Source organism: Aeromonas sp. FDAARGOS 1409 (genome assembly GCF_019048705.1).
In the GTDB taxonomy this organism is placed as follows: Bacteria; Pseudomonadota; Gammaproteobacteria; order Enterobacterales; family Aeromonadaceae; genus Aeromonas; species Aeromonas sanarellii.
On the sequence record NZ_CP077395.1, the window covers coordinates 3,697,653 to 3,755,323 of the forward strand.

A 57,671-nucleotide genomic window follows, 5' to 3' on the forward strand; every position below is an offset into this window, starting at 1 on the left:
GGTCTTGTTGTTGAGGCGGGAGAAGGCCCCCTGCGCCGCCTTGAACTCCTTGTAGATCTGGGTGCCGAAGCGGTTCATGAAGAAGGCCATCACCGGCAGGGGCAGCAGGGAGAGCAGGGTCAGCTGCCAGGAGTACTGGCTGCACATGATGGAGAGCACCAGGATGCCGACGATGAAGGAGTCCACCAGGGTCAGCACCCCTTCGCCAGCCGTCATCTCCACCGCCTGGATGTCGTTGGTGGCATGGGCCATCAGATCGCCGGTGCGGTGGCGCTGGTAGAAATCCGGGCTCATGCGGGTGAAGTGGGTGAACAGCCGGTTGCGCAGCACATAGGCGAGGCGATAGGAGGCGCCAAACAACATGACCCGCCACACGTAGCGCAGCAGGTAGATGAGCAGGCCCAGGCCGAAGAGCCCAGCCAGATAGCCGGTCAGGGTGCTGCCGTCGAGCCCGCCCTTGGCGATGCCATCCACCACCCAGCCCACCACCTTGGGGGGGATCACGGTCAACAGGGCCACCAGCATCAGCAATGAGATGGCCACCAGATAACGCCGCCACTGATCCTTGAAAAACCAGCCTAGCCGCAGAAATACGCTCACAGAGAAGTCCTTGGTCGCGGCGCGCTGCCGCGTGATCGTGAAAAAAGCCCAATACAATCGCCCCCGTGGCGGGGGCGATTGGGTCGATCATCATAGCCTGAAGCGGGCGACTTGAGAACGATTGCTATCTTTGCCTCTCAGATCCGCTTGTCGGAGGAGGAGAACGGGAAGGCGACCGACTCCTGCTGCTCCCCGGTGAGCAGGAAGTGGGACACCTCCTCCCGGGTCTGGGTGAAGACCTGCTGCAGCTGGTTCAGATCCCCCTCGCTCAGCTCCTCCTGCAGCCGCAGCCGCCACTCCAGCTCCCCGGCCAGCAGTTGCAGGCGGGAGGCGGAGATGTTGGCCGACACCCCCTTCAGGGTGTGCAACAGCCGGCACGCCACCTCGGGCTGCTGGCGGCGCAGGGCGGAGCGGATGTCCCACAGATCGTCCTTGTGTTCGGAGAGGAACAACTTGAACAGGATCTGCAGCGCCTCCCTGTCCTGCTCCAGCCGGCGCAGGGCATCGTCCAGATCCAGCACCCCCATCAGAGCCGGTGGCTTGACCTCGAGGGGCACCTTGGACTCCCCGCCGCTGCTCTTCACCCACTGCAATAGGTTGTTGTAGAGATCCAGCTTGCTGACCGGCTTGGTGACATAGCCGTTCATGCCCACCCCGAGGCAGCGCTCCCGATCCCCGGGCATGGCGCTGGCGGTCAGGGCGATGATGGGCACGTCGTGCTTGTCCACCATCTTGCGGATCTGGCGGGTCGCGTCCAGCCCGTCCAGCACCGGCATCTGCAAGTCCATCAGGATGACGTCGAACGGCTGCTCCGCCACCTGCTCCACCGCCTCGCGTCCGTTGTCCACCACGGTGACCTTGGCCTCCACCCGGCGCAGATATTCCAGGATGAGCTGCTGGTTGACCCTGTTGTCTTCGGCCAGCAGCACCCGGGTGCCGCGCAGCAGATCGCGAAAATGCTGCTGATCCCCCTGCACCTCGGCCTGGCGGACCTTGCTGTCGTGGGAGCTGCCATTGAGCAGCTCGTCCACCTTGGCCAGCAGGGCGTTCTCTGTCATCGGCTTGGCCAGGAAGTGGGTCAGCCCCATGCTCTCCATGCGCCCGTGCAGCCCCTCCCTGGACCAGGCGCTGGTCATCAGGATGGGCAGGCGCCGCCACTGGCTGTGCTGGTACATCTCGAGCGCAAGATCCAGGCCGTCCTCCTGACCCATGCGCCAGTCGAGGATGGCGAGCCGGATATGGTGCCCCTCCTCGCGCAGCACCTGGCGGGCGCGGGAGAGGCTGTTGACCGCGATCACCGAGGCGCCGGCACGGCCCAGGATGTCCTTGGCCAGCTCCAGCACCAGCTCGTTGTCATCCATCATCAGGATGAGGGGCTGGTGATCGAAGAAGACCCGGCGCCCGGAGACCCCGTAGACCGCCTGGGACATGGGGATCTCGAACCGGAAGGTGGACCCCACACCGGGCTTGCTCTGCACCCGGATCTCGCCCCCCATCAGTCCCACCAGCCGCTGGGAGATGTTGAGGCCCAGCCCGGAGCCGCCGTATTTGCGGGTGTTGCCCGCCTCCAGCTGGGTAAAGGGCTGGAATAGCTGCGCCACCTTCTCCGGTGCGATGCCGATGCCGGTGTCCCGCACGCTGAAACAGACCCGCATGGGGTGCTGGTTGACCAGGGTGATGGCCACCTCCACCTCCCCCCGCTCGGTGAACTTGATGGCGTTGTTGACCAGGTTGACCAGCACCTGGCCGAGGCGCAGCGGATCCCCGCGCAGGAAGTCGGGCACGGCGGGGGACTTGTTGATGATGACCTCGATCTGCTTGCGCTCCGCCAGATCCGCGAACATGGCGGCCAGGGAGTCGAGCTGTTCGCTGAGATCGAAGTCGATCTCCTCCAGGGTCAGTTTGCCGGACTCCACCTTGGTGAGATCCAGGATGTCGTTGATGAGCAGCAGCAAGGTGTCAGACGAGGATTTTATCTTGTTGAGATAGTCCCGCTGCTGCGGATCCAGGTTGGTCTGCAGCGCCAGGGCGCTGAACCCGATGATGGCGTTCATGGGGGTGCGGATCTCGTGGCTCATGTTGGCCAGGAAGTCGCTCTTGGCCTGGGCCAGCAAGCCGGCATGGCGGGAAAGATCGCTCAGCTTCTGGTTGCGGCGCCACAGGGTCGCGGCCACCAGCGAGAAGCAGAGCAGCGCCCCCCCCAGCACCATCAGATAGAAGCGGCTCTTGAGGGAGGAGGCCAGCTCCAGCTTGCTCTGCTTCCAGGCCGGCAGCGAGCTCAGCCCCTTCATCTCGACGATCTGGTTGCGCAGGCGATGATACTCCATCACCTGCTGGTTGAGCTCCTGGCTCAGCCGGACCACCGCCACCATCCTGGGCTGCCCGCCATAGGTGTCCAGCAGTTGCTGCTGCAGTTGCAACAGGTGTTTCTGCTCGTTTGTGTCCCAGCTGCGCCTGAGATAGTGGCTCAGCCGGACCAGCTCGGTGAGGTCGCGGTATTGCCCCTCCCCGGCCGGCAGGGTCGTCTGCAGCGCCTTGAGCTGGCCCTGAAAGCGAGGCGCCAGATATTCTATAGTCATCTCCATGGTGTAGAGCCTGGCGAGATCCAGCAGATAGCCGTCGATGTCCCGTTGCAGGGTCTGGGCGCCGGGATCCTCGGCCGACGCCGGATCGTCGCGCACCTGGCTCACGAACCGGTCCAGACTGCTCGACAGCAGGCTGAGACGCTGCTGCACGCTGCCATCGCTGGCCTTCTCGCGCCCCAGCAGATAAACGGTGTCGGTATTGACCCGATTGAGCACCAACTCTGCGGCCACACTCAGATCGAAGGCGCGTTGCTGCTGGCTGAGCAATTGCCAGCAATAGGCAGAAAACGCCAGCAGCGATACGATGATAAGGCCAAAGACCACACGATTGACCCGTGCCACACTCTTCATCCCGTCTCGATTCTCATGTCATGGTCGGCCATCCGGTGACACGAGGTCACGGCCGGAGGGCCCACTGTGAAAAACAACTGGGTGCTATGTTACCGTTAGTCGGCGCTCTGAATGCAATAAAGATGTTGCCGGGCCATGAAATAAGGAAGCAAATATGTCACTTGTCACTACCTATTGTAGCCAATGCTTTACCCGCAATCGCCTGCCCGCCGAAAAAACAGACTCAAATGCGAAGTGTGGCCGCTGCCAGCATCCCCTGTTCGCGTACACCCCCGTCACCGGCCGGCTGGCGCACTTCGATGCCCTGATCCAGTCCGACATTCCGGTGGTGGTCGACTTCTGGGCCAGCTGGTGCGGCCCCTGCCTGCAATTTGCCCCTGTCTTTCAGGAGACGGCCCGGGAGCTCGAACCCCGCATCCGTTTCGTCAAGCTCGACACAGAGCAGGAGGCGGCCATCGCCAGCCGCTACGCCATTCGCAGCATTCCGACTCTGATGATCTTCCGGCGGGGGGAGATCCTGGCCCAGCGCAGCGGGGCCCTGCCCAAGGGGATGTTCAAGGAGTGGCTCCTCTCCTTCGCGATCACGCCAAAATGAAAATGAAATGTTTGATTTGTGTTTAATTTCAGATCCATTTTCACTTGACTCTGTGAGTCGCCACATGGTTTGACCACAAGCCCCTGTTTCAAACAGGGGCTTGAATGTAATCTCGGCAACACAACAACAACCATAAATTAACCGAGAGAACAACATGCCAACCTCTGCACTGCCTTCCACCCCCTCACGCTGGCTGGACATCAAGTCCGGGATCGTCATCCTGGATCTCCTGCTGCTCTGTGCCATGCTCGCCTGGCTCCCGTTTGATCCCATGGTCAACAAGGGGCTCGGCATCCTGATCTTCATCGCCATCCTCTGGCTGACCGAGGCGGTGAACATCACCATCACCGCCATCTCCATCCCGGTGCTCGCCACCCTGCTCGGGGTGTTTGACATGAGCAAGTCGCTGACCGACTTCGCCAACCCCGTCCTGTTCCTCTTCTTCGGCGGCTTCGCCCTCGCGGCGGCGCTCTCCAAGCAGGGACTCGATACCCAGATCGCCGGCAAGGTGATGCAGCTCGCCAAGGGGCACCTCGGCTGGGCCGCCATCGTGCTCTTCACCATCACGGCAGCCCTCTCCATGTGGATCAGCAACACCGCCACCGCCGCCATGATGATGCCGCTCGCCCTCGGCATGCTGAAGGGGCTCGACGCCCACAAGGAGCGTCGTACCCTGGTCTTCGTCCTGCTTGGCGTCGCCTACAGCGCCAGCATCGGCGGCATCGGCACCCTTGTGGGCAGCCCGCCCAATGCCATCGCCGCCGCCCAGATGGGCCTTGGCTTCACCGACTGGCTGAAATTCGGCATCCCTGTGGTGCTCATCTTCATGCCGGTGGGCATAAGCCTGCTCTACTGGGTGACCCGTCCCAATCTCTCCCACCAGGTCAGCACCGAGCGGGTCACCATAGAGTGGACAGGCCAGCGCAAGACGACTCTGCTCATCTTCCTCACTACTGTGCTGCTGTGGATCGGCTCCCAGCCCCTCGCCGCGGCACTGGGCGGCATTCCCCAATTCGATACCCTGATCGCCATGGGTGCCATCCTGGCCATCGCCGTCAGCCGGGTCGCCAGCTGGGATGACATCAACCAGAACACCGACTGGGGCGTGCTGCTGCTGTTCGGAGGCGGCCTCACCCTGAGCGCCATCCTGAAGCAGACCGGGGCCAACGCCTTCCTAGCGGAGCACCTCTCCAGCGGCCTCTCCGCCATGCCCATCTTCGTCATCCTGCTCTGCCTGGCCGCCTTCGTGGTGTTCCTGACCGAGCTGGTCTCCAACACCGCCACCGCCGCCCTGCTGGTGCCGCTGTTCGCCGGGGTGGCCGAGGCGCTGGGGGTCTCCCCCGTGGTGGTGTCCGTGCTCATCGCGGTCGGCGCCTCCTGCGCCTTCATGCTGCCGGTGGCCACCCCGCCCAACGCCATCGTCTTTGCGAGCGGTCACATCCAGCAGCGGGAGATGATGCGGGCCGGTCTGGTGCTGAACCTAGTGTTCACCGTCATTCTGACCCTGCTCGCCTATTTCATGGGGGACATCCTCCACTGATGTTCGCCCGCAGGCGGCCCTGATGACCCTCAAAGCCCCGCTTCGCCGGGGCTTTGTTTTGCCCGCGGTCGCCTCCCTCATCGCGCCGACATGGCAACCAGCCCCCTCGGCTTCCCGGCCGTGCTCGCATTAACACTGCCTTAAGAAATCCCTCCCATGATGCAGGACAACGACAGGCGAGCCACCCGTGACGCGGAGGGCTCGACACATCACGACGAGAGGATCATGTCATGGGGAACACGATGCAGAGCGGCAATGAAATCAAGGTGTGGGACTGGGTGGTCAGGGGCTTTCACTGGGCCACCGTGCTTTTATGCGTGCTGAACCTCTTCATCCTCGAGGAGGGGGAGCGCAACCACCGTTATGCGGGATATGCGCTGGCAGGACTGCTGGTGCTGCGCATCCTGTGGGGGTTCATCGGCTCTTACCATGCCAGGTTTGCCCAGTGGTTGCCGACGCCGGCCGGCGTCATCGCCTATCTCAAGAGCACCCTGCAGGGACGGCATCCCTACTACGCCGGCCACAATCCGCTGGGCTCCCTGATGGTATTGCTGCTCCTGACCTGCCTGGTAGGCACCGCCGCGAGCGGGATCATGACCGAATACGGGCCGCTGGCGGGCAGCCATCTCATGGAGGAGGTGCACGAGTTCTTTGCCAAGGCGCTGCAGATCGCCATCTTCGTCCATGTGCTGGCGGTCATCGCCCTCGATCGCCTGGTGCGGGGGGATCTCGTCAGGGGGATGATCACCGGCAAAAAGCGCGTGCCGGCAGGCACCCGGGTGGTCGACAGACCCTGATGACAGAGCCCTGGAGCTGATGGCATAAAAAAACCCCGCATCGCGGGGTTTTTCATAGGGGTGGCGATCAGCCGACGCTGCAGCTCTTGAGCTTCCAGATCCGGTCCACGTAGTCCTGGATGGAGCGGTCGGAGTTGAACTTGCCCATGGTGGCGGAGTTGATGATGGCCTTCTTCGCCCACAGGGCCGGATCCCGATACCAGGCATCGATCAGCTTGTGCGCCTCGGAGTAGGACTCGAAGTCCGCCAGGGTCAGGTAGGGATCCCCCCCTTCCAGCAAGGAGCGCTTGATGGAGGCGAGCTCCCCCGGGCGACCCGGCGTGAAGTAGTCGGTATCGAACCAGTCCAGTACGGCCTTGAGCTCGGAGTTGGCGTAGTAGAAGTCGTACGGGTTGTAACCGCGCGCCTTCAGGGACTTCACCTCGTCCACGTTCAGGCCGAAGATGGCGCAGTTCTCGGCGCCCGCTTCCTCGGCGATCTCGATGTTGGCGCCGTCCAGGGTACCTATGGTGATGGCGCCGTTCAGTGCCATCTTCATGTTGCCGGTGCCGGACGCTTCATAACCGGCGGTGGAGATCTGCTCGGAGACGTCGGCCGCCGGGATCAGCTTCTCGGCCAGGCTCACGCGGTAGTTCGGCATGAACACCACTTTCAGCTTGCCCTGGATGCGGGCGTCGTTGTTGACCCGCTCCGCCAGCTTGTTGATGGCGTAGATGATGTCCTTGGCCAGCTTGTAACCGGGCGCCGCCTTGGAGCCGAAGATGAACACGCGCGGGTGCATGTCATAGTCGGGGTTCGCCAGCAGACGGCGGTAGAGCGCCATGATGTGGATGAGGTTCAGCTGCTGGCGCTTGTACTCGTGCAGACGCTTGATCTGGACGTCGAAGATCGCCTCCGCGCTCACCTCGATGCCGGTTTCGGCCTTGATGACCTTGACCAGCTTCTCCTTGTTGTGACGCTTGATGGTCATGAACTGCTGCTGGAAGGCCTGGTCGTCGGCAAACTTCACCACGCTGCGCAGCTTGTCGAGCTGCAGCGGCCATTCCTTGCCCACCACCTCGTTGTAGAGCTCGGCGAGCTCGGGGTTGCAGGCCAGCAGCCAACGACGCGGGGTCACGCCGTTGGTGACGTTGCACATCTTCTCCGGCCACAGCTCGGCGTACTCGGGGAAGAGATCCTCCTTCACCAGCTTGGAGTGGATCTCGGCCACGCCGTTCACCTTGGAGGAGCCGATGACGCACAGGTTGCCCATGCGCACCTTGCGCACGTTACCCTCTTCGATGATGGAGAGCTTGGCCTTGATGGCGTCGTTGCCCGGCCATTTCGGCTCGACCAGCTCGTTCAGGAAGCGGGCGTTGATCTCATAAATGATCTCGAGATGACGGGGCAACACCTTCTCGAACAGGCTGACGGACCACTTCTCCAGCGCTTCGGGCAGCAGGGTGTGGTTGGTGTAGGAGAAGACCTGATAGCAGATGCCCCAGGCGGTATCCCAGGTCAGCCCTTCCTCGTCCACCAGCACCCGCATCAGCTCGGGGATGGCCACTGTGGGGTGGGTGTCGTTGAGCTGGATGGCGATCTGGGCGGCAAAGTTGCCGAAATCGGCGCCATGGACCCGCTTGTAGCGACGCATGATGTCCTTGATGGAGCAGGCACAGAAGAAGTACTGCTGGATCAGGCGCAGCTCCTTGCCCGCGTCGGTCTCGTCGTTCGGGTAGAGCACCTTGGAGATGGTCTCAGCCTGGGCCTTCTCGGCCTGGGAGTCGACGTAGCCACCGGCATTGAACACGTCCCAGTCGAAGAACTCGGAGGCGCGGGATTCCCACAGGCGCAGGATGTTGACGGTGTGGCCGCCAAAACCGACGACCGGGATATCCCAGGGCACCCCTTTGATCTTGCGACCGGCGTGCCACACCTTCTTCAGGCCGCCCTTGTCACCGAACACCGTCTCCACGTAGCCGTAGAGCGGGATCTCCTGCACAGACTCGGGGCGGCAGATCTCCCAGGGGTTGCCATATTCGCGCCAGGAGTCCGGACGCTCGATCTGGCGGCCATCCTGAATTTCCTGACGGAACAGGCCGTGTTCGTAATGGATGCCATAGCCCACCGCCGGGTAGTTCAGGGTGGCCAGGGAATCGATGAAGCAGGCGGCCAGACGGCCCAGGCCGCCATTGCCGAGGGCCATGTCGGGCTCTTGCTCGCAGAGATCGGTCAGTTCCAGACCGAGTTCACCCAGCGCCTCTTCGCAGATCTTGTACAGGGAGAGGTTGTGCAGGTTGTTGGAGGTCAAACGCCCCATCAGGAATTCAGCAGATAGATAGTGAATCGCACGAGTATCTTTCTTGAAGTGAGTCTGCTGAGTGCGGGTCAGGCGCTCGTACACCTGTTCATTGACGGCGGCAGCGGTCGCTTTCCACCAGGCATCCGGAGAGGCTTTCTGTTCGCTTGTACCCAAGGTAGAACGCAGGTGACGCACGATACTCGCCTTGAGCTGATCTTTATCCAGTTGGAGATCCTGGTCTGTCTTCTTCTTGGTAGCCATAAACCATTTTCCTTCGTTACAAATAAAAATGTCATCCCATTGGGGACCGGCGCTGTTGTTATCTCAGAATATGCTCCGGCGTGGGCATACTAGCTAAAGCCAGGGGTTGAAAAGTTAACGTGAGTCACACTTTAACGCATAAAAATGACAGTTTCACCATGAAAACCCTTTCCTTAAATTTTGGGATGGGAAATAAAAATAACCTTTTAAATCAACACAATGCATGAATTCACAAAAGATAAATTCATGAATAGGTTTTCAATGTTTGCCTGCGGCTGAAAATACGTGAAAATAACTGCCAATATGATTGAAGGTGAAACCGCTTTCAATGCTTGCAATGTTCAGGCGGCAATAAAAGGAAGGTGCTCCAAGCGGAGCACCCTGCCCTGCCAATTAGCCATGGGCCTTGAACTGGTTGCTCATGGGATCATAGTGATACCCAATCTGCTGCAGACGGGTGGCCAGTTGATCCTCCGTCATGTCGTAATAAGCCAGCAGCTCTTCCAGACCATCGCACTCCAGCCGCAGCTTCTCGTTGATGATCCCGAGCAGAATGTTGGCATCCAGCCGCTGCAAGGTACTGACGTCCATCTTGCTCCCTCCTCTCGTCACACAGACTGTATAACCATGGGCGCCGACCCGCCATTTGTCTACAGCTCACAAAACACCCACCTCATGCCAAATAAAAATATTCTTTTTATTCATAACCTTAAGTATTGATATTGCCAATCTGCTCACATTTTTAGCCACAAGCGACTTGTCACTCCCGCAAGATGGAACTACTGTATGCGCATACAGCATGGTTATTCATACAGGAACAACATATGAGCCAGCCCCTGAGTCACCGCCCTCTCTCCTCCTCTGCCGGTCTGATCACCACCTGGCCCACCCGCCATCAGAGCAAGATGGGGCATGAGCAGCGGCTCGGTGCCAACCTTCACGAGACACCGCTGCTCGATGCGCTGGGCCACCTGAGCCAGAGCGACCGCGGCTGGATCCTGCTCATCGCGCCGCCCGGCCTGCCCGTCGCCGAGCAGTTGCAGGCACAGGGGATCAACCCTGCCAGGGTGCTGGTCGTGCACGGTCGCAAGATCAAGAATTGGCAGCGTCTGCTGGAGCAGAGCCTGATCAATGGCCACTGTGCCGCCGTGCTGACCTGGCTGCCCGAACAGGTTGCCCTGGATCGCGGCAGACTGAACACCCTGGGCCAGCGCGCCGGCGTCTTGACCCGCTTCTTCGAACCCGTGCCCTCCCGGGGAGGCGCCCTTGGCTACGGCGGCCAGGATGTCTACCTGAACCATTGAGTAGACCTACGGCTCCGGGCTGGTCTCTGAAAAGCCCCTTGCGTCATAGGGTTATAAGAACAGAGCACCATTATCAAGGCGTGGCGATCGGCAAACGAGGCGCACAAGAAAGGCGACCCTGAGGTCGCCTTCTGTCATCTCCATGCCGGTGGCAGTTTCCCTGCCCGACCCCCGACGGGGGCTGCGGATCACGCGAGCTTGGTATCCAGCTCGGCAATCTTGGCGGACCAGTAGGCCGGCCCGGTTTCATGGATGTTGTTGCCCTGAGAGTCGACCGCCACGGTGACCGGCATGTCTTCCACCTCGAACTCGTAGATGGCTTCCATGCCGAGATCGGCAAAGGCCACTACCCGCGCCTTCTTGATGGCTTTCGCCACCAGATAGGCGGCGCCACCGACCGCCATCAGATAAACGGCCTGGTGCTGCTTGATGCTCTCGACCGTCTTGGGGCCGCGCTCGGACTTGCCGATCATGCCGATGAGGCCGGTTTCTCCCAGCATCATGTCGGTGAACTTGTCCATCCGGGTGGAGGTCGTCGGGCCGGCCGGGCCGACCACTTCGTCACGCACCGCATCGACAGGGCCCACGTAATAGATGAAGCGGTTGGTGAAATCGACCCCTTCCGGCAGCCCTTCACCGTTCTTGAGCATGTCGGCGATGCGCTTGTGGGCGGCGTCGCGACCGGTCAGGATCTTGCCGGAGAGCAGCACGGTATCGCCACTCTTCCAGCTGGCGAGCTCGGCCTTGGTGATACCGTCGACGTTGACCCGGCGCACGTTGCCCCCCGCCTCGCGGGTGATCTCGGGCCAATCGGCCAGCTTGGGCGGGGTCAGCTCGGCCGGGCCCGAGCCATCGAGCTCGAAATGCACGTGACGGGTGGCGGCACAATTGGGGATCATCACCACGGGTTTGGAGGCGGCGTGAGTCGGCGCGGATTTCACCTTCACGTCCAGTACTGTGGTGAGGCCGCCGAGGCCCTGGGCACCAATCCCCAGCCTGTTGACCTTGTCGTAGAGCTCGACCCTCAGCTTCTCTTCGGTGGTTTGCGGACCACGGGCGATCAGCTCCTGGATGTCGATGTGCTCCATCAGGGCTTCCTTGGCGAGCACGGCCGCCTTCTCGGCGGTGCCGCCGATGCCGATGCCCAGCATGCCGGGCGGGCACCAGCCGGCCCCCATGGTCGGCACCGTCTTGAGCACCCACTCGACGATGTCGTCGGAAGGGTTGAGCATCACCATCTTGGACTTGTTCTCGGAGCCGCCACCCTTGGCCGCGATGCTCACCTCCACCTTGTCGCCGGGGATCATGTCGATGTGCACGACGGCAGGGGCATTGTCTTTGGTGTTCTTGCGGCTGCCCGCCGGATCGGCCAGCACGGAGGCGCGCAGCGGGTTGTCCGGGTTGGTATAGGCACGGCGGGTGCCTTCATCCACCATCTCCTGGACCGTCATGTCGCTGTCCCACTGCACCTGCATGCCGATCTTCACGAAGCAGGTGACGATGCCGGTATCCTGGCAGAGCGGACGATGGCCTTCGGCGGACATGCGGGAGTTGATCAGGATCTGGGCCAGGGCGTCCTTGGCAGCCGGGTTGATCTCCCTGTCATAGGCGGCCTTGGCGGCCTGAACGAAATCGAGGGGGTGGTAGAAGGAGATGTACTGCAGGGCGTCAGCAATGGAATCGATAAAGTCCTGTTTTCTAATGATGCTCATATCATCCTCACTGGTCCTTGTCCTCGCTTGCGCGAGCAAGGGCTTCCATATGAGCCGGGCCTTCGGCAGGCGGCAGGCGCGCCCGGAGCCGGCAGACTACGGCGTGTTTTTATAACGGTGTTTTTCTTAAAAATGCCGGCGGCCATGATACGCTTGAGCACCCGAACCGGCTAGGGAGCCGGGTGCAAACTGTTGCCTATGTAACAAAAAATGAAACCAAGACTGCATATCCACCATTTCGACCCGCAAACCTCGCTGCATGGCCTGTTCGCCCGGTTGCAGCACCAGCCCTGGGCCATCCTGCTGGAGTCCGCCGGTCCCCAGGGGGCCGACAACCGCTTTGACATCGTCAGCGCCGATCCCCTCGCCACCCTGGAGACCCGGGGTGACAGTACCTGCCTGAACCAGGCTGGCCACCTGAGCCACCATGACGACGATCCCCTCGCCCTGCTCGCCGACGTCCAGCGGGCCCTGCTCGGGGATCTGGTTGACGATGACTCGGGTCTGCCGTTTATCGGGGGTGCCATGGGGCTTTTTGGCTACGATCTGGGACGGCGATTCGAGCGCCTGCCAGCGCAGGCACAGGCGGACATCCAGGTGCCGGACATGGCGGTGGGGATCTACGACTGGGCACTGCTGCGGGACGTGGCGACCGACCGCTGGCAACTGGTGCACTGGGGAGACGAGACCGGACTCGCCCGTCGCCTCGCCTGGCTGATGGCGCAGACCGGGCGCTCATCTGCCCCTCTCGCCTTGCTGGGACCCTGGCAGAGCAACATGACGCGAGCCGAATACGGTGACAAGTTTGCCCGCATCCAGGCCTATCTGGCGGCGGGAGACTGCTACCAGATCAACCTGACCCAGCGTTTCAGTGCCCCCTATGAGGGAGACGAGTGGTCCGCCTATTGCGCCCTCAGCGCCGCCAACAAGGCGCCGTTCTCGGCCTTTGTCCGCCTGCCCCAGAGCGCCATTATGAGCCTCTCCCCGGAGCGCTTCCTGCTGCTCGACGAGCGCCATATCGAGACCAAGCCCATCAAGGGCACCCGCCCCCGCCATCCGGATCCCGTCATCGACGCCCGGGTGGCCGACGCGCTCGCCCACGCCGACAAGGACAGATCGGAAAACCTGATGATCGTGGATCTGCTGCGCAACGACATCGGCCGGGTGAGCCGCCCGGGTTCGGTCATTGTGCCGCACCTCTTCGCCGTGGAGTCCTTCCCCGCGGTGCATCACCTGGTCTCCACCATTCACGGGGAGCTGGACCCGCGCTGGCAAGGGGTGGATCTGCTGCGGGCCTGCTTCCCCGGCGGCTCCATCACAGGCGCCCCCAAGATCCGGGCGATGGAGATCATCGAGGAGCTGGAGCCCCACAGACGCAACGCCTACTGCGGCAGCATCGGCTACCTGAGCCAGCACGGGCGGATGGACACCAGCATCTGCATTCGCACCCTGATCGCCGAGGCAGGCCAGCTCCACTGCTGGGCGGGGGGCGGCATCATCGCCGACTCCAACCCCGACGCCGAGTATCAGGAGACCTTCGACAAGGTGGCCCGCATCCTGCCGCTGCTGGATACCCTGTGAACCCAGGCCCTCCGGGCCGCAATATGGAGACCCATGGAGATGACGAGCAGCGAGCTGCTGACCCGCTTCCTGTTGCAACGCCCCGCCCCCGCCCATCGCCTGGCGCTGGGGGGGCTCAAACCGGCGGCGGTGTTGATCCCCCTGGTGGAGCGCCCCCGGGGCCTGCACCTGTTGCTGACCCGTCGCAGTCCCGCCCTGCGCCACCATCCGGGGCAGATAAGCTTCCCCGGCGGGCGCCAGGATCCGGACGATGAGAGCCTCATCCACACGGCGCTCCGAGAGACCGAGGAGGAGCTCGGCATTCCCGCCTCCCAGATCCGGGTCATCGGCAGCCTTACCCCCCTCAACACCATCTCCCGCTACGATGTGCTGCCGGTGCTGGCCATGCTCGATCCCGGCTATCGGGTGACCCTGAGCCCGGACGAGGTGGATCAGGCCTTCGAAGTGCCCCTCAGCCATGTGCTGGATCCGGCCCATCACATCGCCCTGACCCTGCCCAGGGCGGGAAAACGCCACACCATCTACTGGATCCCCTGGGAGCACTCTTTCATCTGGGGGGCGACCGCCAGCATGATCCGCCAGCTGTCCCAACACCTCTCAGAGCAACACATTGACAACATGCAGGGATGAAGAATCGACCGATTAACATTCAAATAACACTGCATTTGATAAATAAATTTTGATTTTTTATTCTTTTGATCACATTTCTACAAGGAAGTACGGGTTTCTGCCTCATAAAGGTGAATTTGATCAACATTTTTGATGAAAAAAAAAGTATTCTTGCGCCGATTAATTAAAACCACACATTCGGGGTGAGACACATGTCCAATACAGTCACTGGCGCACAGGATGTTGCAGCCGTACAGGAGCAAGGAACCCGCTCAACCCAGGCTCGCGGTTGGAGCAAACAAGACACCACCTGGGTCATCAGCCTGTTCGGTACCGCCGTCGGCGCCGGCATCCTGTTCCTGCCCATCAACGCCGGCATGGGCGGCTTCTGGCCACTGGTGGTGATGGCGCTGCTGGTCGGCCCCATGACCTACCTGGCCCACCGCGGTCTGGCGCGTTTCGTGCTCTCCTCCAAGCAGCCCAATGCCGACATCACAGAGGTGGTGGAAGAGCACTTCGGCATGGGTGCCGGCAAGCTCATCACCCTGCTCTACTTCTTCGCCATCTACCCCATAGTGCTGATCTACGGGGTGGGCATCACCAACACGGTGGAAAGCTTCCTGGTCAACCAGCTGCAAATGACGGCGCCGCCGCGCTGGATCCTCTCCATCGTGCTGATCATGGCCATGATGTCCGTGATGCTGGCCGGCGAGAAGCTGATGCTCAAGGTCACCGAGTTCCTGGTCTACCCGCTCATCGCCATCCTGGCCGGTATCTCCCTCTACCTCATTCCGGACTGGACCGGCGCGGCCCTGAGTGAAGTGCCGAGCGCCAAGGATTTCGCCACCACCCTGTGGCTGACCATTCCGGTGCTGGTCTTCTCCTTCAACCACAGCCCGGCCATCTCCAGCTTCGCCCTGGCCCAGCGCCGCGATCACGGTGACCATGCGGTCGCCAAGTCCGACGCCATCCTCAAGCGTACCGCCGTCATCCTGCTGGGCTTCGTGATGTTCTTCGTCTTCTCCTGCGTGATGAGCCTGACACCGGCCCAGCTGGCGGAGGCCAAGTCCCAGAACATCGCCGTGCTCTCCTACCTGGCCAACCAGCATGCGAGCCCCATCATCTCCTACTTCGGCCCGCTGGTTGCCTTCGTGGCCATCGTCTCCTCCTTCTTCGGCCACTACCTGGGTGCCCGTGAAGGCCTGAAGGGGATGATCGTCCAGAACATGCGCAACTCCGGCAAGACCCCGAACCACAAGAAGATCGAACTGTTCATCATCGCCTTCTTCATCCTGACCCTGTGGGCCGTGGCCGTGATCAACCCCTCCATCCTCGGGATGATCGAGTCCCTGGGTGGCCCCATCATCGCCACCATCCTGTTCCTCATGCCCATGTACGCCATCAAGCGTGTGCCGGCCATGGCGAAATACCAGGGTCAGATCAGCAACGTCTTCGTGGCGGTCATGGGCCTCATCGCCATCTCCGCCATCCTGTATCAGCTGGTCGGTTAATCCCGCCACCGATAGTGTCGGGCCAGCCTCTGGCCCGACACTCCCCGCAGCCCGGCAGATCCCCTCTGCCGGGCTGTGTTCGTTGTGAGGATCATGCCCCCGGGATCAGGCGTTCAGATAGTCCCTTCCCGCGGCCCATGGCGCACTCCTCGGCCCAGTTCCCAGCCTTCTTGAGTACCCAGCTCCGCCTTGCCCATCCCCCTCACCCAAAGAGGGGCTCCTGCCCTCTCCCCTCATCGCCCTTTTCCCCTCGTCCTTGCAGGCGCAGCGGCATCGGCTTGCATCGCATCAGGCCCCAGCACGACGCATCCCTCTGACGGGGTTGAGCAGGACGGCAGGATCCCGCTTGGCAATAGCCCTCCGACTCAAGGGATGAACTGGTCACAGGGAACAGACACGCGCCGGTGGCGTGGCCCCTGCACTTCGCCGTACAGGCTGCCCGGTCGTATCGCCTGCCCCCCGCGCTTGCCCATCCTCTGATGCGATGCGCCACGCCGCCGCTCAGGCAGCAGGAAGCAACGTCACTCATGGCGGAACCACGGGAAGCCGCGCACGCAGACCAGCCTTGGCACCGGCACGCTGGCGGCCCAGGGTCAATTTGGGGAGCCCCCACTACGGCCATGGCGACCCTGTGGGGTGGAAGGCTAGATCCAGGGAATGCGGGACATACGGAATGTGGAGGACAGGGCCAGCAATAAAAAGCGCCCTCCGAGGAGGGCGCTGGCAACTCATGGCACGCGAGGGGATCAGGCTTCGCGGCTGGGGACCGGGGCCATGTCCAGCAGGCTTTCATCCTCGGCCATGCAGGCGGCCGCGGTGAACAGCACGTCGGTGGAGCTGTTGAGGGCCGTCTCGGCGGAGTCCTGCAGCACCCCGATGATGAAGCCGACCGCCACCACCTGCATGGCGATGTCGTTGCTGATGCCAAACAGGCTGCACGCCAGCGGGATCAGCAGCAGGGAGCCACCGGCCACGCCGGAGGCGCCGCAGGCGCTGACGGTGGCGACCACGGAGAGCAGAATGGCGGTAGCCAGATCCACTTCCATCCCCAGGGTGTGCACCGCCGCCATGGAGAGCACTGTGATGGTGATGGCCGCACCGGCCATGTTGATGGTGGCACCCAGCGGGATGGAGACCGCATAGGTGTCTTCCGGCAGGCGCAGCTTCTCGGCCAGCGCCATGTTGACCGGGATGTTGGCGGCAGAGCTGCGGGTGAAGAAGGCGGTCACGCCGCTCTCTTTCAGGCAGGTCAGCACCAGGGGATAGGGGTTGCGCTTGATCTTCCAGAACACGATGAGCGGGTTGACCACGAAGGCGATGAACAGCATGCAGCCGATCAGCACCACCAGCAGCTGGGCATAGCCGAACAGCGCATCGAAGCCGGTCTCGGCCAGGGTGGAGGCGACCAGGCCCAGGATGCCAAGCGGGGCGCAGCGGATCACGGCCTTGACGATGGTAGACACCCCGTGGGACAGGTCGGTGATCACCGCCTTGGTGCTCTCATTGGCGTGGCGCATGGCGATGCCAAGGCCGATGGCCCAGGCCAGGATGCCGATGTAGTTCGCCTCCAGCAGCGCCTTCACCGGGTTGGTCACCACGTTGAACAGCAGGGTCTGCAGCACCTCTGTGATGCCGCCCGGCGGGGAGATCTCGGCGCTGTTGGCCACCAGGTGCAGGTTGGAGGGAAACAGGAAGCTCGCGACCACAGCCACGGCAGCCGCCAGGAAGGTTCCCAGCAGATAGAGCAGCAGGATGGGTTTCATGTTGGTCTTCTGACCCTGCTTGTGCCCGATGATCGCCGCCATCACCAGCACGAAGACCAGCAAGGGTGCAACCGCCTTCAGGGCACCGACGAACAGGCTGCCAAGCAGGCCCGCCGCCTTCGCCCATTCCGGCATGAACATGGCAAGGAGGATACCGAGTACCAGACCGACCAGGATCTGGCTAACCAGACTGGTGCTGTTCACCAGTCGAATGAGGGGGTGTTGTTGTGTCATCAAATAGTCCCTGTGCACCCATGGTGCGTGAATCATTAGTCCTGTTGGCAACCCGCCCACGCAAGGACACCTGTCCGGGGACCATGGCGCCGTCGGCAGATCTTCTGCTGGATCCGTCCGTTCGCGTGGGGTTGCGGACAAGGAATATCCCATCTGCCACCGTTTTTTTCCACATAATCACTGAAAAATATCAGGGTCACCTCACAAAAAATCTACAACAATGTGATAACACAATATCAACCGCGACCAAAATGTCACCAAACCAGTCCGATCCTCGGTCAACGCTGGACCAGAAGTGGTATGATGCGGCCCTTTCTCAGGGAGCCTTGCCATGATCACCTCTTTGTTAAGCCGACACTTCGGTTTCGATCGCTTGCGACCCGGGCAGGAAGCGGTGATCAGCCGCCTGCTGGCCGGCAAGAGTGCGGCCGCCATCTTTCCGACCGGGGCCGGCAAGTCCCTCTGCTATCAGCTACCCGCCCTCGCCCTGCCCCACCTGACTCTGGTGATCTCGCCGCTGATCGCCCTGATGCATGATCAGCTCGCCTTCTTGCAGCGCAAGGGGATCGCCGCCGCGACCCTGGACTCCAGCCAGACGCCGGAGGAGAGCCGGCGCGTGATGCAGCAGGCCAGCGATGGCCGGCTCAAGATCCTGATGATCTCGGTGGAGCGCCTCAAGAACGAGCGCTTTCGCCGCTTCATCGCCCAGATCCCCCTGTCCCTCCTGGTGGTGGACGAGGCGCACTGCATCTCGGAGTGGGGCCACAACTTTCGCCCCGATTACCTGAAGCTGCCGGATCATCGCCGCGAGCTGGCCATTCCCCAGGTGCTGCTGCTGACCGCTACCGCCACCCCGGCGGTCATGGCCGACATGCAGGCCAAGTTCGGCATCGACGGGGACGATCTGGTGGTGACCGGCTTCTATCGTCCGAACCTGGATCTGGCCGTCATCCCGCTGGCCGGCAGCGCCCGCGACGCTTGGCTGCGCGAGGAGCTGCACCGGGATCCGGCCGCCCCCACCATCGTCTATGTGACCCTGCAGCACAGTGCAGAGCAGTGCGCCGCGCAGTTGCAGGCCAGCGGCATCCGGGCGTGTGCCTACCATGCGGGGCTGGATCCCGCCCTGCGCAGCCAGATCCAGCACGACTTCATGGCGGGCAGGCTAGACTGCATCGTCGCCACCATCGCCTTTGGCATGGGCATCGACAAGGCCGACATTCGCCGGGTCATTCACTACGATCTGCCCAAATCCATCGAGAACTACAGCCAGGAGATAGGCCGCGCCGGGCGCGATGGCCTCCCCTCCCGCTGCACCGTGCTGGCAAGCCGCGTCCAGTTGCCGGTACTGGAAAACTTCGTCTATGGGGATACACCCGACCGCACCGCCATCTTGAGGCTGCTCGGGATCCTGCAAGAGGCTGGCAGCGAATGGGAATTTGGTCTGCTGCGCCTCTCCAACGAGACCAACATCCGCCAGTTGCCCCTCAAGACCCTGCTGGTCTATCTGGAGATGGCGGGCATCATAGCGCCGGCCTACAACTACTTTGCCGAGTACCGCTTCAGGTTCGTGCTGGAAAAACAGGCGATCCTGGCCCGGTTCGATCCCAAGCGCCGCCAGTTTCTGGAGCAGGTGTTTGCCTGCGCCCCCCAGGCGCGCACCTGGTGCACCATGGACTTCGAGGCGCTGTGGCAAGGCTATCAGGGGGAACGCCAGCGCGCCGCGGCAGCGCTGGATTATCTGCAGCAGCAGGACTGGATAGAGCTTGAAAGCAAACAGATGACCGAGGTGTATCGGGTGTTGCGCCAGGGGATCGACGTGGCGTCGCTGGCAGATCAGCTCCATGCCCTGTTCGAGCAAAAAGAGCAGAGTGAACTGGCCCGGCTGCAAGCCCTGCTGACCTTCTTCTCCTCGACCACCTGTCTCAGCCATGAGTTGGCCCGCTATTTTGCCGATGACGCGGCCCCCGAGCGGTGCGGACACTGCTCCGTTTGCCGGGGAGAGGTCGCCCTATTGCCCCCGTTGCCGACGCCCGCCCTGCCGAACGAGCATGGCCTGCGCGCCTGGTGCGATCCCCTGGTGGCCCTGTGTCGCAGCCGGGATCCCCGCCTGCTGACCCGCTTCCTGTGCGGCATCGCCACCCCGCTGACAACCCGGCTCAAGGCCAGGAGCCTGGCCGGTTTTGGCCAGCTGGCGGCCCATCCCTTCGCGGACGTGCTGGCGGCGGTCTCCCGCCTCTATCCCGACGAATCCTGATCTGCCGGATGCTGAAAAAATAAGACCCTCGCGGGTGCGAGGGTCAAGCCAACGGAAACGTGCTTAAACAGAGCTTAGTATCTGCACAGTCACCCACTCTCTTGCTAAAGCGATGGCTGCTCGACACAGGGCCAATCTAAAGCAGCCAAAATGTAGCGTCAATGTAAAAATTAGAGTTAAAGCACCAAACCAAGTGCATTACGTTGACGTAAACGACATCGCATTTCCTCTCCTTACGCCTCTATCCCTTGCCCCGCCTGCTGCACGCCACCGCAAGACGGACAACCCGCGTTTTCCGCCCGTACCGCACAAATATTTATTTTTTATGTCTTTGACATCGGCATCATTGTCGTGGCAAAAATAATTTAACAGTCAGTAACATAGGTATGTCATTGGCTGTCTCTTCCCGCACCAGGATCGGGAAGCTCCCGTACAAACTTAAACCAATGATGGCGATGGATTACTGGGGGCTGTTGACTAGGCTTAAGAGGTAAACAGAACAAAAGTAGTGATCCACTCTTTTTCAGGGCAAGCGACTATAACGAGGGCTAAGTTATGGGCATCTTCGAGCACTATCAACAGCGGTATGAGAAGGCCAGAGAGGAGGAGTACAGCATCCAGGAGTTTCTGGATATGTGCAAACAGGACAAATCCTGCTACGCCTCCGCCGCAGAACGCCTGCTGACCGCCATCGGCGAGCCGGAAATGATCGATACCTCGACCAATCCGCGCCTCAGCCGCCTCTTTTCCAACCGCGTCGTCGCGCGCTATCCCGCTTTCAAAGACTTCTATGGCATGGAAGATGCCATCGAGCAGATCGTCTCCTATCTCAAGCACTCGGCCCAGGGCCTAGAAGAGAAGAAACAGATCCTCTACCTGCTTGGCCCCGTCGGCGGTGGTAAATCCTCGCTGGCAGAGAAACTCAAGTCCCTGATGCAGAAAGTTCCCATCTATCGCATCAAGGGCTCACCGGTCAACGATCACCCCTTCTGCCTGTTCGACATCGAAGAGGATGGCGAGATCCTGGAGAAGGAATACGGCATCCCGCGCCGCTACCTGAGGCCCATCATGTCCCCCTGGGTCGCCAAGCGCCTGCACGAATTTGGCGGCGACATCACCAAGTTCAAGGTGGAGAAGGTCAACCCCTCCATCCTGGATCAGATCGCCATCGCCAAGACGGAGCCTGGCGATGACAACAACCAGGACATCTCCTCCCTGGTCGGCAAGGTCGACATCCGCATGCTGGAACACTATGCCCAGGACGATGCCGACGCCTACTCCTACTCCGGCGCCCTGTGCAAGGCGAACCAGGGGATGATGGAGTTCGTGGAGATGTTCAAGGCTCCCATCAAGGTGCTTCACCCGCTGCTGACCGCCACCCAGGAGGGCAACTACAACGGCACCGAGGGGCTGTCCGCCCTGCCCTTCGACGGCATCCTGCTGGCCCACTCCAACGAATCCGAGTGGCAGCAGTTCCGCAACAACAAGAACAACGAGGCTTTCCTCGACCGGGTTTACATCGTCAAGGTGCCCTATTGCCTGCGGGTCTCGGAGGAGGTGAAGATCTATGAAAAACTGCTGTTCAACAGCGAGCTGACCGATGCCAAGTGCGCCCCGGGGACCCTGGAGCTGCTGGGCCAGTTCTCGGTGCTCTCTCGCCTGAAAGAACCGGAAAACTCCAGCCTCTACTCCAAGATGCGGGTCTATGACGGCGAGAGCCTGAAAGACACGGATCCCAAGGCCAAGAGCTATCAGGAGTATCGCGACTACGCCGGGGTGGACGAGGGCATGAACGGCCTGTCGACCCGCTTCGCGTTCAAGATCCTCTCCCGCGTCTTCAACTTCGACCACGCGGAAGTAGCTGCCAACCCGGTGCACCTCTTCTATGTACTGGAGCAGCAGATCGAGCGGGAACAGTTCCCGCAGGAGCTGCACGATCGCTATCTGGAGTTCATCAAGGGCTATCTGACCCCGCGCTACGTGGAGTTCATCGGCAAGGAGATCCAGACCGCCTATCTCGAGTCCTACTCCGAGTACGGCCAGAACATCTTCGATCGCTACGTCACCTACGCCGACTTCTGGATCCAGGATCAGGAGTATCGTGACCCCGAGACCGGCCAGCTGTTTGACCGCGCATCCCTCAACAGCGAGCTGGAAAAGATAGAAAAACCCGCCGGAATCAGCAACCCGAAAGATTTCCGCAACGAGATCGTCAACTTCGTGCTGCGTGCCCGGGCCAACAACGCAGGCCGTAACCCCAACTGGACCAGTTACGAGAAGCTGCGCACCGTGATCGAGAAGAAGATGTTCTCCAACACGGAAGAGCTGCTGCCGGTTATCTCCTTCAACAGCAAAACCTCGGCTGAGGAGCAGAAGAAGCACGATAACTTTGTAGAACGGATGATGGAGAAGGGCTACACCCGCAAACAGGTGCGCCTGCTCTCCGAGTGGTATCTCAGGGTACGCAAGTCATCCTGACCCTGCCGTGTTCAAGGGGGAGTTATGGCGCATTTTATCGACCGCAGGCTCAACGGCAAAAACAAAAGCGCTGTCAATCGGCAGCGCTTCATTCGCCGCTACAAGAAGCAGATAAAACAAGCGGTCTCGGATGCTGTCTCCAAACGCAGCATCCAGGACGTGGACAAGGGCGAGAGCATCAGCATCCCGACCAAGGACATCGGCGAGCCCCATTTTCATCAGGGGCAAGGCGGCAAACGGGAGATGGTGCATCCTGGCAACGATCAGTTCGTCTCCGGCGACAAGATTGACCGTCCCAAGGGAGGGGGCAGCGGTCAGGGCACAGGTGAAGGCCAGGCCTCGGATCAGGGGGAAGGCGTGGATGACTTCGTCTTCCAGATCTCCAAGGATGAATACCTCGATCTGCTGTTCGAGGATCTCGAGCTACCACGGCTGCAAAAGACCCAGCTCAACCAGCTGATGGAGATGAAGACCTACCGGGCGGGCTACACCTCCAACGGGGTGCCCGCCAACATCAACGTGGTGAGATCCTTGCAAAACTCGCTGGCACGCCGCATGGCGCTGCAGGCAGGCAAGAAACGCCAGCTGCGCGAACTGGAGGAGCGGCTGGCCCAGCTGGTTCGCGAACCCAACGACCATTTCGCCGAGATGGCCCAGCTCGAGAAAGAGATCCGTGAGCTGAAGCGGCGCATCGAGGCGGTGCCCTTTATCGACACCTTCGATCTCAAGTTCAACAACTTCGTCAAACGACCCGTTCCCTCCAGCCAGGCGGTGATGTTCTGCCTGATGGATGTTTCCGGCTCCATGGATCAGGCCACCAAGGAGATGGCCAAGCGTTTCTACATTCTGCTCTACCTCTTCCTGAGTCGGACCTACAAGAATGTGGAAGTGGTCTACATTCGTCACCACACCCAGGCCAAGGAGGTGGACGAGCACGAGTTCTTCTACTCCCAGGAGACCGGCGGCACCATAGTCTCCAGCGCACTCAAGATGATGAACGACATCATCAACGAGCGTTACCCGGCCAACCAGTGGAACATCTATGCGGCACAGGCGTCCGACGGCGACAACTGGGCGGATGACTCCCCCCAGTGCAGGGAGATCCTGATGCGCGACATCATGCCTAGGGTGCGCTACTACTCCTACATCGAGATCACCACCCGCGCCCACCAGACCCTGTGGCATGAGTACGAGGCGGTGGCCGAGCAGTACCCCCACTTCGCGATGGAGCACATCCGCAAGGTGGAAGACATCTATCCGGTCTTCCGGGAGCTGTTCAAGAAGCAAGCGGCTTGAGGGATCACATATGGTAGAAACCGCGAGAAAAATAGCGCCGCTGGACGATGGTCCTGACTGGAACTTCGATCTGCTGGAGATCTATCACCAGGAGATTGCCCGGGTTGCCAAGTTCTATCGGCTGGACACCTACCCCAACCAGATCGAGGTGATCACGGCGGAGCAGATGATGGATGCCTACTCCAGCGTCGGCATGCCCATCGGCTATCAGCACTGGTCGTTCGGCAAGCGCTTCATCCACACCGAGCGCAACTACAAGCGCGGCCAGATGGGGCTGGCTTACGAGATCGTCATCAATTCGGATCCCTGCATCGCCTACCTGATGGAGGAGAACACCATGCCGATGCAGGCTCTGGTGATGGCTCATGCCTGCTATGGCCACAACTCCTTCTTCAAGAACAACTATCTGTTCAAGGCCTGGACCGATGCCTCCTCCATCATCGATTACCTGCTGTTCGCCAAGAACTACATCACCGAGTGCGAGGAGAAACACGGTATCGATGCGGTCGAACGCCTGCTCGACTCCTGTCATGCCCTGATGAACTTCGGGGTGGATCGCTACAAGCGCCCCCAGAAGATCTCGCTGGCCGAAGAGAAACGGCGCCAGAAGGCGCGGGAAGACTATCTGCAGACCCAGGTCAACGAGCTGTGGCGCACCCTGCCCAAGCAGCACAAGATCTCCGGTGTCGAGGACAGGCGTTATCCGGCCGAGCCCCAGGAGAACATTCTCTACTTCATCGAGAAGAATGCTCCCCTGCTCGAGCCCTGGCAGCGGGAAGTGGTGCGCATCGTGCGCAAGATCAGCCAGTACTTCTACCCGCAGAAACAGACCCAGGTGATGAACGAGGGATGGGCCACCTTCTGGCACTACACCATCCTCAACCACCTCTATGACGAGGGGAAGATCAGCGACCGCTTCATGATAGAGGTGCTGCACAGCCACACCAATGTGGTATACCAGCCCCCCTACAACAGCCGTTACTACTCCGGCATCAACCCCTACGCCCTCGGCTTCGCCATGTTCACGGACCTGCGCCGCATCTGCGAGCACCCGACCGAGGAGGACAGGCATTGGTTCCCCGACTATGCCGGTACCAACTGGGTCGATACCCTGCACTTCGCCATGCAGAACTTCAAGGACGAGAGCTTCATCAGCCAGTTCCTCAGTCCCAAGGTGATGCGCGACATGAAGCTGTTTGCCATCGACGACGACGATCTGAAGAACTACCTCAGGGTCTCCGCCATCCACAACGAGGAGGGCTACCGGCTGGTGCGCAACACGCTGTCAGCCCAGTACAACCTGAGCAACCTGGAGCCCAACATTCAGGTCTACAACGTGGCGGTGAAGGGCGATCGCTCCCTCACCCTACGCTACGTGCCCCACAACCGCATCCCCCTGGGTGAGTCGCGCCACGAGGTGCTCAAGCACCTGCACCAGCTGTGGGGGTTCGATGTGATACTGGAGCAGGACAACGGCGAGCTCTCCGCGGACATCATAGGTCGCTGCCCGGATCGCAAGAGCGCGACCTGATGGGCAAGGCGGGAGTCGCAAGCATAAAAAAACGCGCCATCAGGCGCGTTTTTCTTGGTCGCGGCAATCAATTGTCACACAGATTGCTTGGCATGTCCTGGCGCAACCGGGTCCACAACTTGCCCGACTCGATGCCGTACTGGCGCACCGTCATGAACACGGCTTCGTGGTCCTTGGTCTCGGCCAGTTTCAGCAGCGTCTTGTAATAGGCGTCCGCCGTCTCGCGCGCCTGCTTGTCGGAGAAGTAATAACGCCCGACGCGACTATAGAGCCCCTTGAACCCGTTGAGGATCAAGGCATAGATGGGGTTACCCGAAGCAAACGAGAGCTGGTGGTGCAGACGGTAATCGAAGTCCGCATAGGCTTCGGCCGTGTTTTCCACCTCGTCGGCACCGCGCAGGATCTCGGCGGCCTGATCCGGATTGTTGCGAATGGCGCCACGGATGAAGATGGTGCAGATGTTGGTGCGAGCCGACAGCAACTGGGCCACCAGATCCGGCACCTTGTCCTGATCGAGGCGCGCCAGGGTCTCCAGGATATTGAGGCCTGAGGTTTCCCAGAAGTTATTCACCTTGGTCGGTTTGCCATGCTGGATGGTGAGCCAGCCATCGCGGGCAAGGCGCTGCAGCACTTCGCGCAAGGTAGTGCGAGTCACGCCAATCAGCTCGGACAATTCACGCTCCGCCGGCAGAATGGATCCAGGAGGAAAGCGATTGTTCCAGATGGACTCGATGATGTATTCCTCGGCAAACCCGGCAGGGCTTTGCGCTTTTATGACCATGTAGTGACTCTGTTGTAGTACGTAAAAAGGCTCACGAATAATAGCAAAGCCGGTCATGCTGGCAAGCATAAGGTCAGTCCTCTGCTCACATTAATCCGATCTTTTTGTTAAAAATATGTATGCGGCGACAGCGCGAGAGCCAACCAACCCCCAATGGGGGTGTGATACGCACTTCATCGCTGTGCAAGTTTCGCCACGTTATTTATAGTTATCGCTCCCTTGATTAAAATCATGTGCAATCAATCTGATACAGGTGAATATCCGGAAGTTCGGGTCGAGCCGGGCTCGACTGCATAGACGCAGATACCAACAACAGAACCGAGAACCATCATTATGCCAATCAGCCTAGGGCGCGCTTTTACAAAGAATTTTCTGGGCAATGCCCCGCGATGGTACAAGCTTGCCATCGTCCTATTCCTGCTGATCAATCCGATCGTCTTTCACCTTGATCCCTTCCTGGCTGGCTGGCTGCTGGTCGTCGAGTTCATCTTCACCCTGGCCATGGCCCTCAAGTGCTACCCCTTGCAACCCGGCGGCCTGCTGGCCATCGAGGCGGTACTCATCGGCATGACCTCGGCCGATCAGATCAAACATGAGCTGGTGGCCAATATAGAAGTGCTGCTGCTACTGGTCTTCATGGTGGCCGGCATCTACTTCATGAAGCAGTTGCTGCTCTATGTCTTCACCAAGATGCTGGTGCGCATCCACTCCAAAACGCTGCTCTCCCTCGCCTTCTGCCTGGTGTCGGCCTTTTTGTCCGCCTTCCTCGATGCCCTGACCGTGATCGCCGTGGTGATCAGCGTCGCCACCGGTTTCTACGCCATCTACCACAAGGTGGCCTCACGGGATGAGTCCGGCAATCTGCACCACGATGACGAGGAGATCGACGAGCTCTCCCGTCGGCATCTGAACGAATTTCGGGCCTTCTTGCGCAGTCTGATGATGCACGCGGCCATCGGTACCGCACTGGGGGGCGTCTGCACCCTGGTCGGCGAGCCCCAGAACCTCATCATCGGCGAGCAGGCGGGTTGGCATTTCGGCGAGTTTGCCGTTCGCATGTCTCCCGTCACCATCCCCGTGTTCCTCTGCGGTCTGCTCACCTGCATCCTGGTCGAAAAGTTCCGCTGGTTCGGCTATGGCACCCGGCTGCCCGAGCCCGTACGCCACATCATGGAAGCGTACGAGCGCGAGGAAGAAGCCCAGCGTACCCCGCAAGACAAGGCCAAGCTGATCGTCCAGGCACTGATCGCCACCTGGCTTATCACGGGGCTGGCCCTGCATCTGGCCGCCGTGGGGCTGATCGGCCTGACCGTCATCGTGCTCGCCACCGCCTTCACCGGCATCACAGAGGAACACGCCCTCGGCAAGGCCTTCCACGAGGCGCTGCCCTTCACCGCCCTGCTCACCGTCTTCTTCAGCGTGGTGGCGGTGATCATCGATCAACAGCTGTTCAAGCCGGTGATCCAGTGGGTGCTGGCGGCCAAGCCCGAGGATCAGCTAGCCCTCTTCTATCTGGCCAACGGCCTGCTCTCCATGGTCAGTGACAACGTCTTCGTCGGCACCGTCTACATCAACGAGGTGAAGACGGCGCTGATCAACGGGGCCATCAGCCGCGCCCACTTCGATCTGCTGGCGGTGGCCATCAACACGGGCACCAACCTGCCCTCGGTCGCCACCCCCAACGGCCAGGCCGCCTTCCTGTTCATGCTGACCTCGGCACTGGCCCCCCTGCTGCGCCTCTCGTACGGCCGCATGGTATGGATGGCCCTGCCTTATACCCTGGTACTGGGCCTGGTCGGCTTCTTCTCCGTGGAGCTGTTGCTCGGCCCCGCCACCGAATGGTTCTACCAGGCGGGTTGGCTGATGGAGCACGCCGCCGTGCCCCTGTCGGCGCCGGCGGCACACTGATGGTGAAAGGGGCTGTACGGCCCCTTTCTTTTTGGATGGGGCTCTGCTCTAATTCAGCCACTATTTTCTCTGTGAGATCAATCAGATGATCGAGTTTCTTCGCCGCATTGCCAGCCATCGCCTGGCCTGGGGATTGCTGGCCGCGTCCGCCCTCTTCCTCGAACTGTGCGCCCTCTTCTTCCAGCACGTGCTGGGCCTGCACCCTTGTGTCATGTGCATCTACGAGCGGATCGCCATCCTGGGCGTGCTGGCGGCCGGCCTGCTCGGCATGGTGGCGCCCCAGAAGTGGTATGTACGCTGGAGCGCCATGCTGCTGTGGGGCTACAGCGCCTTCTGGGGCCTGAAGCTGGCGCTCAAGCATGTGGATTATCAGATGAACCCCTCCCCCTTCAACGTGTGCGAGGGCTTTGTCGACTTCCCCATCTGGGCGCCGCTGGATCAGTGGATCCCCTGGATGTTCTATCCGGACGGAGATTGCAGCGAGATCAGCTGGCAATTCCTCGGCTTCTCCATGCCCCAGTGGCTGGTCGCCATCTTCGCCGCCTATCTGCTGGTCTTTGTGGTGGTCGCCATCGGCAACCTGATCAAGGGTCGCTGCTGCAACTGAGCCGGGAGGCACGCATAAACAAAGGAGGGAGCCGATGGCTCCCTCCTTTGTTTATGCGTCAGATCACGCCTGGACTCTGGTTCCTCAGCGGTGAGTTGCCATCTTCGTCTCCAGATTGCCGATTGCCATCGTGACCATCGGCAATCTGACAGTGAGCAGGCCACAAACAGAAAGGGAGCCATCGGCTCCCTTTCTCATTTCATTGCGCCACGGAACAAGAAGCTCAGGAGGCCACCTTGCCGGCATCCATCCTGGCCTTCACCATGCCGACCACCATGGGCAGCAGGGAGATGCCGATGATGCCGAAGATGAGCAGGGTGAAGTTGTGACGCACCACTGGCAGATTGCCGAAGAAGTGGCCCGCATAGACGAAGGAGAGCACCCACAGGAGGCCGCCCACCAGATTGAACGCCAGGAAGCGTGGATAGGTCATGGCACCCATCCCCGCCACGAAGGGCGCAAAGGTGCGCACTATGGGCAGGAAGCGGGTGATGATGATGGTCTTGCCCCCGTGCTTGGCATAGAAGGCGTGGGTCTTGACCAGGTAATCGCGGCGGAAGATCTTCGAGTCCGGATTGCGGAACAGCTGCTCGCCGAAAAAGTGCCCTATGGTGTAGTTCACCACGTTACCGAGCACAGCGGCGATGACCAGCACCCCTGCCAGGGTATGCACGTCCAGCACGCTGCCCACCGTCAGGGCCCCGGCGGCAAACAGCAGGGAGTCGCCAGGCAGGAAGGGGGTGACCACCAGGCCTGTCTCGCAGAAGATGATGAGAAACAGGATGGCGTACACCCAGATCCCGTAGTGTTCGAACAGCTCTTTCAGGTGCACGTCAACGTGCAGGATAAAGTCGATGGCAAAGAGGATCAGATCCATTTTTTGGGTACTCATGAAGTGAACGGCGTGGAGTCTACGCCAATGAGACCTGGCTCACAATCACCCCATGGTCCCCTTTTTCGCCCTCATACAAAAGGAGCCATTCAATACCCTTAACTGGCGCACCCGGTGGCAAGAAAAAAACTGCCATGAACGGGGTCAGATCGGGGTCAATCGGCCTTGTCCAGAGAGGTCAGCACGGCATCGGGCAAGCACCTCTCCCAGCCCCATAACAGAAGCAGCAACAGGCTGATATCGTCGAGCCAGCCAAAGAGCGGCACCAGGTCGGGCACCAGATCCACCGGGCTGATGCCGTAGAGCAGAATAAAGATGACCAGCCCCCGCGCCCACCAGGGGGTGGACGGATGGCGAAACCCCAGGTAGAGGCGGCGCAGCCGCCGCCAGATAAGCCAGCGTCTGGCGCTCACGACTCGATCAACTCGCTGCGCAGCCGCTGGATCTGATCCCGCAGCGCCGCCGCCTGCTCGAACTCCAGATCCCGCGCATGCTGGAACATCTGCTCCTCCATCCGCTTGATCTCCTTGGCGATCTCGCTGGCGGAGCGGGCATGGTACTCCCCCTGCGGCTCGGCGGCCTTGCGGCTGCCCCGCCCGGCCTTGCCCGCGGTGCGGCTGCCCCCCATGTCCATCACGTCCCCGATGGACTTGTTGAGCCCCTTGGGCACGATGCCGTGTTCCAGGTTGTGGGCGTGTTGAAGGGCGCGGCGCCGCTCGGTCTCTTCAATGGCCACCCGCATGGAGTTGGTGATGGTATCCCCGTAGAGGATCACCTTGCCGTTGAGGTTGCGCGCCGCCCGGCCGATGGTCTGGATAAGGGAGCGGGTGGAGCGCAGGAAGCCCTCCTTGTCCGCATCCAGGATGGCCACCAGGGAGACCTCCGGCATGTCGAGGCCTTCGCGCAGCAGGTTGATGCCCACCAGCACGTCGAATTTGCCGAGGCGCAGATCGCGGATGATCTCCACCCGCTCCACGGTATCAATGTCGGAGTGCAGGTAACGCACCCGCACCTCGTGATCCGCCAGGTATTCGGTCAAGTCCTCCGCCATCCGCTTGGTGAGGGTGGTCACCAGCACCCGCTCCTCCACGGCCACCCGCTTGCGGATCTCGGAGAGCAGGTCGTCCACCTGGGTGCTGACGGGCCGCACCTCCACCTCGGGATCCAGCAGGCCGGTGGGACGCACCACCTGCTGCACCACGTCGCCGCCGGACTTCTCCAGCTCGTAGGGGCCTGGGGTCGCCGAGACGAACACCGTCTGCGGCATCAGCGCTTCGAATTCGTCGAACTTCAGCGGCCGGTTGTCGAGCGCCGAGGGAAGCCTAAAGCCGTACTCCACCAGGGTCTCCTTGCGGGAGCGGTCGCCCTTGAACATGGCGCCGATCTGCGGCACCGTGACGTGGGATTCGTCGATGATGAGCAGGCCGTCCCCCGGCAGGTAGTCAAACAGGGTGGGCGGCGGCTCCCCCGGCGCGCGTCCGGAGAGGTAGCGGCTGTAGTTCTCGATGCCGGAGCAGTAGCCGAGCTCCTGCATCATCTCCATGTCGAACTGGGTGCGCTGGCTGATGCGCTGCTCCTCCACCAGCTTGCCCAGCGACAACAGCTGCTCACGGCGACTCTTGAGCTCCTCCTTGATGTGCTCGATGGCGCCGAGTATGGTCTCGCGCGGGGTGGCATAGTGGGTCTTGGGGTAGATGGTGTAGCGCACCACCGTCTGCTCGATGGCGCCGGTCAGCGGGTCGAACAGGGAGAGGCGCTCCACTTCTTCGTCAAACAGTTCCACCCGCAGGGCCAGCTTGTCCGATTCGGCGGGGTAGATGTCGATCACCTCCCCCCGTACCCGGAAGGTACCGCGCTGGAATGCCATGTCGTTGCGGGTGTACTGCAGCTCGGCGAGGCGACGCAGGATATCCCGCTGATTGATCACGTCCCCCACTTTCAGGTGCAGCATCATGCTGAGGTAGGCCTGGGGATCCCCCAGGCCATAGATGGCCGACACCGAGGCGACGATCACCACGTCGCGCCGCTCCAGCAGCGCCTTGGTGGCCGAGAGCCGCATCTGCTCGATGTGATCGTTGATGGAGGCATCCTTCTCTATAAAGGTGTCCGTGGTCGGCACATAGGCTTCCGGCTGGTAGTAGTCGTAGTAGGAGACGAAATACTCCACCGAGTTCTCGGGGAAGAACTCCTTCATCTCCCCGTAGAGCTGGGCCGCCAGCGTCTTGTTGGGCGCCAGTATCATGGTGGGGCGATTGAGAGTCGCGATGACGTTGGCCATGGTGAAGGTCTTGCCCGAGCCGGTCACCCCGAGCAGGGTCTGGTGGGCCAACCCGGACTCTATGCCGTCGAGCAGCTGGGCGATGGCCCTCGGCTGATCCCCGGCGGGTTGAAATTGGCTGGCCAACTGAAATAACTTGCTCATGACGACTCCCGGCAAAAAACGGCAAGAGTGCAGTGTACCCCGAGTTGACGGGCCTGGGTATCCGCCGGCCTGCCCTGATGGCTATTGACCCCGAAATACGACCTCTGTATGATGCACCTCCTTGCCTGATGTTCCCCCGTAGTTCAGTCGGTAGAACGGCGGACTGTTAATCCGTATGTCACTGGTTCAAGTCCAGTCGGGGGAGCCAATTCCTCACCATCTCGGTGCAAGTTATCCACTTTAGTGCTTTCCTCTGCCAATTTTAATGCACAAGCCCTGCCTTGCTGCACGCCTCCCTTTTGATCCCCCGTCACTGACCGGCAGCGTTTTGTTCTGCCGCACATAACTATTTGATTTTTATAGAAACAATTTATTGCCGGTATTTTTTGAACAGCCCTTGAAGCCCAGTATTGGCGCGGGATACAGCCTGATCACCAAGTTTCATGAACAGGGTTATCCACAGTTTCTGTGGGTAAGTTGACCAAAGCCAATGTTCATCTGGGTTGGCAGCGATTGTCTCCGGTTTGGCGAGGCGACGCACCGCTCGCCCCATTTTCTGCTGTTTTTGTCCGTCCCCCTAAATGGGGTCAACCAGGGCAACGCCCCCACCACGGCGCGGTCTTTTTTCGCCATGCCCCGTGTCACGGGTCAGCCCTCGCCGGACGACAAATGGGGTTCTTTTGTATCCCTTAACTGACCTCAGTGAAAAATGCTGAAAACCATGCCCAATCGCTCCCCATACAGCAGGTAATAAATTGTCCACAGGGCCGTCGGCCCCTCCCTTCCCGACAGCAGAAATCACTCATTGACACCGGATCCGGCAGCGTAAAGTAGAGTATTTTTCCTCCTGGGCGCCGCGCATCCCTCACCCCTCTGGTCGAGGCGCCACTTAACTGGCTGTCGATCCGCTTTGGCGCTTCTTTCTTGCCAAGGGATACGGCACAATATCGGCCCCACTTTTTTCCTCGGTTTTTCCGGGCATGACCATAGATTTCGTGACACTGCTACATCAAAGCGACTCCCTGCTGCTGTTCGTGGTACTGGCCTTCGGCCTGCTGCTAGGCAAGGTCCGCATCGGCAACTTCCAGATAGGCAATACCATAGGGGTGCTGTTCACCGCCCTGCTGTTCGGCCAGATGGGATTCCAGTTTTCCACCTCCACCGAAAACGTCGGCTTTATGCTGTTCATCTTCTGCGTGGGGATTGAAGCGGGGCCGCACTTCTTCAGCGTCTTCCTGCGCGACGGCATCCACTACATCACCCTGACCCTGGTGATCCTGCTGAGCGCCCTGCTGCTCACCGTGGGGCTGGCCAAGTTCTTCAATCTGGGGCCCGGCATGGCGGCCGGCATCCTGGCGGGGTCGCTCACCTCCACCCCGGCGCTGGTGGGCGCCCAGGATGCCCTGCGCAGCGGCCTGCTCAACCTGCCCCACCAGACCGACATGCAGTCGGTGCTCGACAACATGGGCATCGGCTATGCGCTCACCTATCTGGTGGGGCTGGTGGGATTGATGCTGGTGGTGCGCTACCTGCCTTCCCTGGCGCGGCTCGACCTCAACACCGAGGCCCAGAAGATCGCCCGCGAGCGGGGCCTCTCCGACAGCGAGAGCCGCAAGACCTACCTTCCCATCATCCGCGCCTATCGGGTCGGCCCGGAGCTCGCCGCCTGGATCGGCGGTCGCACCCTGCGAGAGACCGGCATCTATCCCCACACCGGCTGTTATGTGGAGCGCATTCGCCGCAACGGCATACTTGCCAGCCCCGATGGTGACGCCGTCATCCAGGAGGGAGACGAGATCGCCCTGGTGGGCTACCCCGAGAGCCACGAGAAGCTGGACGTCAACTACCGCAACGGCAAGGAGGTGTTCGATCGCAACCTGCTGGACCTGCAGATCGTCACCGAAGAGATAGTGGTGAAGAACGATGCCGTGGTCGGCCGCCACCTGGTGGAACTCAACCTCACCGAGAAGGGGTGCTTCCTCAACCGGGTGGTGCGATCCCAGATAGAGATGCCGTTCGATCGCAACATCATGCTGCAGAAGGGTGACGTGCTGCAGATCAGCGGCGAGAAACAGCGGGTCAAGCTCCTGGCCAACAAGATCGGCTTCATCAGCATCCATAGCCAGACAACGGATCTGGTGGCCTTCACCACCTTCTTCGTGCTGGGCCTGCTCATCGGCTCCGTCTCCCTGGTGTTCGGCCAGATAGAATTCGGCCTCGGCAACGCCGTCGGCCTGCTGCTGGCGGGGATCCTGATGGGCTATCTTCGGGCCAACCACCCCACGGTAGGCTATGTGCCGCCGGGCGCCCTGCGCCTAGCCAAGGATCTCGGCCTCGCCGTCTTCATGGTGAGCACCGGGTTGAAAGCGGGGGGCGGCATCCTGGATCACCTGAGCGAGGTGGGCATGGTGGTGCTCTTCTCCGGCATGCTGGTGACCACACTGCCGGTGCTGGTGGGTTACCTGTTCGGGGTCTGGGTGCTGAAGATGAACCCGGCCCTGCTGCTGGGGGCCATCACCGGGGCCCGCACCTGCGCCCCGGCCATGGACGTGGTGAACGAGGCAGCCAACAGCTCCATCCCGGCGCTCGGCTATGCCGGCACCTATGCGGTAGCCAACGTCATGCTGACCCTGGCGGGCTCCTTCATCATCGGCTTCTGGTTCTAGGCCGGCTCGGGTATTGAATATGCAATGAAAAGAGGGAGCCCACGGGCTCCCTCTTCATTTGGCGTTCTCCCCGGCCAGGCCCCCAACCGATAGTGAAGATCGTGCTATCACCCGAGCGCAATCAAACCCAACGAGCTAAGGGGTCCTCTGAGCCACGCTTACACTCAATAAAACGAGTGAGGTGAACATCATGAAACGCTTATGGATTGTCATTTTTTGGGTGCTTTATTCCCTGTCCCCGGCCTGGAGTGCCGAGCCAGATAAAAAAGCCACCACCGAGGAAGAAGAGGAGCGCAGCGCCCTGGCCTTTGACAGCGAGGAACTCGCCAAACCCATGCTGGGGGATCTCGACGCCATGCTGGAGCGGCGCACCATACGGGTGCTCACCACCTACAACAAGACCGGCTACTTCATCAACAAGGGGGTGCAACGGGGGGTCACTTACGACGCCTTCATGCAGGTGGAGAAACGCCTCAACGAACAACTGCGCAAGCAGAAGGCCATCAAGCGTCACCTCAAGGTGCACTTCGTCTTCATTCCCGTCGCCCGCGAGGCCCTGCTGACCTCCCTCATCGAAGGCAAGGGGGATATCGCCGCCGCCAACCTCACCATCACGGACAAGCGCAAGAAGCAGGGGGTGGTGTTCAGCGATCCCTTGCTCGAGAACGTGCGGGAGCTGCTCGTCTCGGGCCCCGATTCCCCCAAGGTGGAGAGCGCCGCCGATCTGGGTGGCAAGACCATCTTCGTGCGCCCCTCCTCCAGCTATTTCGAGAGCCTCATGGCCTATAACCAGGCCCGCAAGGCGGCGGGAGAGCCCCTCATCGACATCCAGCCCGCCTCCGAAGTGCTGGAAGATGAAGATCTGGTGGAGATGGTGAACGCGGGCCTGCTTCCCTTCATCGTCATGGACGAGCACAAGGCCCGCTTCTGGCAGAAGATCTTCCCCAAGATCACCATTCATGAGACCCCGGTGTTCCGGGAGGGGGGCATCATCGCCTGGGCGGTACGCCAGGACAGTCCCAAGCTGCTCGCCATGCTCAACGAGCAGATCAAGGCGATCCGCGGCAAGGCGACGGGGGAGGACATACTGGCGCGCTATCTCAAGCAGAACAAGTTCGTCAAGAGCGCCGCCGCCGAGGCCGAGCGCAAGAAGTTCCTGCAGGTGGTGGAACTGTTTCGTGAATACGGCGAGAAATACGACGTGGACTGGCTGCTGGTCGTCGCCCAGGGCTATCAGGAGTCCGCCCTCAACCACAAGGCGCGCAGCCATGTCGGCGCCATCGGCATCATGCAGATCATGCCCGCCACCGGCAAGGGGCTGAAGGTGGGCGACATCCGCCAGCTCGAGCCCAACATCCACGGCGGCGTCAAATACATGCGCTGGATGATCGATCACTACTACGCCGACGAGCCCATGACCGCCCTCGACAAGGCATTATTCTCGTTTGCCTCCTACAACGCCGGTCCCGCCCGGGTGGCGCGACTGCGCACCGAGGCGAAGAAACGGGGGCTGGATCCCAACGTCTGGTTCCACAACGTCGAATACGTGGCGGCGGAGAAGATAGGAGCCGAGACCGTCACCTATGTGGGCAACATCTACAAGTACTACATCGCCTACAAGCTGGTGATGGAGCAGATGCAGCTGAGACAGCAAGCCAGCGAAACCCTCAAACGGCAGGAGCAACCCGCCGACAAGGCGCCCGCCAAGGAGACCAAGTCCTAGAGCCGCCACCCGGCGTTTGCAAACAACAGGCGGGCCTTCCTCGGAAGGCCCGCCTGTTGTTTGTCCCCTAATCAGCCCCCCTCCTCCCACGGAGTTAAAACGGCCAGTGCATGATGGAGCGGCACTGCGGCAGGCAGTCAGGCCTCCTTGTCGCCTCGCAGCAGCTCGAGCAGCAGGCTGCCGTCTCGCAGGGCCTTGTGCACCTGCACCGAGGTGGGCTTGGTGGGGTCTTCATAGAAATGGGTGGACTCGATCTGCAGACGCACCAGGTAGTCGGCCGGCAGCTGGCTCGCCAGGGACTGGTGCAGCATGGGGAACAGCAGGCGATCGGCCCGGGTGATCTCCCCCCCCAGCAGCAGCTTGCCCGGATTGAGCAGGCAGATGAGGTTGGCCAGCACCCGGGAGAGGCGCCCCGCCGCCTGGTGCAGGATATCCTGGCAGAGGCTGTTGCCCGCCAGCGCCAGCTCGCACAGCTCGCGGATGGTGACGACCTCGGGCAGATCGTGCTCCTGCATCCGTTCGCGCAGGTCCCGGTACTGGGCCTCCAGCGCCTGATTGGTCACGAGCGTGCAGGCGCAGCCAAAACCGCCGCAGTAACAGCGCTGGCCGTAGGGCTCGAGCTGCAGGTGGCTGAGATCCCCGAGCAGGGCCGCCTCGCTCTCGATGAGCTGGCCGTTGACCACCATGCCGACCCCGATGTCGTTGTGCACGAACACCAGCACCGCATCGGCACAGTTCTTGGCGGCCCCCCACTCCCGCTCGGCCTGGATCCAGGTGCGCACGTCACCGCTCACCAGCACGGGCACCGAGAAGGCCTCCTGCAGGGTGGGCCCGAGGGGCCAGTTGCGCAGATCGTAGTAGGGAAAGTGCTTGACCATGCCGGAGTGGCGCTCCACCTGCCCCGGCAGGCAGAGGGCGATGCAGGCAAGGCGCAGCGCCTTCTTGGGCAGGAAGCCCTCGATGGCCCGCACCAGGCTCGCCAGCAGGGAGGCTCGCTCCCCCTCGTTGAAGACGTGGCGATGGCGCGCCATGGAGCGGCCCGCCAGATCGAACAGGGCCATGTCCACATAGCCGCGGCCAAGGCGCATGGAGAGAAACTGGAAGCGGCGCTCGTTGATGCGCAGCAGGGTCTGACGGCGGCCACGGCCCACCGAGCTCTCGCCACAGGTAACCACCAGACCGCCATCGAGCAACTCGCGGGTGATCTTGGTGATGCTGGCGGGAGAGAGGCCGGTCAAACGGGACAGATCGGTACGGGACAGCTCCTTGTGCTCCTCCAGGCTGGCGTAGACCAGGCCGTAGTTGAGCTGACGGATCAAATCGATACTGCCTTTCACGATCTCATTCATAGGGTTGGGGCTAACGAAAGGAACGAATGGCGCGATTTTCCCACATTCTGTGCCGATCCCCAAATTTGCCGTCTGGATATCCCGTCCACACGGCAAAAATGTGACTAGTAACGGAAGCGGGAGACGAGTTGACGCAATTTGTCACCCGTACCGGCCAGGGCGCGGGTGGTGGTGTTGGACTCCCCGGCCGCCTCGGTCAGCTCGCTGACGATCTGCTGGATGGCCACCAGGTTCTTGTTGATCTCCTCGGAGACCGCGTGCTGCTCCTCGGCGGCGGTCGCTATCTGGATATTCATGTCGTTGATGGTACCGACGGCCGCCACCATGCTGTCGAGGGAGCTGGCGATGTGGCTCGCCTCCTGCACCGTCTCCTGGCTGCGGGCCTCGCTCGCCTGCATCACCTCGACCGCCTGCCTGACCCCGCCCTGCAGCCGCTGGAGCATCTCGTTGATCTCCTTGGTGCTTTGCTGGGTGCGACCGGCCAGGGAGCGCACCTCGTCCGCCACCACCGCAAAGCCGCGGCCCTGCTCGCCGGCCCGTGCCGCCTCGATGGCGGCGTTGAGCGCCAGCAGATTGGTCTGATCGGCGATGCCGCGAATGACCTCCACCACGGACCCTATCTTGCCGGTCTCGTGGGCGAGCTGCTCGATGACACCGGCGGCCACGTGTACCTCGTCCACCAGCCGGTTGATGCTGCCGATGGCGTTGTTCACCACACCGCGGGCGGCGTCCGATTCGCGGGCCGCATCGCTGGTGGCGCAGGCCGCGTTGGAGGCGCTGGCCGCCACCTCCTGGGCGGTGGAACTCATCTCGGTCACGGCGGTGACCACCTGATCCGTCTCCTTGCCATGGCCCTGCATTTGCCTGTCTGCGTGCTCGCTCAGGCTGTGCAGCCTGTCCACGGCGCCGAGCAGCTGATGGCTGGTCTCCCCCACCTGGCTCACCACCGACTGGATCCTTTCGACGAAACGGTTGAAGGCGGTGGCCAGCTGACCCACCTCATCCTTGCTCTGCACCTTGAGGCGCCGGGTCAGATCCCCTTCCCCGTCGGCGATGTCGTTGAGGGCCGAGACCGCGTCCGCCAGCGGCCGGGTGACCCGGTTGCCGATCACCACGGTGGCAGCCAGGGTCACCCCCAGGATCACCAGGATGAGCAGCACGCTGCTTTGCAGGGAGGCGTGCATGGTCTCCTCGCGCTCGCTGCGCAGGGCCGCCAGCTCGTTGTCGATATCGTCGATGTAGAAGCCCGTGCCCACCACCCACTGGTACTTGTCGAGCACCAGGTTGAAGGAGAGCTTGGGGGCATCCCGGCCGAGGGACGGCTTGTTGGTCCAGTATTCGGAGAAGCCGTCTCCCTCCCGCGCCGACTTGATGATCCCCTGGATCAGGAAGGTGCCCTTGGCATCCTTGTCCTGCCAGCGATTCTTGCCCTCCATCTCGGGGCGGGTCGGCAGCAGCACAGTGTTCCCCTGGTAGTCGTAGACGAAGAAGTAGCCGTCACTGCCATAGCGCAAGGGGCGCAGGATCTCGGTCACCCGCTGGCGGGTCTCTGGGTTGTCTGGCCCGGCATAGGCCTGCTCAATGGCCGTCTTGGCCAGCATCAGGTAGCTGCTGAGCAGGGCCTTGCGCTCCTTGACCGCCTTCTCCCTCGCCACCACCAGATCGGACTCCAGACCGTTCCTGGCCACCAGGTAGTTGCTGAGGTTGACCACCAGGGCCATCAGCAGCACGGGGATGGCCCCCAGCAACAGAATTTTCTGCTTTAGCGTCATCTTGTACTTCCTTTAGCCATTTTATTGTGGGTGCTTCGTTCCTACTCGCTCAGCCATGGAGTGCTGGCCGAGGGGGGAGTGCCTTCGCTACAATCCCGCCACCTTTTATTATCGACCCGATGAGCTGACCCATGAGCCAATGTCCTTGCGGTTCCTCCCTCCCCCTCTCCCAGTGCTGTGGCGTGCTCCACGCAGGCCAGGCCGCCGCCAGCCCGGAGCAGCTGATGCGCTCGCGCTACAGCGCCTTCGTGCTGGGATTGGGGGAGTACCTGATCCACAGCTGGCACCCTGACTTTCTGCACGGCCTGACGGCGGCCGAGCTCTCCCGGACCGATACCCGCTGGGACGGCCTCGAGATCCTCGCCAGCCAGGGCGGCCCCCTTGATGAGACCGGCACGGTGGAGTTCAAGGCCTGGTTCCTGGAGGGGAACGAGCGTCACTGCCTGCACGAGCGATCCCGCTTCGTGCGTCATCAGGGGCGCTGGGTCTACACCGACGGCGAGCAGGATCCGGCGCCGCTGCGGGTTGGTCGCAACGACCCCTGCCCCTGTGGCAGCGGTAAAAAGTTCAAGAAGTGCTGCGGCTAAGCGCCGTGACTCGTGTCGACAGAGGGGGCCCGGTGGCCCCCTCTGCTGTTGCTGGAGTGTGACAACAATCACGCTTTGCTCATTAACACCCCTTTTTATGAGCGTTTACGAACATTAACTTGGCCCATATCAAACATTTCCAACCAGGGAAGCGCCACACTGGCCCCATCTGGAAGAGATGAGACGGGCAAGAATGAAAAGAATAACCACGGAAGTCGTCATCATAGGGGGGGGCGCCACCGGTGCCGGCATCATGCGCGATTGCGCGCTGCGCGGCATCGACTGCATCCTGCTGGAGCGGGACGACATCGCCGCCGGCACCACGGGGCGCAACCACGGCCTGCTCCACTCGGGGGCCCGCTACGCGGTAACGGATCAGGAGTCCGCCCGCGAGTGCATTCAGGAGAACCGCATCCTCAAGCGGATCGCCAGCCACTGCGTGGAGGATACCGGCGGCCTCTTCATTACCCTGCCGGAAGATGACCTCCATTTTCAGCGCACCTTCATGGATGCCTGCTCCCTGGCGGGCATCGAGACTAGCCAGCTGGATCCCCGAGAGGCGCTGCGCCTCGAACCCAACGTCAACCCGGCGCTGATCGGGGCCATACAGGTACCGGACGGCACGGTCGATCCCTTCCGCCTGGCCGCCGCCAACGTACTGGACGCGAAAGAACACGGCGCCCGCATCTTCACCCACAGCAAGGTGCTGGGGCTGCTGCGCACCCAGGATAGGGTGCACGGGGTCAGGGCGATCAACACCCGCACCGGAGAGGCGTTCGAGGTGGAGTGCCGGGAGGTGATCAACGCCGCCGGCATCTGGGGCCAGCAGATCTGCGAGTACGCCGACCTCGGCATCCGCATGTTCCCGGCCAAGGGCTCCCTGCTCATCATGGATTACCGCCTCAACCAGCTGGTGCTCAACCGCTGCCGCAAGCCGGCGGATGCGGACATCCTGGTGCCGGGCGACACCATCTCCCTCATCGGCACCACCTCGAGCCGCATCGACTACGACAAGATTGACCAGCTCACCGTCGAGCCCGGCGAGGTGGAGGTGCTGCTGCGCGAGGGGATCAAGCTCGCCCCCGTCATGGCGCGCACCCGGCTGCTGCGCGCCTATGCCGGTGTACGCCCCCTGGTGGCGGTGGACGGCGACGAGTCGGGCCGCAACATCAGCCGCGGCATCGTCTTGCTGGATCATGCGGAGCGCGACGGTCTTCAGGGCTTCAACACCATCACCGGCGGCAAGCTGATGACCTACCGCCTGATGGCCGAATGGGCCACCGACCTGCTGGCCAGGAAGCTGGGCAACAGCAAGCCCTGCCGCACCGCCGAGCTGGCCCTGCCGGGCTCGCGGGATCCGGAGAAGGTCTCGGCCCCCGGTCTCTCGGTGCCCGCCGAAGGCTCGGCCCAGTACCGTCACGGCGAGCGGGTCATCGCCTTCTTCCGCGACAACCCCAAGGCCAACGCCCTCATCTGCGAATGCGAGATGGTGACCGCGGGGGAGATTGAATACGCCCTGCGCGAGCTCGACGTGGACAACCTGGTGGACTTGCGCCGCCGCACGCGCCTGGGCATGGGTCCCTGTCAGGGGGAGCTGTGCGCCTATCGCGCCGCCGGCCTGATGCAGGAGTACGGCAAGGCCGACGGCCGCCAGGCCTGCGTCATGCTGCGCCAGTTCCTGGAGGAGCGCTACAAGGGCACCCGCCCCGTGCTCTGGGGGGATGCCCTGCGCGAAGCCGAGTTTACCTACTGGATCTACGAGGGGCTGTTCGGCCTTGGCGAGTGGACGGCCCCCCACCTGGTGAGTGATCCCCCCTTCCCGCTCGCCCCCCGCACCCCAGCCAACCCCACCAAGGAGCGCAGCCATGAAATTTGACAGCATAGTGATAGGCGGCGGCATGGCGGGCCTCTCGGCGGCCCTGCGCCTGGCCGAGGCAGGCCAGAAGACCCTGCTGATGGCCTCCGGCCAGAGCGCCCTGCACTTCTCCTCCGGCTCGGTCGATCTGCTGGAGAGCGAGGGGGATCCCCGCGCCGCCCTGCCCGATTTCATGGCCACTCATCCGGATCACCCCTACAGCAAGGTGGGACTGGCCAACATCCTGGCGAGCCTCGATGCGCTGCAGCGTCAGTGCGCCGAGGAGGGACTGACCCTCATTCGCCAGGAGCGCAACCACCAGCGTCTCACCCCCATCGGCACCCTCAAGTCCACCTGGCTCTCCCCCGAGACCTGTGCCTGCCTCACCGAGGCCCCGGCCCCCGGCGCCCTGCTGCTGGCCACTCTGGCCGGTTTTCGCGACTTTCACCCGGCGCTCGCGGCGGCCAATCTCGCGACCCATGCACGCTTCGCCCACAGCCGGATCCTGACCGGGGAGATCCGCCTGCCCCAGCTGGCCGAGTTCAGCCGCAATCCCCACGAGTTTCGCTCCGCCGATATCGCCCGCCTGCTCGACCGCCAACCGGAACTGCTGGTGGATCTGGCCCGCGAGATCAGCCGCATGGTGATCGAGTGCGGCGAGCCGGGCTGCCGCCATATCGTGCTGCCCGCCTGCCTGTCGCTGGGGCTGGTGGGGCCCCGCCTGGCGGAGCTGGAGAAGCGCACCGGCTGCACCATTCGCGAAGTCGCCACCATGCCGCCGTCCCTCATCGGGATGCGGATGCAGGAGGCCCTCAAACGGCGCTTCATGGCCCTCGGCGGCACCTTCCTCACCAGCGAGCGGGTGCTGGGTGCCCGCTACCAGGGGGACAGGGTGCTCGGGGTGCACAGCCAGAACGGCGACGACCAGCTGTTCGAGGCCGACCACTTCGTGCTCGCCTCCGGCAGCTTCTTCAGCCGCGGCCTGGAGTCACGCCTTGGCGGCATCCGCGAGCCCATCTTCGACGCCGATGTGCTGAGCCTGTCCGAGCGCGACGCCTGGGCCGGTCGCCGCCTGTTCGATCACCACCCCTTCATGGGCTTCGGGGTCAAGACGGACGACCAGCTGCGGGTGCTGCGGGGCGGCAAGCCCCTCGCCAACCTCTTTGGCGCCGGCAGCGTGCTGGCCCACTATGACCCCATCAAGGAAGGGTCAGGTTCAGGCGTGGCGGTTGCCACCGGCTGGCAAGCCGCCGGCCATATTCTGGCGGAGGGCTGAGATGAATCACACATTCCCACTCACACGACACGGCGTGCTGGCCCACGACGATGCCCAATCCAAGGAAGGGTCAGGCTCAGGCGTGGCGGTCGCCACCGGCTGGCAGGCCGCCGGTCACATCTTGAGTTCAGCCCAATGATGATTTTGTCCCATATCCCGTGCCTTCACATCCTACGGGAGGAGAACTGACATGCTACTGGATCATGCCAACCAAACCTTCGATCAGTGCATCAAATGCACCGTCTGTACCGCCTACTGCCCGGTGGCCAAGGCCAACCCGGCCTACCCCGGCCCCAAGCAGGCGGGCCCGGATGGAGAGCGCCTGCGCATCAAGAGCCCGGAGCTCTTCGACAGCGCCCTCAAGTACTGCACCAACTGCAAGCGCTGCGAAGTGGCCTGCCCGAGCGGGGTGCGCATCGGCGACATCATAGCCCGGGCCAAGCACCAGTACAGCGGCTTCAAGCCGGGGATCCGCGAGTTCGTGCTCTCCCACACCGATCTGATGGGCGGCATGTCCACCCTGATGGCCCCGGTGGTCAACTTCACCACCGGCCTCAAGCCGATGAAGCTGGTGCTGGACAAGGCGCTGGGGGTCTCCTCCCACCGTTCCTTGCCCAAATACTCCCAGGGCACCTTCCGCGGCTGGTACAAGAAGCAGAAAGCGAGTCAGGCCCGATATGAGCGCCAAATAGCCTACTTCCACGGCTGCTACGTGAACTACAACCACCCGCAGCTCGGCAAGGAGCTGGTGCAGGTGCTCAACGCCATGAACATCGGCGTCCAGCTGCTGGCGCGGGAGAAGTGCTGCGGCGTGCCGCTCATTGCCAACGGCTTCATGGACAAGGCCAAGCAGCAGGCGGCCTTCAACATCCAGCAGCTGGAGAACACCCTGCTCGGCAACGAGATGCCGCTCTTGGCCACCTCCTCCACCTGCGGCTTCACCCTGCGGGACGAATACCCCCACCTGCTGGAGCAGGACAACCACAAGGTGCGGGATCGCATCTCGCTGGTAACCCGTTTTATCTGGAACGAGTTCTATCAGGGCAACAAGCCGGCGATGAAGCCGCTCAATCTGCACATCGCCTACCACACCCCCTGCCACATGGAGAAGATGGGGGGCGTCATCTATACCCTGGAACTGCTGCGCGCCATTCCCGGGGTCAAGGTGACGGTGCTCGATTCCCAGTGTTGCGGCATCGCCGGCACCTACGGCTTCAAGTCGGAAAACTACGACACCAGCCAGGCCATCGGCGAAGGGCTGTTTGATCAGATAAACCGGCTCAAGCCCGATCTGGTCATCACCGACTGCGAAACCTGCAAGTGGCAGATCGAGATGAGCACGGCCTTCCCCTGTGAACATCCGATCCACCTGCTGGCAAGCGCCCTGGCTTGAGATGAGCACCGCCATGCTCCCCTGTGAACGCCCCTGCCACCTGCTGGCCCGGGCGCAGGCATGAGCTAGCCATAGTCCTCCACCCAGATAAACAAAGAGTCGGCAATTGCCGGCTCTTTTTATTCAGCGCGCTCCCATCAGGGATGCTGGATGATCAGGCTGTGCTGATCCAGCAGGGACTGGAGGATCTCGTGGGAGGAGGAGCCGCCGCTCAGGTTCCAGCCGCTGAGATCCACGTCCTTCAGGGTGATCTGCTGGGTGACCTGGCCATCCCCTGCCGGCGACACCGAGAGATTGACGTCTCCCAGGCCACCGTTGCCGGTGGAGACGGAGGCCGACAGGTGATTGAGCAAGCCATCCAGGCTGTTGCCGGTCACCCCCTTGAGCAGGTCCGCCAGATCGATCCTGTCCCCCTCTTCGGGGCGGAAGTCGGTGATGGTGTCGATGGCAGGCTGCGCCGCCGTGCCCTCGTCCCCCTGACCCCACACGAAGAGATCGCTGCCCACACCGCCGCTCAGGATGTCGTTGCCCTGCCCCCCCCGGATCAGGTCGTCTCCCAGACCGCCCAGGATCCGATCACTGCCGGTGGAGCCGAACAACCAGTCTCCCTGATCCGAGCCAACCAGGTCGTGGCCGCTCTGGCTGTGGATGTTGAGGGTCTCCTGGGCCGAACTCAGGGTGCGCCCCCCCGCACTCGACTCGGCGGTCAGGATCAGGCTGTGCTCCCCGGCCGCCAGGTCTTTCACATAGAGCGGCACCGAGTGATCCATGGGTAGCAACCAGTCGCCGTTGTTGTCGGCATGGCCCATGCTCTGGCCGTGCTCGTCCACCACCTGGGCACCGCCCAGGTTCTGGATCCGAACCGACAGCTCACCGGTTGCCGGGTTGACCACGCTGGCGCTGAGGTTGAGCGGCATCCAGGCCCCTTGCAGGGCGTGGATGTCGTGGGTCCCGAGGCCGAGCCGCGGATCATCGGCCTCGGCGGTCACCGTGATGCCCACGGTGGCGGTATCGGTCAGCGCACCGCCCGCCCCCGTGTTGCCCTGATCCGAGGTGGTGATGGTGAGGTTGTCCTCGCCCCAGAAATCCCTGGCCGGCTCGTAGTGCAGATTGCCGTTGAGCAGGCTGTTGAGATCATCGAGCGCCCCCACCAGGGTCACCACGTTGGTACCCGCCCCCTGCACCGAGACGGCGCCTGCCGCCCCCAGCAGGGTCAGCACACCGTGCTCCACCCGCAGCACCATGGAGATGGGCGCACTGCCTGCATCCACGTCCTTCACGCTGATCCCGGTGAGCGACAGGGAGCCATCCTCTTTCACCTGCAATGAGCCCGGCACCTGGGTGACAGGGGCATCATTGACTGGCTCGACCTCGATGGGCAGCACGTCGGTATCGCTCAGGGCGCCGCCACTGCCGGTGTTGCCCCTGTCGTTGGTCACCATGGTCAGGGCATCCTGACCATTGAAGTCCCGCTCGCCCTGATAGGTCACCCCGCCCGCGAGCAGGGCATTGAGATCCGCCAGAGTGCCGGTCAGCACCACATCGCCGGTGCCGTTGTCGCTCAGGGTCACGCCGCTCCCGGCCGGCAGGGTCAGGGTGCCGTGCTCCACCGAGAGACGCACCTCCATGATGCCGTTGCCCGCATCCACGTCCTTGACCTGCAGACCCTGGATGACGAACGGCTCGTCCTCCTGAGCCACCTGGGGCTCCCCGGGCAGCACGTTGACGGGGGCATCGTTGACCGGGCTCACATCGAGATGGATGGTGCCGTTCACTTCCGGGCCGAGGGCGCCGTTGTCCAGGCTCTGGGCCGTCACCTTGATCGCCATGGCGCCGTTGGCGTCATGAGTCACCAGCTCCACCCCGTCGAGCCTGCCCCCGTCCGTGGTGACCTGCCAGCGGCCGCCACCCAGATCCACCACGGTGCCGCTGACCCCGCTCGGCAAGCGGATTTCTGCACCGTCTGGCACCCCTTCCAGGGTGACGCGCACCTGCTCGGGCCCGTTCTCGTGCACATTGCCGACGCTGCCGCCGGTGGCATGGGTGTCCCGGGTCTCCACCCCCAGGTGCAGGGTGATCACGTCCCCTTCGGTGCCGCTCGCCTGATCCTGCATGTCGGTGATGACCGCATCCCCCACCGGATTGACGGTGACGGTGAAGCCCGCACTGGTTTCAAGGGGCAGGGTCAGCCCCTTGTCCAGGGTGAAGGCGCTCAGGGTCAGATCCAGGGTGCCGCTGAAGTCCGCAGGCGGGATCAGGGTCAGCTTGGAGAAGTCGGTGCCAACAGGCACCTGCCACACCCCGCCGCCGTTGTTGACCGCCGGGGCGGACAGGGTGAAGCCATCCGGCACCCCCTTGATCTGCAGCCCGACGATCTGCTCGGAGCCATCGTTGTCGATCAGGCTGGCCCCCAGCCCCCCCAGGCTCACGCTGCCATCTTCCTGGCCCGTGACGTTCTGGACCGTGAGGTTGGCCGGATCGTTGACCGGCAGCACCTCGAAGCTCACGTGGCCGCTCCAGCTCCCCCGATCCGTGCCCGTGGTGGCGGTATCAAGAATATCCACCGTCACCGCCAGCGGCACCTTGCCGCTGAAGTGCTCCTTGGGCACGAACACCAGATCCTTGAGATCCGCCGGGTCGTTCACCGTGAGGGTGGAGACCGGCTGGCCGTTCTTGTCGAGGAAGTGACCATATTGGGGATCCACGGTCACGACCACCCGCTCCACGGTCTCGAGACCGCCATCGGCCACCGAGGGGCTGATGTCAGCGAGCTTGACCGAAAGATCGAGATGAATGTCGGTGTCTTCCAGGTTGTCAGGCTGGCCGTCGCCGTTCACATCCTTCACGTTCAGTTGCAGCTCGGGCAGGCCGTCCGCCCCGCCGTTGATGTCCACCTCCGGGGTGATGGAGAGGGTGACGTCCTTCTCCACCATCTTGGTGTCACCGCTCACGGTGTCGGTGTTGACCAGGCGCACGTTGAAGTGCAGGCCGTCACCGGCATAGTCTTGCGGCAGGGTCAGGGTCAGCTTGTCGAGATCATCGAGGCCGCCCGGCAGCTTGATGAGGTACTCGCCGTTGACGAAGTCGAAGGTGAGCCCCTGCACGTTGACGCCCGGGGGCAGACCTGTGATGACGATGCTGAGCTCGTCGTCGCCGATGTCCGCCGTGCCCAGGGTCACCATGTCCTTGAACTGGCTGCCGAAGTTGACGCCCTGATCCTCCACCCCGGTGATGGGGGCGCTGTTGTCAAAATCGACATCGGCCGCCACCTGGCCCGAGTGGGTCGCAGCATGGAAGTCGGCGCTGGCGGTGATCTCCCGATAGGCCGGGGCGCTCAGATCCCCCTCGTTGTTGTCGCCAAGGTCGATCACCCTGGCGCTCACCTTGAAGGTGACGGTGCCGGTGAAGCCGTCCGGCGAGCGCAGGGCATAGTTGCCGAGGGCGTCGTGGGGCACGGTCCAGTTGCCCTGGCCGTCGTTGATCCCGCCCACCACCACGAAGCCGGGAGGCAGATCGCTGATCACCAGGTAGTCGATGACCTCATCGCTGCTGGGATCCAGATCCTGGAACACGAAGACGCCGTCCAGCGGGATGGCGTGCCCGTCCGGGCTCTCCAGCTGGCCGGTCTGCACCAGGTTGCCATCGGGTTCGACCACGGCCTGGATATCCACATGCAGGGTGCCGTCGATCACCTTCTGGGCGGTGGCGCTGGAGTCCACATCCACTTGCGTCACCGTGACATGGCTCTGGAGGGTGGTGTCCCTGTCGCTGTCTTCGGGCCCTCTCACCAGCAGCTGGCCGCCGTTTAACAGGCTGTCGAGCTGGCTCGGGGTCAGATCCACGGCGCCGCCGGTGACCGTCAGCTGGGTATCCACGCCCCCGACCCGGATCCAGACTTCATAACCGGGTTCGATACCGGAGAGGCTGAGGTGCGTCACCTGCTCGGCGCCGTCGGTCAGGTCCGGCTGCCAGTCCAGCACGGTGAACTGATCCTCCAGGCCATGGCTGGTCCTGGCATAGTCGGTGGCGTCGATCGCGGGCTCCACCTTGATGGTGAGGGGCACGTCGAAGCTCTTGTGATCGCCGTCGTTCTCGGTCACCACCACGTGGCCGACCAGGTGCAGATCGGCTGTGCTGTTGGGGGGCGGCTGGATTTGCAGGTTGCCGAGGCTGGAGACATCCACCTGATAGAGGGGATTGCCCTTGCCATCGAGTCCGGCGAAGGTGAGGGTCAGCTCCTTGCCATTGCCGTCGAATACCTTGGCCCCTTCCGGCAGCCCTTCCAGCACCAGGTTGAGGGTTTCCGAGTGATCGAGCGGGGTATCCGTCCACTCCCCCGAGGTGAGCTTGAAGTCCAGCGGTGCCCGGCCATCCTCCTGGATGGTGATGCTGTAGCCGTTGCCATCCTGGGTCCAGTCGGTGGTATTGAGATCGAAATGGGGTTCATCCACCACCCCCACCAGATCCACGTGCAGGCTCTGGCTGCCGGTCTCCTTCTCGTTCACCACGGTGTGGGTCTGGCCGCTGGCATCGGTCAGGATGGCGGTGTCCTTCACCACCCCCTTGATGGTGAGATCGAAATCGACGTTGCTGTTTTTGGGCGGCTGCAACTTGAGGTCATTGATGCGGCCATAGGGCACCTCGTAATAGCCGTTGGCATCCAGGGTGACCGCCACTCCACCCAGCAGCAGGGTGGCACCGGCGGGCAGGCCGCTGATGCGCACGAACAGCTGCTCGGAGCCATCTGTGGTGTCTCCCAGATGGGCGAGCCCAATCTTGCTGCCCAGATCGATCAGGGTATCTTCCTTGCCCTGGATCTCGCGCACCGTCAGCTTGGCGTCGTCCGCCAGCGGGTTCACGTTGACAATCACCTCCAGCGGATCGCCGAGGGCCGTCTCCTTGCCGGTCACCACCGGGGTCTTCTCGGTGCTGACCGGGGTCACAATGAGCTTGATGTCACCGCTGTAGTCCTTGCCGGGCACCACCGTCACCTTGTTGATGTCGCCACCGGCCACCGTATAAAGGCCGTTCGCCCCCGGGGTGAGCACCTTGCCGTTCAGGGTCAGCGTGCCCTGGCCGGACGCCCATTTGATCTGGTAGCTCAGGGTCTCGGAGCCGTCCGTATCGGTGAGACCCGCCTTGACGTTGAGGGCGATGCCGCTGCTGTCCTCGTCCGTGGTGTAGTGCTGGTGCGTGCTACCCGCATCCCACAGGGGTTTGTCGGCAATGCCCTGCACCGTGATGTCCAGATTGCCGGTCAGCACCGGGGGCTTGCTCCCCTCGGTGACCCCCACCTGCAACTGCACCGGGAAGCGCAGCGCAGCACCTCCGTTGTTGTAGCTCGAGTAGTCGTGGTTCGGCACAAAAGTGACACCGGTGAGCTGGAACTTGTCATCGGTGTTGGCCACCGCCACCATGGCCGCGGGCGGCACCTCATACCAGGTCTTGCCCCCCTGGGTGATGGTGGTCAGTGCGACGCCGTTGAAATAGAAGGTGCCCTGGGCGTTGGCTGGCGCCTGGATAAGCAACTGCTCCACATGCTCGCCCCGATCGAAATCCCCCACATCCAGGTTCATGGTGATGGGGATCCCCTGGCCCGGATCGCTCGCCCCCGCATCCTCCTGGCCAGTGACTGCGCTCACGGTGAGCTTGCCCGCCTCGTCCCGGATGGTCAGGGTCAGAAGACCGTCGTCGGTATCTCCGTCGCCATCCACCAGGTGGAAGCCTATCTGCTGTACCAGGGTGCTATTGCTGTGATCGATGCCCGATTTGGCGGTGAAGCTGTAGTCACCCTCGGCATTGATCACCAGGGTGCCGATGATCTGCCCCGTGCCGTCTGTCACCGAGATGGTGGTGTTGCCCGTGGCGGCGATGGGGTGCTCGGTGCCATTGATGGTCACCGCTCTCACCACCGCATCATCCGCCCCCTCGCTGGCAGTGGCCAGCAGATCGCCGGTCACTTTCGCCCCTTCATTCAGGGTCTTGCCGGCATCGACGGCCACCGGCACGTCGTCCTGCACGCTCACATGACCGATCACTTCGGCGCTCAGATCCCCGTCACTGTCCCGTGCCTGCAATGGCAGCTGGATATCCAGCAGATCCTTGCCCTGGACGCTGTGATCCAGGTTGCCGGTCAGCTCGAAGGTGTAGCGGCCGGAGACATCCAGGGTCAGCTTGAAGATGAGCTTGCCTGCGCTGTCCTTGCCAAGGTAGACACCCGGCTGGCTGTCTGCCCCAATGGTGACCGCCTTGCCCCCCGACGTCAGGGTATTGAGGGCGTTGAAGCGAGCTACATCCAGTTGCAGGGAAACCACCCGGTCACTCCCGGCGGCGATCGTCACCTGGCCGATGGCAACCTCTCCCGTGCCTGACGGGCTGGTACCCCCATGCTGGCCACTGCCCCCGTTGAGGTCCGACTCCTTGACGGTCACCCCCTCGATGGCGGTGATCACGGGATCCGCCGCATCGGTGATCACCGCCGTGGTGCTGCCGGTGATCACGCTGCCGTCGCTGTCGGTCACCTTCACCGGCAGGCTCAGGTTGAGCTTGTCGTCGGCACCGTGATCCAGGTTGGTGTGTACCGTCACCTGGTAATCGAGGGTTGCCTGGGTGTGGGCTTCGATGCGCCCCGGCACATTGGGCAGGGTCACCGTCAACACCAGGGTGCCGCTCGCAGTCACTGCCTGGAAGCTGTGGCCGTTGCTGCCCGCCACCTCTTGCCAGGTGAGGGTCTCGCCGTTGTGGGTGATGGCCTTGCCACTCCCATCCACGACTTGGCCCGAGAGGGTCAGCCGCACGTCCACCACGGGATCGGAGTCCGCCGTGATGGTCAGGGTGCCGGTGGCATGCTGATCATCGCCGGTCTGGTTGTTGGCGGCACCGTCGAAGCGCCCTTCACTCACCGTCACGCCGGTCAGGGTGAGGGTCGGGTTGGCCCCTTCCGAAATGCGGATGTTGAGGGTGCCCGTGGCGCTGTCGTTGTTGCCGCTGCCCTTGTCGCTGTCGACGATGTTGAGCTTGAACGGCAGGTCGGTCGCAGTGCCACCGCTCTGGTGAACCCCCTGATAGAGGGTCACCTTGTAGTCAAAGCCGTTGCTGGCGGCGTTGTCCAGCTTGCCCACCAGTTCGACCTGAAGCACCTCGACGCGCTGGCCATTGACTTCCACATAGCCTTTCAGCACCTGATTGCCCGGGATGCTGGCATCGCCGTCCACCAGTTCGTATTTCACGCTATGGCCCAACGCAGTCAGGGCCGGCTGCTCGCTGATGTCGGCAAACGACACCTCACTCACCCGATCCGAGCCCGCATTGACCTGGAAGTGGCCGGTGCCGGTCAGAGTATTGCTGCCGTCGAACCCGCGCTCATCCAGGCTCACCCCGCTGCCCGCCACGAAGTGCGGGGCATGGCCGTCCTTGATGGTGAGCGGCAAGTCGGTGGAGACCCTGTCTCCGTCCTTGTCGGTCAGGGTGACGGTGAGCGGCAGGTCGAGGGATTCGCTGCCCTGGTGATCCAGCTCGGCCCCCAGGGTCACCTTGGCGGTGACGCTCCAGTTGCCGTTGCTCTCCACCAAATCCAGCTCGGCCCGCAGCACCTCGCGGCCGTCCGCGCTGGTCCCCACCAGCTCGCCGTTGGCGTCCAGGGTGAAGGTAACCGGGCTGCCGTGGCTGCTGTACTTGCCATCCAGGCTCTGCTGAATGGCGGCGATATCGAATTTGAGGCTGCTCGTATCGAGCGCATCAGCCCCGTGGCTCACGGTGAAGCTCATGTGGCTCACCACATCCTTCGCCCCCTGGTTCGCCTCCGTCATCTCGGTGCCGGTCACGGCGCTGATGACCGGATTGGCCCCGTCGCCGATGGCCACGCTCAGGGTGGAGGAGACTTTATCTCCGTCACTGTCGGTCAGGGTAAAGCCCGCCTTGAGCAGACTGTCTGCGCTCCCCTGATCCAGCGGCTGGTTCAGGGTGAAGACGTAGTGACCGTTCTGATCCAGCGTCAACGTGAAGACGTTCTGGCCGTTGACGGCGCCGCTGATGCTGTTGCCGCTGATGGTGATGACCACGGGCTGGCCGCCGCTGGTGAGCCCCTGCAGGCCGGGCTGGCTGGCATCGAAGCCGATGTTGGCCAAAGGATCCGTGCCAGCGGTGATATTGAGATCCCCACTGAGGGTCTGGGCCGCGCTCCAGTCGCTGTCTTCCACCAGGGTGAGGGAGACGGGGTCGACCTGGGGCAGCACGCCGTCGGTGATATGGATGTTGAGGGTGCCAAGGTTGCTCTTGTCCCCGTCAAAGTCGGTGCCTTGCACCTGCAGCCCCAGGTTGACGCTGTTGGTGCTGACCGGTTGATCCAGCACGCCGTCGAGCGCCACCTGGTACTTGCCATCCAGCCCCAGGGTCACGGTCAGAATGGTCTTGCCGCCCGCATCCAGCAGGGTGATGACGTTGCCGTTGACCTGATAGTGGGTCGGCTGGCCGCCGCTGGTGAGGCCATTCAGGCCGGGCTGGCTTGCCTCGAAGTTGAGCGACACCAGGCGATCGCTGCCCACGCTCACTGGCAGCTGGCCATCCAGGGTCTGGCCAGAGGCCCCTTCCTGCAAGGTGACCCCGCTGTCGTTGCCGAGGTGAGGATCGGCGGCGTCGGTGATCACTGTGGTGGTGCTGCCGGTGATCACCGAGCCATCGCTGTCGGTTACCTTGACCGGCAGGCTCAGGTCGAGCCTGTCGTCGACACCATGATCCAGGTTGGTGTGTACCGTCACCTGGTAATCGAGCGTTGCCTGGGTGTGGGCTTCGATGCGCCCCGGCACGCTCGGCAGGGTCACCGTCAGCACCAGGGTGCCGCTCGCAGTCACTGCCTGGAAACCGTGGCCGTTGCTGCCCGCCACCTCTTGCCAGGTGAGGGTCTCGCCGTTGTGGGTGATGGCCTTGCCACTCCCATCCACGACTTGGCCCGAGAGGGTCAGCCGCACGTCCACCACGGGATCGGAGTCCGCCGTGATGGTCAGGCTGCCGGTGGCCTGCTGATCGTCCGCCGTCTGGTTGTTGGCGGCGCCGTCGAAGCGGCCTTCACTGAGCGTCACCCCGGTCAGGGTGAGGGTCGGGGTATCGCCCTCGACGATGCTGACGTTGAGGGTGCCCGTGGTGCTGTCGTTGTTGCCGCTGCCCTTGTCGCTGTCGACGACATTGAGCTTGAACGGCAAGTCGGTGGCGTTGCCGCCGCTCTGGTGTACCCCCTGATAGAGCGTCACCTTGTAGTCGAAGCCGTTGCTGGCGGCGTTGTCCAGCTTGCCGCCGAGCTCGACCTCGAGCACCTCGACGCGCACGCCGTTCACTTCCACGTAGCCCTTCAGGATCTGGTTGCCCGGGATGGCGGGATCCCCGTCCACCAGCTCGTATTTCACGCTCTGGCCCAGGGCGGTCAGGGCAGGTTGCTCGTTCACGTCCGCAAAGGAGACCTCACTCACCCGATCCGAGCCGGCGTTGACCTGGAAGTGGCCGGTGCCAACCAGGGGGCCATGCCCGTTGAGATCGCCCTCATCCAGGCTCACCCCGCTGCCCGCCACGAAGTTAGGCGCGCTGCCGTCCTTGATGACCAGCGGCAACTGGGTGGAGACCCTGTCCCCGTCCTTGTCGGTCAGGGTCACGGTGAGCGGCAAATTGAGGGACTCGCTCCCCTGATGATCCAGCTCACCGCTTAAGACAACTTTGGTGGTGACGCTCCAGTTGCCGTTGCTCTCCACCAGGCTCAGCTCGGCCCGCAGCACCTCGCGGCCATCCGCGCTGGTGCCCACCAGATCCCCGTTGGCATCCAGGGTGAAGGTGACCGGGCTGCCGTGGCTGCTGTATTTGCCGTCCAGGCTGCTTTGAATGGCGCCGATATCGAACTTCAGACTGCTCCCATCGAGCGCATCAGAGCCGTGGCTCACGGTGAAGCTCATATGGCTGACCTGAGCCCCCGCCCCCTGATCACCCTCGGTCATCTCGGTGCCGGTCACGGCGCTGATGACCGGGTTGGCGCCATCGCCGATGGCGACGCTCAGGGTGGAGGAGACTTTATCGCCATCGGAATCGGTGAGGGTGAAGCCCGCCTTGAGCAGGCTGTCGGCGCTGCCCTGATCCAGCGGCTGGTTCAGGGTAAAGACGTAGTGGCCGTTCTGATCCAGCGTCAAGGTGAAGACATTCTGGCCGTTGACCGTGCCGCTGATGCTGTTGCCGCTGACGCTGATGACCACAGGCGCGCCGCCGCTGGTGAGGCCCTGCAGGCCGGGCTGGCTGGCATCGACGCCGATATGGACCAGGGGGTCGGCGCCTGCGGTGATATTGAGATCGCCGCTGAGGGTCTGGGCCGCGCTCCAGTCGCTGTCTTCCGTCAGGGTGAGGGAAACCGGGTCCACATGGGGCAAGGCGCCGTCGGTGATATGGATATTGAGGGTGCCGAGGTTGCTCTTGTCCCCGTCAAAATCACGGCCCACAACCTGCAGCCCCAGGTTGACGCTGTTGGTGCTGACCGGTTGATCCAGCACGCCGTCGAGCGCCACCTGGTACTTGCCATCCAGCCCCAGGGTCACGGTCAGAATGGTCTTGCCGCCCGCATCCAGCAGGGTGATGACGTTGCCGTTGACCTCATAGTAAGTCGGCTGGCCGCCGCTGGTGAGGCCATTCAGACCGGGCTGATTGGCCTCGAAGTTCAGCGACACCAGGCGATCGCTGCCCACATTGACCGGCAGTTGACCGTCCAGGATCTGGCTGGCACCGCCCTCTTGCAGACTGCCGCCGGCGTCGAGGCCGAGGCCGGGATCGATGCCGTCATCGATGGCGATCTGAAGGTCGGCGTGGGTCTCGTCCCCGTCGATCTCCCTGGCGGAGACGGTGAGCCCCAGAGAAAGTCGGTCGCTGCCCTGATGATCCAGGGGCCCGCTGAGGGAGACGGTGACCTTGCCCTGGATGTCGCTGCCGGATTGGCTGGCGCCGAGCTCTGCCCTGATCACCTCAATCCGATTGCCTTGATCATCGAGGTAATACCCGGTGAGCAGGCGATCACTGCCGAACTCGAAGCTCAGCACATGGCCGTCGCTGGCAAGACCGCTGCCGTTGAGACGAGCAAGGGTCGCGGCCTGGTCGGCGAAGGCGACGGAGTCCGCCAGCAGGGGATCGGACTGGTGCCCGATCAGGAACGGGCTCTGCCCCACCACGGCATCTGTGTTGTCAAAGCCATCCTCAATGAGGGTGACGGGGGCTATGGTGAAGTCCGGCGGCGTGCTGTCCACCAGGTTGACGTTGAGGTTGGCGTGCACCAGATCGCCGTCGCTGTCGCGATACTCCAGGGCAAAGGGCAGGCTCAGGCTATCCTGGCCGTGATCCAGGCTCTGGTGCCAGACGATGCTATAGCTGCCGTCGTTGGCGAGGGTCAGGGTGAAGATGGTGTTGCCACCAGCCGTCGCCGTGAGGGTCTGGCCGCTGATCTGATAGCTGAGGGCCGTACCCTGGCTGCTGAGATTCAGCTGCTCGAGGGCGCTCTGATCGGCTCCGAAGCTCACCTGCAGGTTGCCATCTAGCCCGGCCCCGGTATGCAGGGAGCCGGTGGCGCTCACCGGCCCCTCGGCCAGGTCCGCCTCGGAGAGGGTCAGGGTATCGCTCTGGCCAATGAGGGGGGCCCCGTCGATCACCCGGTTGCCCGCCAGATCCGTCACCTCGGCGCGCACCTCGTAGGGGCCCTGGATGCTGGAGAGACCAAGGCCGCCCAGCAGCCAGCGGCCGTCACTGCCCACCAGAGCGCTGCCGCTGAAGAGGGTCTGACCATTCTGGCCAACCAGGGTGATGGTGACGCTCTGACCCGCTTCCACCTGGGTGGTGGTGCCGCTCAGGGTGACGCTGTCGTGACCCAGGATGTCGTTGGTGTCGAGATCGTCGATGTCGATGCCGGCCTGGGTATCGACGGTGACGGTCAGGGTGTCGCTGGCCCGGTTGCCGGCGATGTCCACCGAATCGACCCGAAAATCATGGGCGCCATCCGCCATGTCGCTCGGGATCTGGTATTGCCAGTTGCCGTTGCCATCGACGACGAGCACCGCCAGCACGCTGCCGCCGAGACTCAGGGTGACGGTGGCACCCGGTTCCCCCTTGCCCTGCAGCAACGGAGTGGTGTCCTTAGTCAGGTCGTCCACCTGGCTGGCGCCGGTGTCGCTCTCATCCGCCAGGTCGAGGGTGATGGTGGTGATGGTGTCGAGCAGGGTCTGGCCGGTGTCGCTGGCCTTGTTGCCGGCCGCGTCCTGGGTATCGGCCTGGATCGTCAGCGGACCATCCACCAGCTTGCCGGTGACGTCGCCGAAGTTTGCCTCCCAGACAAAGCCGGGCAGCACCACTGTGGTGGTGGTCAGGCGATTGCCCTCCTGATCGATCAGGGTGACGGTCACCGTCTGGCCGACTTCCACATCCTCGACGAAGCCACGAATGATGACGCCGGTCGCCTCGTCGGCGTTAATGATGTTGTCGGCGGTCTGGGGCTCCGTGATGGTGATGGCCGCCAGCAGATCCTGATCTTCCGAATAGCGCAGTTCGTCGCCTGGCAGTGCCCCCTGATGGTCGGTGTCAAAGCCCGCCTCGGCCAGGGTCGCATCATTGATGCGATCCACCACCACGAAGCCACCGGCACTGGAGCCGGCCACACCGTCAACCGTGCCGGCCGCCGCGTTACCGGCTGCGGTCTCCTCAAACAGCGCGGTCGGGTCGGCCCCCTGACGGATGGCCTCCTGGAGGCTCGCCAGCTCGGCAGGCAGTGCCGCCTCAGGCTGGGGGGGCTCGGGGCGCTGGTCAACCGCGTCCGCCAACTCCACCTGCCCGTCGGATCCGGTCAGCAGCCGCATGCCCGGCTCCAGTTGCATGCCAGGGGCGGCAGGGCGCTGGGCGCCATCGGCATCCATCACAAACACGGCGCCCTCCACCTTGGCAATAAGAGTCGGTTTATCGATTCGCAGCTCGGCCATATATCCTCCAACGGGTAAACACAGGCTTCCCAGGACATGAAGCCTAAGGGACGCCACCGTGACAGGCGGACATTTTACCGCCAAACACCCCATACAACCCTTCAGCATTTTCGAAAATATCGAAAGCAAATGCCGCAAACCTTCCTATTTAATTAAATTAAACGCTGCAAACCCCGA

Annotated in this window: 34 protein-coding genes and 1 tRNA gene (2 of these 35 cut by a window edge); 22 read left to right on the plus strand and 13 right to left on the minus strand. The window is 62.5% G+C overall.

The genetic code is table 11. From position 1 onward, the window contains the following. Both I6L39_RS17305 and I6L39_RS17310 read right to left on the minus strand, forming a co-directional pair. On the minus strand, positions 1-600 hold the beginning of the coding sequence (locus I6L39_RS17305) for an ABC transporter transmembrane domain-containing protein (RefSeq protein ID WP_042076949.1). It extends 1,137 nt beyond the left edge of the window; 600 of the gene's 1,737 nt are visible here — the first part of the coding sequence; the start codon lies at positions 598-600; its stop codon lies off the left edge, out of view. 137 nt (positions 601-737) lie between these two features. Further along, on the minus strand, positions 738-3,536 hold the full coding sequence (locus I6L39_RS17310) for a response regulator (protein ID WP_042076950.1): 2,799 nt from the start codon (positions 3,534-3,536) through the stop codon (positions 738-740). Positions 3,537-3,690: 154 nt separating this feature from the next. Here I6L39_RS17310 and trxC point away from each other — a divergent pair, with 154 nt between their 5' ends. From trxC to I6L39_RS17325, 3 genes are all read left to right on the plus strand, one after another. After that, positions 3,691-4,131 carry a thioredoxin TrxC gene (gene trxC / locus I6L39_RS17315; protein WP_042076951.1) on the plus strand — a complete coding sequence of 147 codons (441 nt, stop codon included), beginning with the start codon at positions 3,691-3,693 and terminating at the stop codon, positions 4,129-4,131. Positions 4,132-4,285: 154 nt separating this feature from the next. Further along, positions 4,286-5,671 (plus strand): DASS family sodium-coupled anion symporter, encoded by a 1,386-nt coding sequence (locus I6L39_RS17320; RefSeq protein ID WP_042076953.1) that lies wholly within the window; start codon positions 4,286-4,288, stop codon positions 5,669-5,671. A 230-nt stretch (positions 5,672-5,901) separates the two neighbouring features. Further along, positions 5,902-6,468, plus strand: coding sequence for a cytochrome b/b6 domain-containing protein (locus I6L39_RS17325; RefSeq protein ID WP_084202752.1), 567 nt, complete (start codon positions 5,902-5,904; stop codon positions 6,466-6,468). Positions 6,469-6,535: 67 nt separating this feature from the next. On the opposite strand, the gene I6L39_RS17330 is transcribed toward I6L39_RS17325, so the two are convergent. Further along, positions 6,536-9,010, minus strand: coding sequence for a glycogen/starch/alpha-glucan phosphorylase (locus tag I6L39_RS17330; RefSeq protein WP_042076954.1), 2,475 nt, complete (start codon positions 9,008-9,010; stop codon positions 6,536-6,538). Between the two features lie 393 nt (positions 9,011-9,403). Beyond that, entirely contained in the window at positions 9,404-9,601 is a 198-nt protein-coding gene (locus I6L39_RS17335; protein WP_005323525.1) for a DUF4250 domain-containing protein, read from the minus strand. Positions 9,602-9,834: 233 nt separating this feature from the next. On the opposite strand from I6L39_RS17335, the gene I6L39_RS17340 reads away from it, so the two are divergent. Continuing rightward, complete coding sequence (locus I6L39_RS17340) at positions 9,835-10,314, plus strand: cell division inhibitor (protein ID WP_042076955.1); 480 nt, start codon at positions 9,835-9,837, stop codon at positions 10,312-10,314. A gap of 188 nt (positions 10,315-10,502) precedes the next feature. Here the strand turns inward: I6L39_RS17340 and I6L39_RS17345 are convergent, their stop codons facing one another. Then, entirely contained in the window at positions 10,503-12,026 is a 1,524-nt protein-coding gene (locus tag I6L39_RS17345) for a fumarate hydratase (protein WP_042076956.1), read from the minus strand. A gap of 210 nt (positions 12,027-12,236) precedes the next feature. Here I6L39_RS17345 and pabB point away from each other — a divergent pair, with 210 nt between their 5' ends. The 3 genes from pabB to I6L39_RS17360 all read left to right on the plus strand — a co-directional run bounded on the left by pabB (position 12,237) and on the right by I6L39_RS17360 (position 15,727). Next, positions 12,237-13,607 carry an aminodeoxychorismate synthase component I gene (pabB, locus tag I6L39_RS17350; RefSeq protein WP_216990352.1) on the plus strand — a complete coding sequence of 457 codons (1,371 nt, stop codon included), beginning with the start codon at positions 12,237-12,239 and terminating at the stop codon, positions 13,605-13,607. A gap of 39 nt (positions 13,608-13,646) precedes the next feature. Next, entirely contained in the window at positions 13,647-14,237 is a 591-nt protein-coding gene (locus tag I6L39_RS17355; RefSeq protein WP_042076979.1) for a CoA pyrophosphatase, read from the plus strand. Between the two features lie 191 nt (positions 14,238-14,428). Then, a complete protein-coding gene (locus I6L39_RS17360; protein WP_042076959.1) occupies positions 14,429-15,727 on the plus strand; it encodes an HAAAP family serine/threonine permease in 1,299 nt (432 codons plus the stop codon). 746 nt (positions 15,728-16,473) lie between these two features. Here I6L39_RS17360 and sstT read toward each other — a convergent pair. Then, entirely contained in the window at positions 16,474-17,724 is a 1,251-nt protein-coding gene (sstT, locus tag I6L39_RS17365) for a serine/threonine transporter SstT (RefSeq protein WP_042076960.1), read from the minus strand. A 331-nt stretch (positions 17,725-18,055) separates the two neighbouring features. On the opposite strand from sstT, the gene I6L39_RS17370 reads away from it, so the two are divergent. The 4 genes from I6L39_RS17370 (at position 18,056) to I6L39_RS17385 (ending at position 25,283) form a co-directional block, all read left to right on the plus strand. Continuing rightward, positions 18,056-19,978 carry an ATP-dependent DNA helicase RecQ gene (locus I6L39_RS17370; RefSeq protein ID WP_216990353.1) on the plus strand — a complete coding sequence of 641 codons (1,923 nt, stop codon included), beginning with the start codon at positions 18,056-18,058 and terminating at the stop codon, positions 19,976-19,978. Between the two features lie 555 nt (positions 19,979-20,533). After that, entirely contained in the window at positions 20,534-22,456 is a 1,923-nt protein-coding gene (locus tag I6L39_RS17375) for a PrkA family serine protein kinase (RefSeq protein WP_042076962.1), read from the plus strand. A gap of 24 nt (positions 22,457-22,480) precedes the next feature. Continuing rightward, complete coding sequence (locus I6L39_RS17380; protein ID WP_216990354.1) at positions 22,481-23,752, plus strand: YeaH/YhbH family protein; 1,272 nt, start codon at positions 22,481-22,483, stop codon at positions 23,750-23,752. Between the two features lie 10 nt (positions 23,753-23,762). Then, positions 23,763-25,283, plus strand: coding sequence for a SpoVR family protein (locus I6L39_RS17385; RefSeq protein ID WP_042076964.1), 1,521 nt, complete (start codon positions 23,763-23,765; stop codon positions 25,281-25,283). 67 nt (positions 25,284-25,350) lie between these two features. On the opposite strand, the gene fadR is transcribed toward I6L39_RS17385, so the two are convergent. Beyond that, positions 25,351-26,064, minus strand: a complete 714-nt coding sequence (gene fadR / locus I6L39_RS17390) for a fatty acid metabolism transcriptional regulator FadR (protein ID WP_042076965.1) — start codon at positions 26,062-26,064, stop codon at positions 25,351-25,353. Between the two features lie 333 nt (positions 26,065-26,397). Between fadR and nhaB the strand changes: the two genes are divergently transcribed. Together nhaB and dsbB are read left to right on the plus strand one after the other, a co-directional pair. Beyond that, positions 26,398-27,972 carry a Na(+)/H(+) antiporter NhaB gene (gene nhaB / locus I6L39_RS17395; protein WP_216990355.1) on the plus strand — a complete coding sequence of 525 codons (1,575 nt, stop codon included), beginning with the start codon at positions 26,398-26,400 and terminating at the stop codon, positions 27,970-27,972. An 85-nt stretch (positions 27,973-28,057) separates the two neighbouring features. Then, on the plus strand, positions 28,058-28,579 hold the full coding sequence (gene dsbB / locus I6L39_RS17400; RefSeq protein WP_216990356.1) for a disulfide bond formation protein DsbB: 522 nt from the start codon (positions 28,058-28,060) through the stop codon (positions 28,577-28,579). Positions 28,580-28,802: 223 nt separating this feature from the next. Here the strand turns inward: dsbB and I6L39_RS17405 are convergent, their stop codons facing one another. The 3 genes from I6L39_RS17405 to uvrB all read right to left on the minus strand — a co-directional run bounded on the left by I6L39_RS17405 (position 28,803) and on the right by uvrB (position 31,893). After that, a complete protein-coding gene (locus I6L39_RS17405; protein ID WP_216991831.1) occupies positions 28,803-29,456 on the minus strand; it encodes a DedA family protein in 654 nt (217 codons plus the stop codon). A 170-nt stretch (positions 29,457-29,626) separates the two neighbouring features. Beyond that, complete coding sequence (locus tag I6L39_RS17410; RefSeq protein WP_216990357.1) at positions 29,627-29,884, minus strand: YkvA family protein; 258 nt, start codon at positions 29,882-29,884, stop codon at positions 29,627-29,629. Beyond that, a complete protein-coding gene (gene uvrB / locus I6L39_RS17415; protein WP_216990358.1) occupies positions 29,881-31,893 on the minus strand; it encodes an excinuclease ABC subunit UvrB in 2,013 nt (670 codons plus the stop codon). The genes I6L39_RS17410 and uvrB overlap by 4 nt, the downstream gene beginning before the upstream one ends. A 132-nt stretch (positions 31,894-32,025) precedes the next feature. Between uvrB and I6L39_RS17420 the strand changes: the two genes are divergently transcribed. From I6L39_RS17420 to I6L39_RS17430, 3 genes are all read left to right on the plus strand, one after another. Next, a tRNA-Asn gene (locus I6L39_RS17420) sits at positions 32,026-32,101 on the plus strand. A gap of 772 nt (positions 32,102-32,873) precedes the next feature. Further along, the gene (locus tag I6L39_RS17425) at positions 32,874-34,559 is read left to right on the plus strand and encodes an aspartate:alanine antiporter (RefSeq protein ID WP_042076971.1); all 1,686 of its coding nucleotides are present in this window, start codon (positions 32,874-32,876) and stop codon (positions 34,557-34,559) included. Positions 34,560-34,749: 190 nt separating this feature from the next. Further along, positions 34,750-36,282 (plus strand): lytic transglycosylase F, encoded by a 1,533-nt coding sequence (locus I6L39_RS17430; protein ID WP_216990359.1) that lies wholly within the window; start codon positions 34,750-34,752, stop codon positions 36,280-36,282. Positions 36,283-36,419: 137 nt separating this feature from the next. Here I6L39_RS17430 and I6L39_RS17435 read toward each other — a convergent pair whose 3' ends face one another. Together I6L39_RS17435 and I6L39_RS17440 are read right to left on the minus strand one after the other, a co-directional pair. Next, positions 36,420-37,631, minus strand: a complete 1,212-nt coding sequence (locus I6L39_RS17435) for an ROK family protein (RefSeq protein WP_209792559.1) — start codon at positions 37,629-37,631, stop codon at positions 36,420-36,422. 104 nt (positions 37,632-37,735) lie between these two features. Next, entirely contained in the window at positions 37,736-39,403 is a 1,668-nt protein-coding gene (locus I6L39_RS17440) for a methyl-accepting chemotaxis protein (protein ID WP_216990360.1), read from the minus strand. 131 nt (positions 39,404-39,534) lie between these two features. Between I6L39_RS17440 and I6L39_RS17445 the strand changes: the two genes are divergently transcribed. The 5 genes from I6L39_RS17445 to glpC all read left to right on the plus strand — a co-directional run bounded on the left by I6L39_RS17445 (position 39,535) and on the right by glpC (position 44,514). After that, a complete protein-coding gene (locus tag I6L39_RS17445; RefSeq protein WP_216990361.1) occupies positions 39,535-39,990 on the plus strand; it encodes a YchJ family protein in 456 nt (151 codons plus the stop codon). A 193-nt stretch (positions 39,991-40,183) separates the two neighbouring features. Beyond that, positions 40,184-41,866 carry an anaerobic glycerol-3-phosphate dehydrogenase subunit A gene (gene glpA / locus I6L39_RS17450; RefSeq protein WP_216990362.1) on the plus strand — a complete coding sequence of 561 codons (1,683 nt, stop codon included), beginning with the start codon at positions 40,184-40,186 and terminating at the stop codon, positions 41,864-41,866. Continuing rightward, positions 41,856-43,121: a glycerol-3-phosphate dehydrogenase subunit GlpB gene (glpB, locus tag I6L39_RS17455; RefSeq protein ID WP_216990363.1), complete on the plus strand. Its 1,266-nt coding sequence runs from the start codon at positions 41,856-41,858 to the stop codon at positions 43,119-43,121. The genes glpA and glpB overlap by 11 nt, the downstream gene beginning before the upstream one ends. 1 nt (position 43,122) lies before the next feature. Continuing rightward, positions 43,123-43,260 carry a hypothetical protein gene (locus I6L39_RS17460; RefSeq protein ID WP_216990364.1) on the plus strand — a complete coding sequence of 46 codons (138 nt, stop codon included), beginning with the start codon at positions 43,123-43,125 and terminating at the stop codon, positions 43,258-43,260. Positions 43,261-43,311: 51 nt separating this feature from the next. Next, entirely contained in the window at positions 43,312-44,514 is a 1,203-nt protein-coding gene (gene glpC / locus I6L39_RS17465; protein ID WP_216990365.1) for an anaerobic glycerol-3-phosphate dehydrogenase subunit GlpC, read from the plus strand. Positions 44,515-44,651: 137 nt separating this feature from the next. On the opposite strand, the gene I6L39_RS17470 is transcribed toward glpC, so the two are convergent. Beyond that, positions 44,652-57,494 carry a retention module-containing protein gene (locus I6L39_RS17470; RefSeq protein ID WP_216990366.1) on the minus strand — a complete coding sequence of 4,281 codons (12,843 nt, stop codon included), beginning with the start codon at positions 57,492-57,494 and terminating at the stop codon, positions 44,652-44,654. 58 nt (positions 57,495-57,552) lie between these two features. On the opposite strand from I6L39_RS17470, the gene I6L39_RS17475 reads away from it, so the two are divergent. Then, on the plus strand, positions 57,553-57,671 hold the 5' portion of the coding sequence (locus I6L39_RS17475) for a hypothetical protein (protein ID WP_216990367.1). The gene runs 82 nt beyond the window's last position; 119 of the gene's 201 nt are visible here — the first part of the coding sequence; it begins with the start codon at positions 57,553-57,555; the stop codon falls past the right edge of the window.

Bases quoted from the DNA above. Each gene is read 5' to 3' on its own strand.
- I6L39_RS17355 (WP_042076979.1), top strand. From the start codon at position 13,647: ATGACGAGCAGCGAGCTGCTGACCCGCTTCCTGTTGCAACGCCCCGCC.
- nhaB (WP_216990355.1), top strand. From the start codon at position 26,398: ATGCCAATCAGCCTAGGGCGCGCTTTTACAAAGAATTTTCTGGGCAAT.
- I6L39_RS17360 (WP_042076959.1), top strand. From the start codon at position 14,429: ATGTCCAATACAGTCACTGGCGCACAGGATGTTGCAGCCGTACAGGAG.
- I6L39_RS17425 (WP_042076971.1), top strand. From the start codon at position 32,874: ATGACCATAGATTTCGTGACACTGCTACATCAAAGCGACTCCCTGCTG.
- I6L39_RS17330 (WP_042076954.1), bottom strand. From the start codon at position 9,010: ATGGCTACCAAGAAGAAGACAGACCAGGATCTCCAACTGGATAAAGAT.
- I6L39_RS17445 (WP_216990361.1), top strand. From the start codon at position 39,535: ATGAGCCAATGTCCTTGCGGTTCCTCCCTCCCCCTCTCCCAGTGCTGT.
- I6L39_RS17325 (WP_084202752.1), top strand. From the start codon at position 5,902: ATGGGGAACACGATGCAGAGCGGCAATGAAATCAAGGTGTGGGACTGG.
- I6L39_RS17335 (WP_005323525.1), bottom strand. From the start codon at position 9,601: ATGGACGTCAGTACCTTGCAGCGGCTGGATGCCAACATTCTGCTCGGG.
- sstT (WP_042076960.1), bottom strand. From the start codon at position 17,724: ATGACACAACAACACCCCCTCATTCGACTGGTGAACAGCACCAGTCTG.
- I6L39_RS17440 (WP_216990360.1), bottom strand. From the start codon at position 39,403: ATGACGCTAAAGCAGAAAATTCTGTTGCTGGGGGCCATCCCCGTGCTG.
- I6L39_RS17375 (WP_042076962.1), top strand. From the start codon at position 20,534: ATGGGCATCTTCGAGCACTATCAACAGCGGTATGAGAAGGCCAGAGAG.
- glpB (WP_216990363.1), top strand. From the start codon at position 41,856: ATGAAATTTGACAGCATAGTGATAGGCGGCGGCATGGCGGGCCTCTCG.
- glpC (WP_216990365.1), top strand. From the start codon at position 43,312: ATGCTACTGGATCATGCCAACCAAACCTTCGATCAGTGCATCAAATGC.
- uvrB (WP_216990358.1), bottom strand. From the start codon at position 31,893: ATGAGCAAGTTATTTCAGTTGGCCAGCCAATTTCAACCCGCCGGGGAT.
- I6L39_RS17345 (WP_042076956.1), bottom strand. From the start codon at position 12,026: ATGAGCATCATTAGAAAACAGGACTTTATCGATTCCATTGCTGACGCC.
- I6L39_RS17320 (WP_042076953.1), top strand. From the start codon at position 4,286: ATGCCAACCTCTGCACTGCCTTCCACCCCCTCACGCTGGCTGGACATC.
- fadR (WP_042076965.1), bottom strand. From the start codon at position 26,064: ATGGTCATAAAAGCGCAAAGCCCTGCCGGGTTTGCCGAGGAATACATC.
- I6L39_RS17380 (WP_216990354.1), top strand. From the start codon at position 22,481: ATGGCGCATTTTATCGACCGCAGGCTCAACGGCAAAAACAAAAGCGCT.
- I6L39_RS17435 (WP_209792559.1), bottom strand. From the start codon at position 37,631: ATGAATGAGATCGTGAAAGGCAGTATCGATTTGATCCGTCAGCTCAAC.
- glpA (WP_216990362.1), top strand. From the start codon at position 40,184: ATGAAAAGAATAACCACGGAAGTCGTCATCATAGGGGGGGGCGCCACC.
- dsbB (WP_216990356.1), top strand. From the start codon at position 28,058: ATGATCGAGTTTCTTCGCCGCATTGCCAGCCATCGCCTGGCCTGGGGA.
- I6L39_RS17340 (WP_042076955.1), top strand. From the start codon at position 9,835: ATGAGCCAGCCCCTGAGTCACCGCCCTCTCTCCTCCTCTGCCGGTCTG.
- I6L39_RS17370 (WP_216990353.1), top strand. From the start codon at position 18,056: ATGATCACCTCTTTGTTAAGCCGACACTTCGGTTTCGATCGCTTGCGA.
- I6L39_RS17470 (WP_216990366.1), bottom strand. From the start codon at position 57,494: ATGGCCGAGCTGCGAATCGATAAACCGACTCTTATTGCCAAGGTGGAG.
- pabB (WP_216990352.1), top strand. From the start codon at position 12,237: ATGAAACCAAGACTGCATATCCACCATTTCGACCCGCAAACCTCGCTG.
- trxC (WP_042076951.1), top strand. From the start codon at position 3,691: ATGTCACTTGTCACTACCTATTGTAGCCAATGCTTTACCCGCAATCGC.
- I6L39_RS17430 (WP_216990359.1), top strand. From the start codon at position 34,750: ATGAAACGCTTATGGATTGTCATTTTTTGGGTGCTTTATTCCCTGTCC.
- I6L39_RS17310 (WP_042076950.1), bottom strand. From the start codon at position 3,536: ATGAAGAGTGTGGCACGGGTCAATCGTGTGGTCTTTGGCCTTATCATC.
- I6L39_RS17405 (WP_216991831.1), bottom strand. From the start codon at position 29,456: ATGGATCTGATCCTCTTTGCCATCGACTTTATCCTGCACGTTGACGTG.
- I6L39_RS17460 (WP_216990364.1), top strand. From the start codon at position 43,123: ATGAATCACACATTCCCACTCACACGACACGGCGTGCTGGCCCACGAC.
- I6L39_RS17385 (WP_042076964.1), top strand. From the start codon at position 23,763: ATGGTAGAAACCGCGAGAAAAATAGCGCCGCTGGACGATGGTCCTGAC.